The organism is Marinomonas arctica, from assembly GCF_003259225.1.
GTDB lineage: Bacteria > Pseudomonadota > Gammaproteobacteria > Pseudomonadales > Marinomonadaceae > Marinomonas > Marinomonas arctica.
Window position 1 is genome coordinate 1 of record NZ_QHJF01000031.1, and the last position, 57,295, is coordinate 57,295.

Sequence of the window (57,295 nt, forward strand, 5' to 3'; positions counted from 1 at the left end):
CCTGTCTATTTATAATAACAAATGAGGCGACAACTATCCTGACACAGGGGGGTACTTTGAAAGGCTGAGTAATACGGTTAAACCAGACTGTTTGTGGCAAGCTAGTTTTCATTTTGATAGTGAAAGAGATGAAATATGGGAGAATCTTGAAGGGATAGTAGATGATGTTTCACGAATGAAGTTATTTAAAATTTCCGACTTTATACTTTAAAATGAGAAATCATATACGGTTTAGCTACTCTATATCTTTAAATAGCTTGGGCGTCAGTTTAATACTGGCGACCATTTGGCCGAAATCGTCTGGATCTCGCTGGATGGTGAACCCCAAATGGCGACAGAATTCTATCATGCGTTTGTTTTCGGCAAGGACGATGCCCTTCATCACTCGAATTCCCTTATCCGCGGCGACTTGCATGAGTCGTCGCATGAGATACGACGCCAAGCCTAAGCCTTGGAATGCGTCCCCTAATACCACCGCAAACTCGCAACTTTGATCATCAAAGTTATCTATATATCGTGCGGTGCCAATGAGTAAATCCTGTCCGTCCCGCTGAATCACCGCGAGTAAAGCCATTTCTCGATCATAGTCGATGTGGGAAAGGCTGGCGAGCATGCGAGGGGTCAATTCCTCGATGTTGGAGATAAAACGAAAATAGCGTGTTTCATGGGACATGCTGCGGACAAAATCGGCCAAAATCCCCGAATCTCTGGGTAGAACTGGCCTAACAGTCGCGATCTCATCGTTTTTTAATACTCGCTCCGATACCCATTGTCTTGGGTAAGGGTGAATCGCAAGATGTTCATATCGGCGCCAATTTTTACTAAGACGAAGGTTGGCCGTCACGTCAGCGTAAACACTGCCACTGTCGTGAAGTCGCACATCGGCGAGCTCTAAGCTTTCGATTTCGGGTAATTCACACACCATGGTGGATAAGTTGCGCAGTAGACTTTCTAGCTCAAAGGATTCTTCGCCGGGAAAGGCGCGCTGTATCAAGTCTTTTGCCAAAATGGTATTAAGCGGCGGCAAGGCGACAGCTTCGGCTTGTTTGTGTTGTTGAGCGCCTTCTAACGACAAACCAATGGCGGGGCCAAATACGTTATCTTGAAAAACGCGTAAATGAATAGGGGCAGATAACTGATTCGACGCTTGACGACGAGTAATTAGTCGAATATGAAACAGCTCAAAAATGTCTCTTAATGCGTCCGCATGAGGTGTTTTTTCCCCTTTTTTAAACAACTGATTGAGGGTTTTTGTTGCCTCGGAGACGTCGATTTTAAAGCGAAACGCATGGCTATCGGGGGACTGTTTTGCGAGCAATTGGTTGCGCTGGAACTGTACTAAGAACTGAAAGCCTTCAATGGCGGTTTCGGGGGTTCTAAACGTTGGAATGCCCGCTTCATTAATGCGTGTGCGCATGTTGGTCATACCGCCACCGCCAAGCAAACAGACCATGACGAGTTTTTTCTGTGTTCGATGCAATTTAATGATGAGGTCGTAGAGGGAATCAATGTCGATCAGTGCGGTTGGGCTGAGTGTCAGTAATACCGCACCGCACTCATCACTTTGTAAGGCATTCGCAGCAAGATCGATAAACAGATCCGTTGCACAACTTGCCCAAACCGTAGTCACCGGGCCAATGTCACCACGACCCGCCATAGTGGCTTCTAATGTGTCGTGTAGTTCGTCTGCTGGCGTCAGTAGATCAATGCCCAATTCCATCGCTCTTTGGGCGGCCAGTTCACCAGGGCCTGCACCGTTACCGATAATCAACAATGAGCCTTCTTTGACGCGACGAGCGTTGGTCATCACCGAAGCGGCCGCAATCAAATCATTCAAACGTCGACCCCGTACTGCCCCCGTTCGACTGAGCGCGGCGTCGAGAACTCGCTCATCGGCACCGACGGAATGTTCAGTGACAACGGCAACGGGTTTGCTTCGCCCAGTGGCGCGTAAGCTACTGAGAAAGCGTGTTGGGCGACCAATTTTTTGCAGATACATCAAGATCGCCTGACTGTCGAAATCATTGGATAAATAATCCAACACTTGCGATGGCATCACATCAATGGGCGTGCCCATGGACACCACTTGGGAAAAGCCAATACCTTGCCACGTGGCCCAATCCACTAAGGCACTGGCAACCGTACCTGATTGTGACATCAGAGCTAATTTGCCGGTGAGGGGTTGTGTTAAGCCAAGCCAGGCGAACACGCCTTGTTTGGGGCGACAAATGCCAAAGCTATTTGGGCCAAGCAAGCGTACATTGTGTTGACGCAACGCGGGTATCAGCTTGTCTGCATTTTCTTCTGTCCAAGACAGCATTAAAAGCGAGTGAATGCCTGCTGCACCGCAATCCGCAATGATGTTTTCCATCGCTGTGTTCGGATAAGTGCCTGCTAATACGGCGAGATCTGGACAGGTATTTAATGCGCTAAGCGCCGTAAAATGATCAAAGCTGAAGGGGAAGTCTGGCTTGACACCGACTAGGCTAACAGGACAAGTTTTGTGTGTGTTCTCAAGAGATTGTAATAGCGCCAGCATGAGCGGATCGTGTCCATTCTCGCCCGTGAGCACGACCATGGATCTTGGGGCGAGTAGGGATTGCAAAGCATGTTGGCTCACTTGGTCTTCTCCAGAAACTCAATAAACGTATTATGACAGTAGCACAGTCTTCATCTGTATGAATGGTAGACCATGGTAGGATAGACTGTTTTGATGTTTTTGTGGCTTGATATAAGGCACAGTGAGAGCAAATAATCGCAAAAAATAATAATCCAGAGACTTCCAATGACAACGGCTTACATCACACACACTTATTGCGACCGGCACGATATGGGAGAAGATCACCCAGAGTCGCCTCTGCGGCTTGGGGCGATTCAAAATCGCTTGATCATGGGGCAGTTGATGGACTTTATCCGTCGTATAGAAGCGGATCTGGCGACCCGCGATCAACTGATTGCCACGCATGATACCGCGTACGTGGATTCTATTTTTGCGCGCGCGCCAGCAGAAGGCCATGTCGAATTAGAGCCTGAAACCATCATGATGCCTCATACTTTGGATGCGGCCCTGTTTGCGGCAGGGTCTGTTGTGAAAGCGGTTGATTTGGTCATGACTGGAGAAATGGACAATGCGTTTTGTGCCATTCGTCCACCAGGGCACCACGCAGAATACGATAAAGCCATGGGTTTTTGTTTGTTTAACAATATTGCTGTTGGTGCTCGCCATGCCATTAATCGCTATGGTTTGGCGCGTGTGGCGATTATTGATTTTGATGTGCATCACGGCAATGGTACAGAGGACATTTTTAAAGCCGATCCGACAGTACTTTATGCGTCTAGCTATCAACACCCGTTTTATCCCTACAGCGATCCGGGCGCTTCTTACGATAATATTCTCCATATGCCTTTGGCGGCTGGATCTGGTAGTGAGGCTTTTCAAGCCATTATCAGTGAGCAATTACTGCCCGCACTTGAAGCATTTAAACCTCAGCTCATTATGATTTCAGCGGGGTTTGACGCTCATAAAGAAGACCCGATGGGACAACTAAGATTAAGCGAGTCAGACTTTACTTGGATTACCGATCGTTTGATGGAAGTAGCAGATCGTCACTGTGGTGGGAAAGTGGTGTCGGTATTAGAGGGCGGTTACAACATAGACGCCCTAGGCCGCGCTGCGTTTTGTCATATAAAAAGCTTAATGAGACTTTAGGGCTGACTCAAAAGCGCATTGCCTATGTGATGATTGAACTCGGATAAACTTCTGAGTTTGTGCGGTGCGAGATCAAACTTGTCATGATCAAATTCGTTTGCATGCGGTACGGCAATGGCTTTAATGCCAGCGGCCAAGGCGGCTTTTATACCGCCAAGTGAGTCCTCAAACGCAATGCACTGATGAGCTTCAGTGCCAAGCTTTTTCAGTGTTAGTTGGTAAACATCAGGAGCAGGTTTGCCTCGATTTACTTCGTCAGCTGAGCTGTAAGCCATAAAATAGTCAGCAATATTAAGACGGTGTAATACGCTAGGAATGATGTCTTTTGGAGAATTGGTGGCAAGGCCAATTTTTACCTTGGCTTGTTGTAGTGAGCTGAGTACATCATGAACGCCCTGCATGGCTTTTCCTTGCGTTTCGATCAAGTATTTGACTCGCTCGACGACACGATTTTCGACGTCCTCAAGAGACGCACCAAGCCAAGGCTGTTTCGCGTACCAAAATTCGGTTACTTCCCTCGTTGTCATGGCCGCTGTCATCTCGGTCAAATCCGTCGTCACTTCAACCCCAACCGACGAAAATACATCGTATTCCGCTTGCTTCCAAAAAGGCTCGGAATCAATCAGTAATCCATCCATGTCAAAAATCACGGCTTGTATCATCGTCTGCTGCTCTTGTGGTTACGGCGAATTAAACTTTGCTTGCTTCCCAATTCAATAGCACTGGTTGTTGCGCGTCATGGGCGAAAAAGTAAGCGGCTTTTGGGGAGACGTATAAAGTTTGGCCTTTTTCGAAGCAGTTTTTGTCAAATGCTTTGTGAGGTAGGTCGATTTCCCAAACGTCGTTGCTTTGCCAATCAATCGGAGTGAGTTCGAGGCGAACTTCGGCACCAATTGGGTTGATGGCAATCAAGCGTAATGGCAAGTTGGCTTGCGCTGTGGGTTCTTTTGAGACAAAGAACTCATGGGAGCGAATATATAGCTGACCGTCTTTCTGTTCTGTGCTTTCTTGTTCAATAACAGAGTGTGGCAAGACAATACTGGCTTGTTGGTTATGCCATTTGCCGTTTGCCACTTTGCCTTCAAAGACATTGGCGTTACCAAGGAAGTCGAAGACAAATCGGCTGTTTGGTGAGGCGTAAAGGGCACCCGGTTGGTCGATTTGTTCAATGTGTCCGTTGCTCATCACTACAACGCGGTCTGATAATTCTAACGCTTCCTCTTGGTCATGGGTAACGAATACGCTAGTAAAACCAAGCTCATCGTGTAAACCACGCAACCAACGACGCAGCTCTTTACGGACTTTGGCATCCAAGGCACCAAAAGGTTCGTCTAGCAGCAAGACTTCTGGTTGCGTCGCTAAAGCACGTGCCAAGGCAATACGTTGTTTTTGACCACCAGAAAGCTGTGACGGAAAACGGCTTGCAAGGTGCTCAAGCTGAACCATTTCCAACAAATGTTGGACGCGTTTTTGGATTTCAGTTGCGCTTGGTCGCTCTTTACGGGGTAAGACTTCTAAGCCGAATGCCACGTTGTCAGCCACTGTCATGTGGCGGAACAAGGCGTAGTTTTGAAACACAAATCCCACACGGCGGTCACGCACGTGCAAGTTCGTGACATCTCGATCACCGAATTGAATGCGACCCGTATCTGCGCCTTCAAGCCCTGCGATAATGCGTAATAGGGTGGTTTTTCCTGAACCAGACGGACCAAGCAAACCAATCATTTCCCCTTCGTTGATATCCAATGACAAAGGAGACAAGGCTTGAAAGTGGCCAAATTTTTTGGAGATGTTTTCAATAAGGATGCTCATGCTGTTGTCTTTTTCTCTTTGTCGGATTCAAGTTTCATACTGCGTTCCAGACGCCATTCGATGAAGGCTTTAAGCAGCAAGGTGAGTAAAGCAAGTAAGGCCAGTAGGGACGCGCTGGCAAAGGCCGCGGCGGCTTGATAGTCCTCGTACTGTGCTTGCACTAATAAAGGTAAGGTATTGGTTTCGCCACGAATATTACCTGATACGACGGAGACCGCGCCAAATTCACCCACGGCACGAGCATTGGTCAGGATAACGCCATAAATCAGCGCCCATTTAATATTAGGTAACGTGACTCGGCGGAATAATTGCCAGCCTGAAGCTCCAAGAATCACAGCGGCTTCTTCGTCTTCTCGACCTTGTTGTTGCATTAAAGGGATCAATTCACGGGCCACAAAAGGGCAGGTGACAAAAATAGTCACCATGACAATACCTGGCCACGCAAACATCAGCTGAATATCATGGTCGTAAAGCCAAGAACCAATCCAGCCGTTGTTGCCATACAACAAAAGATAAAGTAGACCCGCGACCACAGGAGACACCGCAAAGGGAATATCCATTAAGGTCATGAGCAGTTTACGACCGGGGAATTCAAAACGGGTCACAGCCCATGCCAGCATGACACCAAAGACTAAGTTAATGGGTACGGTAAGAGCGGCAACCAGCAGTGTTAAACCGATGGCGTGTAAGGTATCGGCTTCAAGCAAACTGCTAAAATAATGCGCAGCGCCTTCCATAAAGGCTTGTTGAAAAATACTGATTAACGGCACCACCAGTAGTATGGCAGTTAGCAACAGCGTTAAACCAATCAACAACCATTTTACCCAAGGGTTATCGCCGACTCTCAGTTGGCTAGAGGTGTTTTTCGTAGATGACATAATCTCTTCCTAACTGCGTCCATGAAGGCGACGTAAATAACGTGCCTGCCAAATATTAATGGCGAACAAGAGAATCAGCGACGCCATCAGTACAACAGACGCAATGGCGCTGGCTGCTGGGAAGTCGAACTCTTGTAAACTGACGAAAATCATTAAAGACGTAATTTCACTGACATACGGCATGTTACCAGCAATAAAAATGACCGCACCGAATTCGCCTAAGCTGCGCGTAAAAGACAGGGCGATCCCCGTCATTAAAGCCGGCCATAAAGCAGGGAAAATCACGCGACGAAACACCGACCAATCGGACGCGCCTAACGTCATTCCTGCTTCTTCCTCTTCTGGGGACAATTCTTCCAAAACCGGCTGAACGGTTCGAACCACAAATGGAATACTGGTAAAGGCCATAGCAAGCACAATACCCCAAGGCGTGTAAGCCACCTTGATGCCTAGACTTTCAAGTATCTCACCGTACCAACCATTTTGCGCGTACAAGGTTGCCAAGGTGATGCCCGCCACGGCGGTTGGCAACGCAAAGGGTAAATCAACTAACGCGTCTAAAATGCGGCGTCCTGGGAAATCATAACGGACTAAAACCCAAGCCAGTAAGAGACCAAAAAAACCATTAAAAATAGACGCCAAAGCGGCGGCCCACAGGGTCACTTTATAACTGGCTACCACGCGCTCATCAGTGATCACTTGCCAATATCTGTCCCAGCCCATATCGACAGACTGCATCACAAGCCCTGCCATGGGCAATAGAAGAATCAAACTAATGAACAGCAAAGAAGTTCCCAAACTTAAACTCAGTCCGGGTAAGACGCGTTTGTGACGAGGTCGTGTGTCGGCCGCGCTTAAATGTGTTGCCATGTCTTATGGTCTCATTAACAGTGTTGCAATAAATGCGCTAGTAGATCTAGAGACAGAAAAGCCGGACACGCGAGCGTATCCGGCTAGTTTGTTATCTCTTCTGATATTAGCGACGCTGAAGTTGGTCTAGTTTACCACCATTTGCAAAGATGTCTTTAGTTGCTTGTGGCCAGCCACCGGCAATACTTTCGACGGTTAACAAATCCACTTCAGGAAATGTGTCTGCGAATTCTTTTTTCACAACATCGTTGTGTATGCGGTAATTAAAACCCGCTAATAAACGCTGAGATGCTTCGCTGTACAAATAGTTTAGGTACTCACGAGAAACGTCTTCTGTACCATTCTTTTTCACGTTTTTCTCAACCACGGCGACTGGGAACTCCGCTAATATAGAGGTCTTTGGTACAACCACTTCGTAGTTATCTACGCCGTACTGGTTACGAATATTGTTTACTTCAGATTCGAAGGTAATCAACACATCACCGATACCACGCTCAACGAAAGTGGTGGTTGCGCCGCGGCCACCGGTGTCAAACACGGAAACGTTTTTCAGGAAAGTACTGAGGAAATCGTCTACTTTCGCTTCGTTGTCTTTGCCGAAGGTTTTTTGTGCGTAACCCTGAGCCGCTAGAAAAGTATAGCGGCCGTTGCCAGAGGTTTTAGGGTTTGGGAACACCAACGCCACATCTTTTGCCGCTAAATCGCCCCAGTTTTGAATGTTTTTAGGGTTACCTTTGCGCACAAGAAACGCAATGGTGGAATAGTAAGGCGAACTTGCGTTAGGGAACTGTTCTTTCCAGTCTGCTGGAATCAACTTGCCCTTATCGTGCAACACTTGCACGTCGGTGACTTGGTTAAATGTCACTATGTCGGCAGATAAACCATTCATGATGGCATTGGCTTGTTTTGAAGAGCCAGCATGAGACTGTTTGATTTCAATCGTTTTGCCGGTTTTCTCTAACCAATGTTGCTCAAAGGTTGGGTTGTAAGCAGCGAATAATTCACGAGCAATGTCATAAGACGTGTTCAGAATGGTCTGATCTGCCGCTGACGCTTGTACGGCGCCACTCAGCAATAATGTACCAATAATAGATTTTAAAAAGCGTGGCTTAGATTTCATAGTGACCTCATCTGGGAAGCTTAATATTTCATTAAGAGTGAGGTTACTTAAAAGATTTAGTTATTACAATGTCTTTAAATAAACTTTTTTGGAATATAGATAAAGCGTTTTTCATTACACACTGCCTTCTTTCTCAATCACCAATATGCGCGCCTCACTAATAGGGTGCGCAACGTGTTCTGTGCCAATGGCCGCGTAGAAAATATCGCCTACCGTCATCAACTGAATATGTTCTTTGCCATCGACTCGATAATGCATATGCACCTCGCCATCTAATACCACAAACACTTCTTCACCATCATTGATGTGCCATTTATAAGGCTTATCCGTCCAATGCAAACGCGTTGTGACCCCGTTCATATTGGCAATGTCCAACGCGCCCCAAGCGCGGTCGGCAGTGAAGTCTTTGGCTTTGATGAATGTCATTGTTTTACACCTAAATGATAGAGATTCCAGAACGTTAAAATGTGATTGCAGGTATGACAAGACCCCCCGTAAAGAGCAAGTTGAAGCTTTTGCTCGTTTTTTTGAAGAGCACCAAGACAAGGCTAGGCTAAAGGAAGAGTTAGATCAGATTTCTAAACTCTAATCGACTAGGGTTATAAATCACTTTCTGTGAGCATCTGTCGGCAGTTTCGTACGGTTAATATTCGAATCTCGGTACTTATAGTATAGATGACTCGATAGTTACCAAAAATGAGTTCACGGAGGTTTGCTTTTTGTAGTTCTGGTACGATTCGTCCCATTTCAGGCTGGCGGCTGAGTAGGTCTGTTTTATCGAATAGGTCGTTTACCCATTTTTCTGCTGCGTTAGGATTATCTAGAGCGATAAAATCGGCAGCATGCCCAAGCTTTTCCATAGCGAGAGGTGACCAACTTACTTTCATTTTTTCAAGCGTCCTAAGATTTGCTTTCTTGCTTCCTGATTCGAAATGCCTAATCCTTCGGCAAACTGTGATTCAGCGGTGCGTATTTCTTCGAGTAATTCTATTTTTTCTTGCATGGCTTCGTATTCAGCCACATCGAGCATGACAGCGACACCTTTGCCACGTTGCGTGATGAGCAAAGGGCGGCGAGTTTCGTTAATTTGTTTAATGAATGACGTCACACCAGAACGAAATTCTGATAACGGTTGTATGTCTTGATCTAAATTTATACGGCTCATGCGAAATCTCATTTGTACGTTTATTTGTACAAAATATAGAGCAATAATTGCTTATTAACAAGTTGAAGTGTTCTTTGAGGCGCCTAAATAATAGTTCATTTCTATCTTGCTTCTCTTCTTTGAAATCTATATTGTACTAGTACATGAATACAAACCTTCTTGTGAGAGTTGAATCCTATGAAGGACTTGGTCCAGTTTTTAAGCGAAGTAGATGATAAATTGGTGTTGGAGAAGCGTCTAAAGGTGCTACTGACTCCGAATGAGATTAATGAAATGGTGAGCCGTTTGAAGATCATTGCTTTGTTAGATGAAGGCGTGCCACAGCGAGACATTGCGAAACAATTAGGGGTTGGGATTGCCACTGTGACTCGTGGTTCCCGAGCATTGAAGGAATTAAAAGAGATATGAGTTCATACAACAAAAAGCCGCAGCGCATTACGCTGCCGCGTAAACCTAAGTACATCACCATCAGTTCTGCCTGCGATTTTTTCGATCTGTTTAAAAAGGTTGAGAAGCGCTTTGATAATTGTTTTATGTTGGAATCCCTTGGTGAAGAGAGCTTCATTTCCCGCCATTCGATCATTGGCTTTGACCCTGAAAAATTGATCTGGGCCGAAGGCAAGCAGTTGTTTATCCAAGAACGTGACGGCAGCACGGAATCGTTTGAATCCGACAATCCGTACTATTTGCTGCGTGATATCGTGCCGCAGAATATTTTGTCGCGGGGCTTTGCGGGTGGTTTAACGGGTTATATCGGTTACGATAGTATGAATTACTTTGAGCCGACCTTGGATTTGCAATCGAGCGAAATGTTCGACGCGTTTCGTTTTGGTTTGTACAAAGATGGCCTGATTTTGGACAAGATGACAGGCGAAGTTTTTTACTTCTACTATGAAGACGAGTCTGGTGACGCAAACCGTGTGGGTTTGGTGAACGCCATGATGGCAGAACCAACGCCTGCAAATGGTCCCTTTGTGGTCACACCAGCGGGTGAGTCCATGAGCAAAGCGGATCATGCGAATGCAGTCGCTAAGGTGAAGCAAGACATCATTGAAGGTAAGATCTTCCAGTGTGAAGTGGGCTTTAAAAAATGGTTCGATATGGAAGGCGATACCATCAACTTGTACGAGCAATTGCGCGAAGTGAACCCATCACCGCAAATGTATTACATCAAGTTTGGTGAGCAAAAAGTCATCGGCGCGAGTCCAGAATTGTTATTCCGTGTGCGCCAAGGCGAAATGGAAACCTTCCCATTAGCAGGGACGGCGAAGCGTGGTAAAGACGCGGCAGAAGATACGGCCTTTGCCCGTGCTTTGTTGAACGATCCGAAAGAAATCGCCGAACACAATATGATTGTTGATCTACATCGTAACGACATCGGCCGTGTGGCGCGCTTCGGTACAGTGAAAGTGCGCAGCTTGATGGATATTAAGCGTTTTAGCCATGTTCAGCACATTTCCAGTGAGATTGTCGGCATCATGGCGGAAGATCACGACATGTTCTCTGCCTTGGCGAGCAACTTCCCTGCAGGAACTTTGACGGGCGCGCCAAAAATCGAAGCGATGAAGATCATCGACGATTTGGAAAACGACGGTCGCGGTCCTTACGGCGGTGCGGTTGGTCAGTTCTCTTTCAATGGCGATTGTATGTTTGCGATTCCGATTCGTACCGTGTTTGCCAATGGCAACAAAGCCTATGTGCAAACCTGTGGCGGCAACGTGTATGATTCCAATGCCGAAGACGAATACGAAGAAATTCAACGCAAATTTGCTGGCACTAAACGCGTGTTAGACAGTTTCGCCCCAGCCAACACACAAGACAAAGCGTAAGGGAAGCCGACATGAAAGTGTATATTATCGACAACTACGATTCCTTCACGTACAACCTGTATCAGTTTATTGGTGAAGTATTAGAAACCGAAAAAAGCCGTGGTGAAATCGACGCCTTTGAGGTGATTGTTAAACGTAACGACGAGGTGACCTTAGACGATATTCGTGCCGCTGCACCAGATCGCATTATTATCTCCCCAGGGCCAGGTTCCCCAGACGACAAGGCTTACTTTGGCGTGTGTGCAGACGTGATATTAGAATTTGGCAAAACCATTCCATTGTTGGGTGTTTGCTTGGGAATGCAGGGTATTTGTCACGTATTTGGTGGCAGAGTGGTGAAAGCACCTTTGCCGATGCACGGCAAAACCAGCCCGATCACCCACAATAGTGAAGGTATTTTTCATGACATTCCTGACCAGCTGGAAGTCATGCGCTATCACTCGCTTATTGCCGAAGCAGAAAGCTTCCCTGACGTGCTAGAAGTCACCGCGTCCGTTGGCGAGTTAAAACAAGCCGACTTCAAGGACCTCGCGACGATTCATAAAGGCGGCAAGTTTGAGCTGATGGGCGTGCGTCACAAAGAATACCCGATTCAAGGCATTCAATTTCATCCAGAATCCTTTGCAACAGAAGGCGGAAAAGACCTGATCAAAAACTTCTTGTTTCAGGTTTGATGAGTTCGAAAAGACTCGACTCTTGAAGTAATCGAAAAGCAGCACTCAGTGATGGGCGCTGCTTTTTTTTAGTCCACAAAATATGCTTGTCTCTTTTGAGAGACTTACCTATAGTTTATGCAGATGTGGAATAAAGCTGTGAAGGGTCAGAATCCTGGGAAGCTGGAGGATGTATGTTAAAAATTATCGATGTGGATTGGGTTAAAGATCACACCTTAGCATTAACCTTTAGTGACGGATTTGAGGGTGAGGCAGACTTGTCAGATTACTTTTTAAAGCAGCCATTTGCTAACGTGAAAGATTTTAAACGCTTTGTTTTAACCTCAGACGGCGCTTTGAACTGGAATGGCAATGAACTTACCGCCACTACACTAAGAGGCTCGACAAAAGGTGCTTATCAGGTACCCGTCTTGCGGTTTGATGTTGAGCAAATGGAAGAGGTGATCAAGCAGGCTTCATGGGACTCTATGAAAGAAGGTCGCCCAGATATTTTGCAAGCCGCTATTCGTTCCTATGTTGAGTTATTTGGGCATGGTGTTGTGATCGCAAGAGCGGGTATTAAAAGCCGAACCAGTGCTTATCGATCTCTGAAACCTGAAACCAAACCTAACTTTGCCACCTTGGTACAACTCGCTCATGCGGTGATTGAAATTGCTAAAGAGAGAGTTGGGGAATCGGTGCCAAACTCTGTTACTGTTTCACATTAGTGTGTTGGTTTCGATCATTTCTGCTCTTAAATGAAAAAATAAACAGTGCTCATTGATGAGCGCTGTTTTTTTTGAATTTAAATTATAGGTTTAAGCCTATAATTTATTAAAATGGCTAACTTATAAAAATCGAGGTGAATAATGGCTAGAACACTTGATAAGTTAATTTCAGATCAGAAGCCTGAAATAGTAAAAAATGCTCGTAAAAAGGCGGATGACATGGTGCTTGGCATTCACCTAGCCCAATTACGCGAACGTATGAAAGTCACTCAAGAAGATATAGCGAAAACGCTGGGCGTGAAGCAACCAACGATTGCGGGAATGGAGCGCAAGGGTCGTGATGTGAAGTTATCTACCTTGAAACGTTATGTTGAAGGTGCTGGTGGCAAATTAACAGTGAATGTGGAATTGCCAGATGGTAGCCACTATGGGTTTAATTTATAGGACGTGTAATGAGTAAAAAAGCTAAATTAGCTCCCTTTTTCGTTTGACTGACAAACAGTGTGTTGTTTGTGTTTCGACTTGATTTTAAATGGTGTTCAATTCGAGCCTGTTAATATAAAGGTGAGATTTTATATTATGGGTTTGTTTATGCCGTCACTTTTGACTGTTTTGTAGTTAGTTGAAAAGTGTAAAAGTTTTCTCTGGGTGAGTCGCTATTTTCGTTAAGTGATAAGGAGGGGATGGTTCGCTGAATGGGGTGGTTTTGGTAGAAAGAAGCGGGAGTGGTAAATTTAAGGTAATAAAAAACCACCCGAAGGTGGTTTTTTGTTTGCCCAGCGAAGCTGGCAAACCCGTCAGGTTGAAAGAAACCTGTCTCACCCCGACTGGGGGGAAGAGAATCCGAATCGCAAGGGCGTTGCTGGCCAACGGCAGGGTCTGAAGGAAGCGATAGGAAGTTAACAGTACACAACGCAAGTGAACCTGCTTCGGCAGTCTAGGTGGGTAAGCGTGCAAAATAGCGCAAAGCCCGATACTCAGTCAGACCTAGGCTGTGTTTGAGGGTGGCATTGTTAACAGGGCGTCAGAGCAGTAACTGGGGAAGCCTGGCATCGAATCCGATCTAGAGTTGGAAGCATACATTCGAGGTGTGAGCCAAGGTGTATGTTGGTGTGAGGTGGCAGATGAATCCGTAGTAGTGAGTAAGGCTCGGCCAATGAAGCCCAGTAATGGTGTGGAGGAGAAAACTGAGCTGACCAACAGCATGACGTTTGTTGGGGCATCGTTTAGTCAAAAGCCAATCGATGTTGCGAAGGGAGGAAGTAAGCTTTAAGTCTGTGATGAGCAGATGTTTTTTTTTAGTGGTACACGAACTGATAAATCATTGGGGTCTTCCTGCGTGGTGATCTGTGGAAGCAGAAAACTGGAGTTGGAAACCGTACGAGGGAGTAGATCTGATACCGTTTAGTAAATTGCCATTGCGCTAGAAGGCTAAACCTCAGAGCGAAATAGACCAACATGAAGAAGAAACATTTTGCCTCCACACAGCGCACAACCCAAGAGAAGAAGTATCGAGTGTATTACAGCGTGTATGGTCACTTGCTGAGTAAGGAGAGACTGTACAAAGGCTTCAAAAAGGTGTGGAAAGCGAAAGGCGCGGCTGGCATAGATAAGCAGAGCCTGAGTGACTTCGCCTCGAAGTTGAGTGATGAACTGGATCAACTTCTTCTTGAACTGAAAACCAAGCAATACAAACCTCATCCTGTCAGACGGGTAGAAATCCCCAAAGCGGAGGGTGGAGTGCGATTGCTTGGGATCCCGACCGTTCGGGATCGAGTCGTTCAACAAACCCTAACCGACCTCCTTACGCCCATCTTTGAAGAGCAGTTCCATCCCTCTAGTTTTGGCTATCGACCAAAGCGAAGCTGTCATGATGCGATCAACAAAGCCACGATGTTTATGCGCCGTTATAGCCTAAACCATGTGGTGGATATGGATCTATCAAAGTGCTTTGATCGACTGGATCATGGCTTAATTTTAAAAAGTCTGAGAAAGCGAATCACAGACGGCAGTGTGTTGAAGCTGATAGAACAGTTCCTAAAAAGTGGCGTAATGGTTGGTACGGATTGGCAAGAAACAGAGCAAGGTAGTCCGCAAGGAGGGGTGATCAGCCCCTTGATAGCAAACGTGTACTTGGACGAATTTGACCAACAAATGCGTCAACGAGGCCATCGAATCGTGCGCTATGCGGATGACATCTTGATTCTGTGTCGTAGCCGAGTGGGTGCAGAGAATGCACGAGCACAGGCAACGATCATCTTGGAGAAACAGCTTAAGCTCAAAGTGAACGAAGAAAAGACGCACCTTACGCACAGTCGTGAGGGGGTGAAGTTTTTAGGAGTGGAAATCGGAAATCGATATACCCGAATCCAAACCAAGAAACTGGACTTGTTCAAACAACGGCTTAAGCAGTTGACCAAACGCAATGGTGGAAAACCGTTGAGTGAGGTTATTAAACAGCTGAATCCGCTATTAAGGGGGTTTAGTCAGTACTTCAGGATTGCCAATGCGAGTGGGGAATTCAAGAGAATCGCACAATGGTTGAGGAGACGACTGCGTAGTATCCAGCTAAAATTATGGAAAAAACCAAAACGGCTGCATCGTAGGCTCAAACAACTGAGTTATAAGCCGCCGTTTAAGTATATATCTATGACCAGTTGGAGAAATGCAGCGAGTCCATTAGCGAGCCACGCGATGCCAAACAAATGGTTCGACGAACTAAGATTGGTGAATCTTGAAGAAGTGAAAACGGGGTATGTGTTCAGTGTTTATACTGAATGGAAGTTTGCATGAGCCGTATACGAGGCCCGTACGTACGGTTCTGTGAGAGGGATGAGGCGGTAACGCCTCCCCCTACTCGATATATCAAAATAAGCGCTGTGACATTAAACCAGATTAAGCAAAACGAAATTTTTTGATTTGATCGCTCAAGGCGTCAGTCATGTCAGTGATCATTTTACTGCTCTGCGACACTTGACGTGAGTCTTCCAAAACTTTTTCTGAGACGGTTCGGATTCCCATTAAACTGTGGTTTATTTCTTCTGCCACAGCACCTTGTTGCTCTGCGGCTGAGGCGATTTGCATACTGCGGCCTGAAACATCATCAATTTGTTCTAAGATAGTTTTTAGGTTTTCAACCGCGATGCCTAAGCTATCGGCTCCTTGGCCTGCTTGCTGAGTACTGGCAGACATGGAGGAGGAAGCCGCTTTTGATTGTTCTTGCAGCTTTTCAATGATGGCTCGAATTTCAACCGTTGATCCTTGAGTGCGGCTAGCAAGAGTACGAACTTCATCGGCAACAACGGCAAAGCCACGTCCGGTTTCGCCCGCACGAGCCGCTTCAATGGCGGCGTTCAGCGCTAATAAATTGGTTTGTTCTGAAATGGCGCCAATCACACCGAGCACAGAGTCAATGTCGTTTGTTTGTGCGAGTAATTGGTTAATGACTTCGTTGGCACTGATCATTTTTTGCGTCAAATCTTGAATATTGTTGTTGGTTGTATTGATGTCATGATTGCTTTTTTGAGTTGTGTTATGCGCTGACTGAGACAGGTCGGCCGTATCTTTAGCGTGTTGAGCCACTTGATTAATCGACTGAGACATTTCATTCATAGCAGAAGAAAGTTGCTCAACTTCGAGGAATTGTTGATTCATGCCTTGTTGCGTGTGCATAGAGCTACTGTGCATGGTGACACAAACTGTTTGCAGTTCTACAATGGCATGTGCCACTCTTGTTAATGTGGTGTTTAGCGATGCAGAGACGGTATTGGCAGCGCTGGCCAGTAAGCCAATTTCATCGCCACGGGCCAAATTCAGCTGCTTGGTCATATCGCCTTCTGCAATGTGCTGCAGATGGGTGGTCACCAGTTTTAGTGGGCGAGTAATGTTTCTTACTGTTACCACACTCAATATTAAGGCAAGTAGAATTAAGCTTGATTCAATGACCGCAGATTGAGTAAAGGTCGACCAAAAATCCGCCTTTACATCACTGTAAAAAACACCGCTACCAATCAGCCAGCCCCAAGGTTGATAGCCTTTCACATAAGAGACTTTCTCTTCAGGTGTCGTCACATTGGGACCTAGGTAGGCATATTCCACATAGCCTTCGTTCTGCTTTTTAACCACATCAACCATGGCTTGCCACTGATGCTTACCATTGGGGTCGGTCACGTTCTTCATGCTCTTGCCGTTTAATTCGGGTTTTAAAGGGTGCATGACTAAGTTTGTGTCCATGTCATTTACCCAAAAGTATCCATCGTCACCAAAGCGCAATGCCGATAAGGCTGCTAGAGCTTGTTTTTTGGCTTCTTCTTCACCTAGGACCGGGGCTTGTGTTGCATAGTAGACGAGCAATGAATGGGCGTTACTTACTTGTTCTTTAACTTGCAGTTTACGATTGTTGAGTTGCTCCTTATACAAACCGCTATATGCGATACCTTCAAATACAATCAGAAGAGCCACCAGCGTGCTGATCAATATCCACAATTTCTGACTTACTTTAAGATTGGTAAGAGTCATATTGTTTCATCCTAGTCATATGTTTTTGAATTACATGGGGATTCAAGCAAGATATTAGCCAAGGTGTGTGACTGGCTGATGAAAAATGAATACTGAGTTAAATGGCTTGTTTGAACCTTACTTTTTATGATTTGCAAACTCTTGACATCTATATCGCAGCAGTAAAAATGCTTCTCAATGCCTTGTTTTAGTGCGTGATGACATTTGTGGTTTTATGGCGCATTATTATTCAATGCTTTATGCTCATCGGGATAGTTTCGACTTATTCATCCTGATTTACCTATTTTTATTTGCCCATTTTTACTTATCTACTTTCAAAGGCCCAACCATGCAATCTGTTGATGAGTTAATCGCGTTACGTAAAACCCTTCATCAGAACCCTGAGCTATCTAATCAAGAGCAAGCCACGGCCGTTCGTATTTTTAATGAGTTTCAAGCTTTCTCGCCAGATGAAGTTATTACCGATCTCGGCGGAACGGGGCTGGCGTTTGTCTTCAATGGGGCTGAAAGTGGACCGACGACTTTGATTCGTAGTGAGCTCGATGCACTGCCCATCCAAGAAACCAACAGTTTTGCACATCGCTCACAAGTGAAAGGTGTTTCTCATAAATGCGGTCACGATGGACATATGAGTATCGTAACGGCGTTGGGTGCGGAGTTGGCGAAACATCGTCCTAAGAAGGGACGTGTTGTGCTGTGTTTTCAACCAGCAGAAGAAACCGGTATGGGCGCGATTCAAGTCGTAAACGATGCGCATTTTGCGGCTCTCATTCCAGATTATGCTTTTGCTCTGCATAATTACCCCGGCTTAGAGCTGGGTAAAGTAGCTGTGCGAGCAGGGACGTTTAATTGTGCGTCTCGGGGCATGATTATTCATTTAAAAGGTAAAACTTCCCACGCGGCGCATCCGGAAAATGGTGTCAGTCCTGCCAATGCCATGTGCCAAATTATCCAAGAGCTAAACTCACTGCCAGCAAAGATTCCGCATCAAGCAGGCGTTGGTCGAAACTGGGTAACGGTTATCCACGCCAAATTAGGCGAAATTGCCTTTGGTACAGCACCTGGCGATGCGGTGGTCATGGTGACGTTGCGCAGTGAAAGTAATGAAGGTATGCAAACTCTGGTAGAGGAAGCCGAGCGCTTTTCTCATGCCGTGGCAAAGAGTGAAAACCTAAGCATTTCGTTTGAATACGATGATGTGTTTCAAGCCAGCGTGAACTCTCAGCAAGGTTGTGATTTAGTCGTCTGTGCTTGTGAAAATACGCAAACGCCTTTTGTATTATTGGATGAACCGATGCGTTGGTCAGAAGACTTTGGTCAGTTTACCGCGACAGCAAAAGAAGGCGCCATGTTTGCCTTAGGCGCTGGGCAAGCAAGCCCGCAATTGCACAACCCTGACTACGACTTTCCTGATGGTTTGATTCCCGTGGGTCGAGATCTATTTTTGGATATTATTCATAAAATAAATGGTTTGGAGGTTTGAGCATGATTGTGTTTCGACCGGCTGCTTTAGAAGAACTTGCCGATGTGAAAGCGTTGCTTTGGGATCAAGGTCCAAACGAATGGAATTATTTAACCGAAGAAGGTGTTGATGCTGAGTTTGAGCTGATTGAGCAAGGCTCTGCGACGGCTATGGTGGCGGTTGATTCTCTTGGTGCTGACAGTAGTCAAATTATAGGCTTCGCTATTTTGATGGATGGAAACGTTAGCCCTGATTATTTAGCTAAGTATTATGCTTTAGGTGACATTTGTTATATTGGTGATGTTGTGGTTTCTAGTGCATATTCTGGTCAAGGTATTGCTACGAAATTGCTTGAGTGCTGTATAGAAAAGTCCAAAGAAAAGCGAGCTGGTGTTGTATTAATTGAGCGACACGAAGAGAACTTAGCCTCTGCTGGCATGATGAGAAAAGCCGGTTTCCAAGTTGTTGACACCTTTTCTGATCCAGGCAAACGATCCGCAGGCTCAAGAAAAACAGCTATTCTTGGTTATAAAATACCTTGAAGTGCGCTTGTCTCTTTAGTTTTACCTCATTATTCGTAAGATAAATTCGTTGAACAAAGGAACAGTGAAGGCTGTATCTCCATGGTTTGGAGCCCAAACCATGCCTTTTTTAATCAAGCTATTTCTTACCGGTGCAACATCTGATGATTTTTTCTTCATTAAGTCGGCAATGTCTCCAGAGCGATGCGGTCCCGCACCTAGTGTAGCCATGGCATGAATGTACTGTTTTTCGTTTGGCGTGAGCCTATCGAATCGCACCCTGAAGAAACTTTCATCCATTGCCGCAATGGTTAATTCAGTTGCTGCTAGCACATCATTTTTTGTGATTGGGCTCTGTTTAGCGACATCCCATGTATGGCTTCCCCATTCTTGGATGAAGTATGGGTAACCTTTTGTTCTGTTAATGATTTCTATAACCGCATCTTCTTCATAGTCAACTTTTTCTGCTTTTGCAGGTTCAACAATAGCCTCTGTTGCTGATGAGTCATCAAGCGCGCCAACTTCAGGGTAGTTAAATAATCGTTCTGCGTAGGATTTGGAGTTGCCAGCTAGACCACGAAGTTGGGGTAATCCCGCACCGACTAATGTAACGGGAAGTTTTAATTGTGCGCAGCGATGTAGAGCAGTAATAAGTGCGGCAAATTGTTCTTGTTTGACATATTGAAGTTCATCGATAAACAGGACTAAAGCCGTACCTGCGTCTTTGGCTGTTTTGCCAACTTCTATCATTAATGCAGTCAAGTCCGCTTCTAAATCACCATTGTCTGCAAGACCCGCTTCTGGATCATGATCAAATCCAACTTCAATATCTGAGTAAGTTATTTTTAATGATTTCGCAAATCCTGCCAGCGCTTTAAGTGCTCGTATTGCCGCATCCTTTGATTTTTCTAAACGGCTCAATTTTAGTAATGCTAGTCTTAATTGCGGACTGATTAGAGCCGGAAGCGATCTATTTTCTGGAGCTTCAATAAAAATAATATGAGAGCCGCCAATTTCGGCGTCTCTAGACATTTGCTCAAGTAAAACGGTTTTTCCTACGCCTCTAAGTCCGACAAGTAACATACTTTTTGCAGGTTTGCCGCGCATGATTCTTGTTATGGTGATGTTTAGGCTATTTCTTAATTCATCTCTGCCTGCTAGTTCATAAGGAGGTGTTCCAGCGCCAGGAGAATATGGATTAGTGATAGGATCCATTATATATACCTAGTTTATAAAAGTTATCAAATTATACTAACTCTTGTAATTTTGTTATTCAATTTATATTTTAAGCTTCAAATCTGAGCCTTATTATCAGGTTGAGAGATCCGCAGATAGGAGTATTTCTGAACTATTACGTAATACGTCTACGCTTGTGTAATATCTTGATACGCTTGGAATTGCGATAAATACACTTTGCCATTGAGGTGTTGTAAGAATCCGCTGCATTCCAAATGATCCATCACTGGGCCTTTTACTTCTGAAAGCGAGAGTTTGATGTCCAGACTTTTTAGTTGTAAGTTCAGCGCTTCAAGCATTTCTAAGGCGCTGAAATCAATTTCATTCACGGCACTGCATTGGATAACCACATGATTAATGTCTTTGCGTTGGCTAATGGTGTCAATGATGTGATCTTCCAAAAAGGTCGCGTTGGCAAAGAACAGGCTTTCGTCTGGTCGCAAACAAAGCAGCTGAGGTGAGGTTTCTACCTCATAGCGTTTTACGTTACGAAAGTGCTCTGAACCCTTGATTAAGCCAACTTCGGCCACGTGCGGTTTGGATGTGCGATACAAATGCAAGGCAATGGACAGCGCTACGCCAGAAGCTACGCCCACTTCCACCCCTAGCAACAAAGTAATCACAATAGTCGCGAGCACGGCATAGAAATCACTGCGAGAAAACAGCCAGGTTTTTTTCAAGATAGAGAAATCGATCAGGGTTGTGACGGCCACAATGATGGTTGCCGCGAGTGTGGCTTTGGGTAAAAAGTACAGCATGGGCGTTAAGAATAAAGACGCAATCATAATGCCGAGCGCTGTCATGATGCTGGCAAGTTGAGTCACCGCGCCGGCATCGAAGTTGACCACGGAACGAGAGAATCCCCCTGTCACTGGAAAACCACCAGACACACCTGATGCGATGTTGGCCGCACCTAAACCAATGAGTTCTTGGTTAGGTTTGACTTTTTCACGTCGTTTAGCGCCTAACGTTTTGCCAACCGAAATGGACTCGACGTAGCCAATGATCGAAATCATCAACGCAGGCAAAGCCAGTGCTTTGATCAATTCCAGCGATGGCAGGGTGAATACCAAATTCGGTAACCCAGCCGGAATGTGGCCTGTAATGGCGACGCCATGGGATTGCAGATCATACAGATAGACAACCGCAAGGCTAGACAGCACGCCAAGAATCGGTGCGGTTTTCGCCAATGATGCCGCGGATGCTTCGGGAACCTTTAGCATGATCAAAAAGCGTTTCGCGTGACGACGAGCCAACAGCAAAAAGGCGATCACAGAAACGCCAATCACAAAGGTCATGGGTTTAAATTGACCGATGTTTTCCAGCATAGACAGCAATTGCGTAACAACATTATCACCATGGGCTTGGATGCCCAGAATGTGCTTTAACTGGCTGAGCGCAATGATGATTCCTGAAGCGGAAATAAAGCCAGAAATCACGGAGTGAGACAGCAGGTTAGTGACCATGCCGAGCTTCATGACGCCCATAATAATCAACATGGCGCCAGACAATAGTGCGAGAGTGATCGCGCCCGTTAAATAGCTAGCCGTGCCTTGTTCAGCAATCACCGCCAGTGATGTCGCCGTCATGAGTGACGCCACAGCAACTGGGCCAACGGAAAGAGAAGTGCTGGTGCCAAATAAGGCGTACAAAACCAAAGGCAAGATACTGGAGTATAAGCCCACTTCTGGTGGTACCCCGGCCAACATGGCATAAGCCAGTGACTGAGGAATCAGCAACATGGTGACGATAAACGCCGCCGTGGCATCTTGGCTAAACTGTCCACGGTGATAGGTCTTTAGCCAAGACAGAGCGGGAATGAAACGTTCAATAATCATCGTGAACTCTCGTTATTTACGCATGGTTGGTTTAACAAACCATTCATAGCCTTTCAGCATGCCGTGCCAGTAGAAAGGAGGTAGCAAGTCTTCTTTCAGCACCCAAGCGAGATAGGTCGGTTTGGTACCATCGTTAAGCCATTTTGGAAAGGTGGGTAATAGCTTTCCCCCGTAACCAAATTCCGCCAAGACAATCTTGCCGCGTTCAACGGTAAGCGGGCAGGAACCGTAGCCGTCGTAGATGGCTCTTATCGTATTTCCGTCCATAGCATCGACAATGTTTTGCGCGACCACAGGCGCTTGAGCGCGAGCAGCGGCCATGGTTTTAGCATTTGGCGTATTGGATACATCGCCTAATGACCAGATGTTTTTGAACTGGGTGTGTTGCAAGGTTTCTTTGTCTACATCGACCCAACCCGCTGCGTCGACCAATGGACTATTGCGGATAAAGTCTGGTGCTGTTTGTGGTGGGCAAACATGCAGCATCTCGAACTCGGTCTCCACGATAGTTTTCTCACCATCTTTGTCTGTAGTGGCAAAATAGGCGCGTTTATTTGGACCGTCCACTTTGACTAGGTTGTGAGTGAAGTGAGTATTCACTTGGTACTTTTGAATATAACTTTCTAGCGAGGGAACATAATTGGCAACGCCAAATAATACTGCACCAGCGTTGTAAAACGAGACATGGATGTCTTTCAGTTTGTCGTTCTTTAGCCAATGATCACAAGACAAATACATGGCTTTTTGTGGCGCGCCTGCGCATTTGATCGGCATGGGCGGTTGGCTGAATACGGCTTTACCGCCGTTTAGGTTTTTCACCAATTCCCATGTGTAAGGTGCCAAGTCGTAACGATAGTTCGAGGTCACGCCGTTGCGGCCTAATGTCGCGGATAAACCTTCAATGGCGTCCCAGTTAAGCTTGATGCCGGCCGCGACGACTAAGTACTGATAAGCGATTTTTTGGCCGTTTTCGAGCACGACGTGGTTTTCATCTGGCAAGAACGCTTTTACCGCTTCTTTCAGCCATTTTGTATGGGCTGGAATCACATCCGCCATGTTACGGCGTGTACTGGCCGCTTTAAAAACACCACCGCCAACCAATGTCCAACCGGGTTGATAAAAATGACTTTCAGCTGGATCAATCAAACAAATTTTCAAGCTAGGTTTGCGTTTTAATAAACTGGCGGCGGTGGCAATCCCCGCTGAGCCTGCACCGACTACGACCACATCGTATTGGGCTGTTGCTTTGTTGTCTTGAGCAATAGACGCTGTTTCAGGAGAAGACTCTTGCGCCGCTTGCCAAATTTGGCTTGAGCGATTACCTGTGCGGCAATAAGCATGGACATTTTCATCACTTTTTAAGGCCAATCTGAATGCCTCTACATCGGATGGCTGCATTTGCCCGCCAGCAAACGGAATGTGTTCGGTTTTGATGTTTTTCGTTTTTGCGTAAGCGGCAACATCGGCAAAAGACAGTTGACCTTCTTCTTCGTCATCTGGTCGATTACAAATAATTAAAGTGACACCGGATTCTGCTAAAGCGTCTACATCGTCTAAGCGGATTTGCTCAGAAACGGAATAGTTGTCTGTTATTATTTTGCGTAACATGGTGGTTCTCTCTTTTATCATGTCACCGACTAACGTGAGGTGACTTATTGTTTTTGTTGATGATAGTTACGATTTATTTAAACGCATTCAGTGGGATCTTTAAGTAAGACAAACCGTTCTCTTCTGGCTCCGGCATGTGGCCTGCTCGCATATTGATTTGCAACGATGGCAAAATCAGGCGAGGCATGGCCAGTGTTTTGTCGCGGGTTTCACGTAGAGTAACGAAAGCTTCTTTGCTCATGCCCTGTTTGACATGAATATTTTGTTCTTTTTGTATTTTTACTGTGGTTTGGTATTCCAGCGCGCGGCCATTCGGGCAATAGTCATGACACATGAAAATGCGATGATCTTCTGGTAACGCTAAGATTTTTTGAACAGAATCGAATAACCCCCCTGCATTGCCGCCGGGAAAATCGGCACGAGCCGTACCGGCATCAGGCATAAATAAAGTATCGCCAACAAAGACGGCATCCCCTAAAACATGGGTGAAGCAGGCTGGTGTATGGCCAGGTGTGTGCATGGCAATACATTGCATACCACCCACCATGTAGCGTTCGCCGTCATGGAACAGATGATCGAATTGTGAACCATCCAGTTTAAACTCAGTGCCTTCGTTGAATATTTTGCCAAAGGTGTCTTGTACTATGGTGATTTGTTCACCAATGCCTATTTTGCCGCCAACTTTACTTTGAATGTAAGGCGCAGCTGAAAGATGGTCGGCATGGACATGAGTTTCAATGAGCCATTCCACTTTCAGTTTGTGTGTGGTGACGTACTCAATAATGCTGTCGGCGCCTTTGTAAGATGTGCCACCAGAGGCATAGTCGAAATCCAGCACGCTATCGACAATGGCGCAACTAGAAGACTCTGGATCTTTAACCACATAGGAAAAGGTGTTGGAGTCTTTATCGAAAAACGCCGCTACTTCAGGTTTGGTAGTCATTGTGTTTGTCATGTTTCACCTCGTATCTAATTTTCCATAAACTCAAATGATTTGCTCATTTTCTGGATTAATAATTCTAATGGAGCAGAAAGTGTGCCAAGGTTTTGGGGTTTTATTAAGTTATTGAAATTTATAGATTTAATTTGAGAATAAAAATTTCTATCTAGATTAGAATTGACTAATGTATAGTTGATTGTCATATTTGACTTAATTTTTTGACAGAAATGACAATTTCCTTATGAATATCATCGCGTCTGATTCCTCTTCCTATGAAGGTCTAGCCAGTATGTTGGAAGGCTACGATTGCCCAGCCATTTTAGTATCGGTGGATTATCGAATTCTTGCCATTAATCAGCACTACCGAGACGAATTTGGAGAGGTTCCGTTACAGCAAAATAAACGCTGTTTTGAAGTTTCCCATGGTTATAGTGTGCCTTGTGATGAAGCGGGGGAAGATTGTCCTATTTCCGCTACTTTACAGTCTGGTCATAAAGAGCGTGTTTTGCATATCCATCAAACCCCAAGAGGCAAAGAACACGTCGCGGTTGAAATGCTGCCAATTCATGATAGCCAAGGGAAACTCTTGTTCTTTGTTGAGCTATTGCGTGCTATTTCAGTGGCGAGTACGGGAAAGGCAAACAACAAGCTAGTGGGGGCAAGTAAATCGTTTAACCAGATGCTGGAGAAGGTTACTAGAGTGAGTCCCAGCGATGCGTCGGTGCTGCTATTGGGTGAATCTGGTAGTGGTAAAGAACTGGTGGCAAACGCGATTCATCAGGGTAGTAGTCGGGCAGGGAATGCTTTGGTGACTTTAGAATGCTCAGGTTTGACAGATTCTTTATTTGAAAGCGAGCTATTTGGCCATGTCAAAGGCTCATTCACTGGAGCACATAGCAACCGTGTTGGCTTGGTCGAACTGGCAAACGGTGGCACATTGTTTTTGGATGAGATCGGCGATGTGCCCTTGTCTATGCAGGTTAAATTATTGCGTCTGATCGAAACCCGATCGTTTCGCCCCGTGGGTTCTTCTACTATTAAACACAGCCATTTTCGTTTGGTGTGCGCTACCCATAAAAACCTCGCACAAATGGTCAAAGCAGGTGAGTTCCGCCAAGATTTATACTATCGCATCAACGTCTTTCCCATTCATGTGCCTTCTTTGCGCGAGCGACAAGACGACCTAGTCTTGTTAACCAACACCTTGTTAAAACGCATCAGTCAACGCAAGGAATACCACCTAACTGACTCGGCGATGCAAGCATTAAAGCAATACGATTTCCCCGGCAATATTCGTGAGCTAAGCAACATCCTCAATCGCGCAACACTCTTAACAGATACGAATTTGATTGAGCGAAGCACCATTCAAGAATGTTTGGAGATCGACCGTGAACTTGATTCGCTGGTGGATGCTTCATCCGCTTCTCAATCGTTAAGTATCAATGATGCAGGTGAAGACAAAGAATGGCTGGACTTAAAAACTGCCGAAAAACGCTACTTGTTAGAGCTCATGGCATTTCATCATGACGATAAAGAAAAAGTCGCCAAGGTCGCAGGAATCAGCCTGCGATCCTTGTATCGGAAATTGGAGTAAGGTTGCGAGGAATGTTTAGCCCAGTTTCTTCTTGAATCGTAACGAGGCAATGATGATTCCGCCTATGGTAAATAATCCTAGCCATAGAGCATCTTTGCCTAATAAAAGCAGGCTAGCGTCGCGCAAGGCGATGGCGCGAATCATGCGCATGAAATGGGTGACGGGCAGAGCTTCGGCAATCCATTGAGCGGCGACTGGCATGGCATCGTAAGGAAACATAAATCCGGATAGTAATATCGATGGCAGTAGAATAAATATCGTCATCTGCATGGCTTGTAATTGCGTCTTGGCAATGGTGGAAAGTACCAATCCAAGGGTTAAGCTGGCAAAGATAAACAGAATGGAGCCACCAAGCAGTGACAGCAAACTGCCTTTAATCGGCACTGAAAACACCCAATGGCCCACGCTTAAAATAATAGCGACTTGTGATAGTCCGACTAAAACGTAAGGCGCTATTTTTCCTATCATCAGTTCCATTGGGCGTACTGGCGTGGTGATGAGAAATTCCATATTGCCATGTTCGTGTTCCCGAACGATGGCGGACGATGTAAATAAAATCATTGTCATGGTTAGAATCACCGCCACCAATCCCGGCACGATATTCACCACGGTTCTTTGTTCTGGATTGAAGTATTGCACCACTTCGAAACTCGGCGCGGTACGTATAGTCGTATGGTTGGCCACTTCGTCTAAGGGCATATTGCGTAAGGCTCTAATGGTTGAGGCAATGACGGTATCTGAGCCATCGACTATCCATTGCCCTATTGGCAGAGTGAGTGGTGAATCTATTTGTTTATGATCGTAGAGCGGATGATTAAATAGGCGACGAGTCATATCGGCTGGCAAATACAGTACGGCTCTGATCTCGCCTTTGGTAATTGCGACTTCGGCGTCTTTTATGGAGCGATAACGGGCAATAAAATCGACGGATTGCGTCGCTACCAGTGCGTGTTCCACGGCTCGACTTTCCGAGGTCTGACTGAGGTCGACAAGGCCAACGGGGATGTGTCTGGCGTCGGTGTTAATCGCATAGCCAAACAACATAAGTTGTACCAGCGGTATCATGATAATCATGCCAAAGGTCATTTTGTCTCGGGAGAGCTGCTTTAATTCTTTGACGAAAATGGCATACACTCTAATCCACATACTAATCCCCATGACGTCCTCCGGTGCAGGTAACAAACACGTCTTCAAGGCTAGGGCGAGCTAATATTGTTTCTCGGCCATCACTAAGTTCCGAGATAAAGCCCAGAGGATCTAGTACTTTTTTCTTTATCAATACTCTAAGATGAGCACCAATTTGTGCCGCAGAGAGGATTTCTGGGTGCTGGGTTAGCGTCTGTTTGAGTTGTCTCAATTTATTGCCGCTGACTTCCACCACGGTGGCTGGCATAGCATCCATTAGAGCTTGAGGCGAGCCATCGGCGCGTTTATTCCCGTCTTCCATAATCGCCAAAGCATGGCAACGCTCGGCTTCATCCATGTAATGGGTGGACACTAGAATAGTGGTGCCAGCGGCACAAAGGTCGAACAATCTTTCCCAGAATTCGCGACGATTTTCTGGGTCAACTGCAGAGGTGGGTTCATCGAGAAAGAGTAGTTCTGGGGAGTGCAGAGTGGCACAGGCGAGAGCGAGGCGTTGTTTTTGTCCGCCGCTCATGGAGCCTGCAAATTGTTTTGCTTGTTTTTCCAAATCATACAAGGCGAGTAATTCTTCGATACGAGACTTTTTACGCTTTCCTGCAAAACCATAGATAGCACCGACAAAGTCCAGATTTTCTTTCACGGTTAAGTTGTCGTACAGCGAAAATTTTTGCGTCATATAGCCAATACGTTTTTTTAGCGACTCTTCATGACCTAACAGCGGTTTGCCTAAAATAGTGACGTCACCTTCACTGGCTTCTAATAACCCAGTGAGCAGGCGAATGCTGGTGGATTTTCCGCAGCCATTGGGACCAAGAAAGCCATAAATACTGCCTTTAGGGATGTTTAAATCCAGTTTATTCACTGCAATGTTATCGCCAAAGCGTTTGGTCAGTCCTGTGGCTTCAATGGCGTATTCTATTTGCTCAGAAGCGTTGGAAGTCATGGTAAACGTACCTCAACCGCCAAGCCTGTGGGGAGCTGGTTAGCGTCGATGAGATCAATGTCGGTGAGATACATCAGACGAGCTCTGTCTCGTTCATTGAGCGCATAAAATGGCGTATAAGCGGGTTGTGAGCGGATATTTCGCACACGACCTTGAATGGGCGCTTCAATGCCATCAGCAAACACCTCAATAGCGTCGCCAGCTTTGATCTTGGTTAATGCGCTGGCAGGCAAATAAACTCTTGCATAAGGGTGACCAGAAGACAGTAAGCTAATTAACTGAGTGCCTGCGGTAACACGATCTCCTTCGTGCCAAGGCAGTGTGTCAATCGTACCATCAATTGGCGCTTTGATGGTGAGGTCTTCACGGGCTTTGGTTTGCCATTCAAGGGCGGCCTGTGCGGCTTGCACCTTAGCATTGGATTGGGCAATGTCTTCTTCACGTGCGCCATTTTTTAACTCTAACCATTGATCATGAGCTTGCTGTGCTTTGGCCTTATTGCTGTCTCTCGAAGCTTTCGCTGCATCAAAATCGGCTTTGCCAACGACTTTGCTTTTATACAGTTTTTCGATACGTTGATATTTTAGCTCTGCTTCTTTACTGGCGGCTTGAGTGGCTTCTAGTGCGGCGAGTGAAGCGCTTAATTGTTCTGGTCGTGTGCCCGCAGTTAATACGCTAAGGGCTGCATTGGCTTGGGCAAGTTCGGCTTCACGCTGGGCAATAAGCGCATCGGCGCTGCGTGAGTCTAAACGCAGCAAAATGTCGCCTTGGGAGACTTGTTGTCCTTCGTTGATATTGATTAGGACGATTTGCTCTGCAGCGGGGGCTGACAAGGTGATTCTATCGCGCTCAATATTGCCCATGGCGTAAGTTGACTCTTCTGACTGGCAAGCGGTAAGCAAAGTCAGCACAAGTACGGATAGTAGACTATGGCGTGTTTTCATTCTTGCTCACCTTTGGTGTCGTTGGATGATGGCTGTGGTGATGGAAAGGTGAAAAGTCCTTGTTCTAACAATGTTTGATTGTGATCCGCTAGATTTAATAACCAGTCTTCTTTGAGTTCGACCCCAAGTTGTTGCTGAAGATATTTTGGCGCTAATACAGGAAAAATCATTAAGCTGACAAAGCTCAGGCGAATCCATGCCGGATTAAGGTTGGGATTAATTTGCTTTTGCTTTTCAAACGCCTCGATCCATTTTTCTGATCGTTTCAAGATGTTGTCGATAATGCCTGTCAAAATAGCAAACGCTTCGGGGTTATCTTGTTGGTTGATTACCTGCAGAATCAATTTTGGTAGCATGGGGTTTTTGGCAATCATGCGGTAGTAGGTTTGCATCAATAACAATGGATTAGGCGGTGTATTGGGGTCAATATCGGCTTGGAATTGTTCGATAACCGGAGCCAAGGTTTCTTGTATTGTTGCTTCGAATAAACCTGCTTTTGAACCGAAGTAATAGCGAATCATCGCCGCATCCACGCCTGCCGAAAGCGCTATTTTTCGCGTTGATACTTTATCAAAACCCTGTTCAGAGAAGCAGCGTTTGGCGGCGGCAATCAAACTGCTGCGAGCGGAATCTTGATCGCTATTAGACTGCTTGGGACGTCCCATTTTAGTGGTCATGCAAAGGTCTCTATTAATTCATCTAGTGATGAATATAGGCCATATATCCACAATGGGTTACTAAGATAATTCCTCATAGATTGAATCAATGAGGAATTATCTTAGTAGGTGCCGATCCTCTAAGGTTGACTAGAGAAATTTGGCTGTGTTTTTTTAAGTTAATTGAACTAGATCAATACTGGTAGTCTTCAATGTCTAGGTTTGTCCGATATCGAAGTCAAACCATTATTCATTGTAATGACGACCTTTCCTTTTGCACGCCCTTGAGCAAGATATGCCAGCGCATCTTTTGTTTGTTCAAACGGAAATACCTTATCGATCACTGGTTTAATGTGTTCAGCTTCGAGCAGTTTGCTGATTTCACTCAGTTGAGCGCCATTTGGGCGAACAAATAGAAAGGAATAATCCACTTTTTGCTTTTTCGAAAGTTTATTAATTTTTCGACTCATCAAACCAAATACAAAGGTTAGGACTCCATTTAGGTTACGAGCTCGGGCAAAAGGCGCATCCAACGGACCAACAAGAGAAAGGATCTTGCTCCCTGGCTTAAGGATGCCAATGGATTTCTCAATCGCGTCACCTTTGGTCGTCCCTAACACGAGATCGTAGTTGTGCAGTACTTTGTCAAACTCTTGTTTCTTATAATCAACTACAGTGTCTGCACCCAATTTACGAACGAAATCAACATTCCCAGTACTTGTCGTCGTTGCCACTGTTGCGCCAAGGTGTTTTGCTAACTGGATGGCAAAAGTACCAATACCACCCGAGCCAGCTGGAATAAACACTTTCTGACCCGCTTTAAGATTGCCGCGCTCTTTCAAGGCTTGCCAAGAGGTTAGGCCGACCATTGGGATTGAAGCCGCTTGTACGAAGTCAAGATTTGTTGGTTTCAGCGCCGCTGTGTTTTCAGGCACCACAGCAAACTCTGCAAGCGAGCCAATACCCAGATCAAATATACTGGCAAATACCGCATCGCCTGGCTTAAAGCGTGTTACTTGGCTACCCACTTCCGTCACAACACCCGCTAAATCGCTGCCCAGCGTTGCGGGCAATTGAAAGTGCAAAACCGGCTTAAATGTGCCTGTTGGAATGATGTTGTCAATGGGATTTAAACCTACGGCATGAACCTGAACGAGCATTTCATTGGGTTTGATTTTGGGTTTAATGATGTCGCTAAACTCAATGATGGGTGATGATTTACTGTACTTTTTAAGGGTAAGTGCTTTCATTTGTATGTTCTCGAATTGTTGCCGATCATTAGATAACTTTTGAATGTACTAGTTGTCTTAATTATTAATGCTTTGATTGCCATTATTCTAGACGTTCCCAGATTTGTGAACGGCCTAATATGGGCACACCAATATATCCACGCACGCTGAGCTTTTTACCGCCATCAATCAAACGAACTTTGCTGCTATATACTTTGCCGTTGTCTGGATCGAGAATTTGTCCTCCAACGAATTCGTCACCATCTTGCTTAAGGCCGCTCAGGATTTCCAACCCAATGATTGGTGCATTTTTGTTGACACCTTCGCATTTTTCGCACTTGGGATCAGGAGCTTCGGTTGGACTTGGAAACACTTTTTCTATCCTACCTTGTAGCGTTCCATTTGATTCAGTAATACGGATGAGTGCGCGTGGCTTGTCGTTGACATCGTCAATATTTTTCCACAGTCCGACAGGTGAAGAATCGTTTGCCAGAACGGGTTGCGCTATAAGTGAGATAGATAAAATCATGCCAACCGAGGTTACTAATTTCGAAAGAGACATAGCCATGGTTTTAATCGGTGACACTTTTATTAATGCAAATATATTAATCATATCTTCTCCCATTGCTTGTTAAGGTTGTTTGCCTTGTTGGATGTACGCCAAGCGTAAATGAACGCTAGCCCTAAAATAGCTTCTATTAAAACGGCAGCCAGAATCTTATCGCTTGCATGACCCACTGAAAGCTCATAAACGCCAAGTAAGATCAGGACTGTACAGATTGTTATCATTCCCTTAATGAGAGCCATTCGGGCCGCTGAATGCTCGGTGTTTCTCGCCATAAAAAACATAACAGCAACCCCAAGATAAAATACGGCTCCACGGCGACTAACAAGTCCTGCGCCATCGCTGTATAGCACGCCCCATTGAGTTAGCATTTGTTCAGGGAAAAACATCCATGCGATTGCTAAGACCAGAAACAAAAAGGACGTCAGTATTGCTACATGTCGAAAGGTCATTGCCTTATCCCTTTGTATCAAGCTTTAAGCTTTTACGAATGCCTTTATCCAATACTGAGGCTGGGGCGAAACGTCGTAGTAACTTAAACAAGCGAGCGGTTTTGCCAGCGGTATAGCGTAATTTTGGCTGTGACGCTTGAGCCGCTTCGAGTACGACACTGGCCGCGACTTCAGGTTCATCAGCGGTAGCCATGGCTTCGCTAACAACGCCGACTAGCTTCGCTCGAATCCCATCGTACTCGCTAATTTTTGAATCGGGCTCAATATTATTTGCCTCAAATTTGGTTTTCACATAAGCCGGCTCAATCACGGAGACTCTGATGCCTTGTGTGCGTAGTTCATGATCCAATGCTTCAGAGTACCCCTCAACAGCATGCTTACTGGCACAATAAAGTGCTGCATAAGGAACAGGAACAACCCCAAGAATTGAGCCAATATTGATAATTCTACCTCTGCCTTGACGACGCATATGTGGCACGACAGCACGTGTCATTCTGACAACACCATGAAAGTTGGTGTCGAACATGGCTTTAGATTGCTCAATTGAACTCTCTTCTGCTGCCGCAGGAGAGAAACCAAAACCCGCATTATTGACCAAAAGATCGATGCGTCCTTCAAGCCGAATCAGTTCCGCAACGGCCGCTTCGACAGAGGAATCGTCTGTTACATCCAGTGCCAGCATAGGAAAGCCAGTTTGATTCGATATTGCCCCACGACGGCTAGTGCCATAGACGCGGTAGCCTGCCGTTAGCAATTTTTTGGCCGTGGCCTCGCCAATGCCTGATGACGCGCCCGTCACTAAGGCGACAAGTTTATTGGTCATTATGTAACTCCTTAAATAAGTTGTTTTTCAATATCTTTGTGAGGCAATGAATCAAGGTTTTATGGCTGTTTATGCTGTTTTATAACGCGCAGCGGCATTTGACATCTCGATATCGGAAAGCAACCCTTGTCGCGCCTTGTCTAGATCATTCCAACGAGTCTCTTTATGCAGTGGTGGAATAGTGACCAGCTCTCGACGGTCAAAGCCAACCAAAGCCGCATCAACCAGTTCGTTCACTTCCATCATTGGCGAAGAGTTACTAATATCGATGCCTGCACGATCCCAGATTTCGGTATAAGTGCCCGCTGGTAGTAGCGCTTGCACGTAAATGCCTTTAGAGGACAATTCTAGATTCATCCCTTGAGATAAGAACAAGACGAACGCCTTGCTAGCGCCATAAACAGTCATTTGGTATTCAGGCGCAAGACCTACAACAGAAGACACATTGACGATAGAGCCTTTGCCTGCTTTGACGAGTCGTGGCGTTACCGCATTAGCAAGTCTGGTTAACGCCGTGATGTTTAATGCGATCAGCTTTTCAATTGAATCTGGTGTTTGTTCAACAAAGCGACCAGATTGAGCGATACCGGCGTTGTTGATCAGTGTGTCGATGCGATCGTCTTCTTGTAGGCGTTTTTCAACCAAAGCAAGATCACTGGATTTGGTTAGGTCTGCTGGCAATACATCGACATTGACGCTGTATTCTTGGCGTAAACGAGTTGCCAGTGTTTCAAGTTTTGCACCATCACGGGCAACGATAACCAAATCGTGACCACGACGCGCAAAGCGATCCGCATAGACAGCGCCAATACCAGTAGAAGCGCCAGTGATAAGAACGGTAGAATTTGTCATGATATTTTTCTCTTTAAATAATTTTCTGAATAATGTTTAAAAAGTGGCGACACACAAACAGCATGTCGCCACGTTATTCGCTCAGCGTCAGCGTTATTACGCGTTCACCAGTGTTGGGTAATCGGTATAGCCTTTGGCACCACCGCCATAAAGCGTTGAACCATCTAGTTCGTTTAGCTCGGCGCCTGTCTCTAATCGTTCAACAAGATCAGGGTTGGAAATAAAAGGGCGTCCAAGGGCAAACAAATCCACCTTGCCTTCTGCTAGCTGAGCAGAAGCCAGCTCAGTGTTATAACCGTTGTTGCCCATGTAAGTGTTTTTGAAGCGTTGACGTAGAGAACCATAGTCAAATGGGGCGATATCACGTGGGCCACCTGTTGCGCCTTCCACAACATGAAGGTACACAATGCCAAGCGCATTCAACTTATCTGCCACATAATCGTACTGTTCTTGTGGATTGCTGATGGAAATAGCGTTTGCTGGTGAAACGGGAGAAATACGCACGCCGGTGCGATCCGCGCCAATTTCTTTACTAACCGCTTCCGTCACTTCTAAAAGCAATCGTGCGCGATTTTCAACAGAACCACCGTAGGAATCAGTACGCTGATTCGCGCCATCTTTTAGGAATTGCTCCAACAGATAACCATTGGCTCCGTGGACTTCTACACCATCAAAGCCCGCTTTCATTGCATTGGTCGCTGCTTGGCGGAAGTCTTCAATAATGGCTGGTATTTCATCAATTTCTAATGCGCGAGGCTCAGATGTGTCGGCGAAGCCGTTATTGACGAACACTTTGGTTTCCGCACGAATGGCAGAAGGCGCAACTGGTGCAGCGCCATTTGGTTGTAAATCCACATGAGAAATACGACCAACGTGCCATAGTTGAACAAAGATTTTTCCACCCTTAGCGTGTACCGCATCGGTCACTTTTCGCCATCCATCGATTTGGTCCTGAGTGAATAATCCAGGTGTGTCTTGGTAGCCTTGCGCTTGTGCTGAGATTTGAGTGGCTTCCGTGATGATTAAACCAGCGGATGCACGCTGCCCATAATAGGTCGCAGCCAATTCACTCGGTACTAAACCTGCACCAGCACGGTTGCGCGTCAATGGTGCCATGACGAAGCGATTAGATAACGTGAGTGAGCCAAGGGTATAGGGTTGAAATAGTGTGTGATCAGTCATTTTTTTCGTTTTCCGTTTTTCATCTGTGGAGAATTTGTTAATGATGACGATCATAATCTAAAATGTCAATACTTTGATTATGATCATAATCAAAGTATACTGACTCATGATTTTTGCAATGAGGTGTAGTAGAGATGAAAGTGACAAAGGCGCAGGTTCAAGAAAATCGAGAGCATATCGTTAAGACGGCTTCGGTGTTGTTTCGCGAACGTGGTTATGACGGTGTGGGTATCGCAGAACTCATGTCTACGGCAGGGTTTACTCACGGCGGTTTTTATAAACATTTTAAATCGAAAGCGGATTTGATGGCGGAGGCGGCGGCGTTTAGTTTTGCGAAGTCAGCTGAAGAAACGTCCGATTTAGATATGGCGACTTTTGCAAAGCAATATTTGTCCCGAAAGCATCGTGATTCGTTTGGTAATGGCTGTACTATGGCGGCTCTTTGTACAGATGCGGGGCGTCAATCGGAGTCCATTAAAGAAACATTTTTGGCTGGAATTGAAGGCCAGCTGGAAACTTTGGCAAATGGAGAAGAGGCAACTGGAGAAGACCGAGTAAGAAGAATCAATGCCATTGCTCAAGCCGTTGGGGCGCTTATATTATCGCGCGCTTGCCCTGATGACTCTCCATTGGCGGATGAAATTCTACAGGTGTGTTTAGAACAAATTTTGAGTCAGCATGGGGCGTAGAATAAAACGATAGGCGATGTTGTTTCTATGGTCTAGTGGTTGAATTCATAAAATGATACAAGCTTGGCGAGATGATTGATCATTGCCAAGCCTATGTGTTCTTTAGTTAAAAGACTCAAGCAAACTGGAATTGTTTGATTTTTCGGCTCAGTTCGTTGGTCATTTGTGCAATCATGGCGCTGCCTTCCGACACCTGTTGAGAGTCCTCTAATACTTTTTCGGATACTTCTCGAATGCCCATGATGTTGCGATTAATTTCTTCCGCCACGGTGCCTTGTTGTTCTGCGGCGGAGGCGATCTGATGGCTGCGTGCCGATACATCGTCCACTTGCCTTAACATGTTTTGTAAGTTCTCGGCGGCGACGTGCATTCTGTCGGCACCGCGTTCAGCTTGTTGGGTGCTGGTGGCCATCGAGGTGGAGGCCTCTTTGGATTGATGTTGAAGCTTCTCGATGATGCTACGTATTTCGACAGTAGAGCCTTGAGTTCGGCTGGCCAATGAACGTACTTCATCCGCGACGACAGCAAAGCCGCGGCCCAGTTCTCCGGCTCGTGCGGCTTCAATGGCGGCGTTTAAAGCAAGAAGGTTGGTTTGCTCAGAAATGTCACCGATAACACCCAATACAGAGTCAATGTCGCCCGTTTGCTGCAACAGTTTAACAATGACATCGTTAGCGCCTTCGATGTTTTTGGTCAAACTTTGAATGTCTTCGTTCGTGGCGTCCAAATCTTGGCTACTTTGGCGTGTGATGGTTTGCACCATTTGGGTTGCATCTGCCGTGTCCTTGGCATGTTGTGCCACGTCTCGAATGGAATAAGACATTTCATTCATGGCGGTGGCAAGCAATTCGACCTCTTGGAATTGATTATCCATACCTTGTTTGGTATGCAAACTATTGCCTTGCAGTTGTACGCAGACAGCTTGCAATTCTGTAATGGCGTGATCCACTTCCAGCAAGGTGTCATTTAATGAGTTGGATACATGATTGGCTGCATTGGCTAACATACCTATTTCATCGTCTCGTTGCATATCCAGTTGTTTTGTTAAATCGCCATCAGAGATGTGTTGCAGATGTTCCGTTACTGTTTTCAATGGACGGGTGATATTGCGAACAATGGTCACACTGCTGATAAGGGCGATTAATATGAGAATGAGTTCGATGCTCGCCGACTGTTTGATTGTGGCCCAGAAAATGTCCGTTACACTGCTGTACAGCACGCCGCTGCCAATAACCCATCCCCATGGTTGATAGCCTTTAACGTAAGACACCTTATCTTCTGAATGTGAGACTTGTGGTCCTTTGTAGGCGTATTCTACATAGCCTTCACCGTGTTTTTTTACCTCAGACACCATGGCTTGCCAGTGTAAAAAACCATTGGCATCGGTGACATTCGCCATGTTTTTGCCTTCGTCTTGCGGTTTAAAAGGATGCATGAGCAGTTTGGTTTGCATGTCATTCACCCAGAAGTAGCCATCGTCGCCAAAGCGCAATGCAGACAAGGCGGCTAGCGCCGATTGCTTGGCTTGATCTTCACCAATAACCGAGGCTTGGTCTCCATAGTATTTGACGAGAGAATACGCGCTGTCTACTTGCTCTTTGACTTGCAGTTGTCGTGCGCTTAACAGTTCACTGTGCAGTTCGCTGTAGGCAATGGCACTAAAGACGATAAGTAATGTGACTAAGGCGCTAATAAGCCCCCAAAGTTTATAGCTTACTTTTATTGAGCTGAGCTTCATATGACATCCCTTCAAGGTGTGAGTTTGTTTTATAAGCAGGGATTATGGGCCTGAGTCCTGAAAAGAATTGTGATCGAAATCAAAACAAAGACACTTTGCTTAATATTTCTCTAAGATCCTCAGCATGAGGATATTGTCGGATTGAATACAGGCTTATTGATTCCTATGGCATCATTATTGCTTGATTTTATCTAAGATAAATCAAATCAGCAGGACGGGTTCCTGTTAGGCAAAGGCGCCTGAATCTACAGCAATCACGCTGTTGTGGATTCAGGCGCCTTTTTTTGTTCGGCATTGGAGAGACAGGAACATGAAGTGGCTTACTTATCCGGCATTTTTGTTGTTACACACACTGGGCATTATCGGCATGCTGCGGACTTTACTGGTGATTGGCCTAGTCGGTGGAGGTATTCGATTCGTCACATCCTCGCCGTTAGTTGAGTGGCTATGGGGGATATTGGTGTATTTAGCGATGGCCAGCCTGTGGCTTATTTTGCAGGAGATAGGCCAGCTGCAGCGTTACTGTGAAACAACCGCTTCGCCTCGTCTCAACGACCCAGTGCGCATGGGGCAATGGCGGCTTCTTCAGCCGGTGAGCCGTGGATTTCAGCAGTGGCTGAACCATGAACAGCGTCAACAACAATTATTGCAACAGCGCCTGGATGAAATATCCCACTCCTCCCATGAGCTTGAACAAAGCGCGGCCCTAGTCACTCGTAACGCTGAAGGGCAAAGTGGTTCGGCGACTGTTGCCGCGGCGGCTGTTGAAGAATTGAATGTGAGCATTGTGCAAGTGGCGTCCTTGGCTGCGGATTCGCGGCAGAGCAGTGTGGTCGCCAGTGAACAGCTGGCTGATGGCATTGAACAGCTCACCAATCTGGTGCGACAGGTGTCTGATATGGCGCAGCAAGCGATCAGTACCGATGCGTTGATCCGTCAACTAAGCAGCAACTCCCACACCATCAATGAAATGTCTGGCACCATTCGTGGTATTGCTGACCAAACCAATCTGTTGGCACTGAACGCCGCCATTGAAGCCGCGCGTGCAGGCGAGAGTGGTCGTGGCTTTGCTGTGGTGGCCGATGAAGTGCGGCGTTTGGCTATGCACAGCCAAGAGTCCGCCACAGAAATCAGTCGCAACATCGAATCTGTACAACGACATATTCAACAGGCCGCCGCTCAGGTGTCTGATCTGACAGAATTGGCGAATCAAAGTGCCGAGCGTTCAGAAAAGGTTCGTACTCTGTTAAATCAGGTCCAGCAGCACACCCAGCAACTTACCGCACAAGTCGATCAAGTGGCTGTTAGCACTGAACAGCAGGGGCAAGCAGTAGCCGAAATTGCGGAACTGGCGGATCGGGTTCGTCGCGGCAATGCCGACAATCTGCACGCGGCCGATCAAGCCCGCACCATCGCTCATCATCTGGCTCATTTGACAGGATAATTGGTATGAACAGTATTGATTCCGCACTCCCGTTCTTGTTCACGGTTTTGATCATCATGGCGTTGCTGTTTTATAGACTACATTGGCGCTTGCAACAGAAAAAACACTTACATCTGCAATCGAATGTTCGGCAATTGGCGGTACTGCGCGTCTTGATTGCCGAGTTTCAGCGTCATCGTGGCCTGAGCAATGGTGTACTCTGTGGTGACACCAGCATGAGTCAAGCGCTTGCGACGACGCGACAAAGTTTGGATCAGCACATCCATGTCGCACAAGCGTTCGACAGCACCCATCGAGAGGCGTGGAAAGGTTTGATTGATCATTGGTCGCGGATGCGTGAAGGACGCAGTCATGATCGTGTGAACAATTTGATGCAGCATCACTTAATCATTCGTAATAGTATTTTTCTCATGGAAGATGTGGCCAGCGAGATGGATCTGACACAAGGCTTACCTGCGTTGGGCTATTTGTCTTGTATCTGGCATGAGGTGATTCAGGCGGCAGAGTGGGCCGGGCAGGCGCGTGCATTGGGGACGGGGATCGCGGCGGCCGGACACAGCAGTGTCGAACAGCGGGTAAGAATGCATTTTCTCTATCAAAAAATTGAGTTGTTGGCGGGCCAAGCTTTTACCACACTGCAGCAACATGCCCAAGCGTATCCGCAGATGGCAGCGTTTCGTTTGTCGCATTGCGAGCAAGTCGTGACGGATTTTCTGCGCTGTATAAAGCAGGAGCTACTCGGTTCAGAAGTCCCTGTGATTGCGGCTAACACCTATTTTCAACAGGCCACTCAGGCCATTGATGAATTGTTGGCCTTAGTGGATACGGCATTGGATCAGTTGCAACAGCAACACGGAAAAGAGTGATAATGCTTACGTCCTTGCAAGGCATTTTGCTACTATCTTAGGAACGATGATTTTCATAAGGAAGCGTTATGCAATATTCGGTTCTTATTACAGGTTGTTCGTCAGGTATTGGCTTAGAGGCCGCCAAAATGCTTCAAGAGCGTGATTTTCTGGTGGTGGCGAGTTGTCGCAAACAAGAAGACGTCGCCGCGTTGCAAGCACAGGGCATTAAACATGTTGTGCAGTTGGACCTAGCGGACTCAGCTTCGATAGAAAAGGGCTTGCAAGACACCTTGGCCATTACTCATGGTGAGCTTTTTGCCCTGTTTAACAACGGTGCTTATGGTCAGCCGGGGGCAGTGGAAGATTTGCCTGTGGAGGCGTTGCGTGCGCAGTTCGAATGCAATGTCTTCGGTACGCATGAACTGACCACCAAGGTGCTGAAAGTGATGCTGGCCCAAGGATACGGACGCATTGTCAATAACAGTTCAGTACTGGGCTTGGTGGCCGCGCCGTTCCGTGGTGCTTACAATGCCAGTAAGTTTGCTTTAGAAGGTTTGACCGATACCTTGCGTTTAGAGTTATTCGATACGCCGATTAAAGTGAGTTTGATCGAACCTGGCCCAATCGAAAGCCGTTTTCGTGCCAATGCGTTGCTGGCGTTGCAAAACAATATCGACATGGAAAACAGCCGCCATAAAAAGGGTTATGAAGACGCCATAGCAAGGTTGAGCAAAGAAGGCGTGACGTCATCACAAACTCTGCCTGCCAGTGCGGTGGTGAATAAACTGATTCATGCCTTGGAATCAACGCGCCCAAAAGCGCGCTATTATGTGACTTTGCCAACCTATGGTGCGGTGTTGATGAAACGCGTACTTCCAACGTGCTTGTTGGATTGGGTGATGCGCCGTCAAGGCGCGTGATGAAGGGTTTTTAGCCAATCGGACATCGCAGATAGGTAAGCAGCACGAGCCGGCTCATGGGATAGGTATAAGTCATGAAAGCCTTGCGCAATACTCACTTGGGTGAGATTGCTGAAGGTTTTCTTGGCGGCTTGCTGCATGCTGTCCACATCCAAAACACCATCACCCTGTTGTGTTTCTTCTACTGTTCGTTTACCTATGGTACTGATGGCTGAATGACACACCAGTGTCGGGATTCTGATACGCTGATTGACTAGATTGCGCTGCGCGATAATGACTTCTCTTAACCAATGAAAAGAGAGATCGAAGCCTCTTGGTGGCTTCCAATCTAATCGGTAATCCCATTCACCACCAAATACGGTGTGCAGTGTTTTAGAGTAAATGTTGATTTTTCTCGCCCGTAAATACGAAAACGGCAGCAAAGAGACCAATATGCGAATAGGCCAGCTAACGCGATTGAGTACCTTAGGTGGAAAGGGTAAGGCAAGAAATGGACTGTTGAGCATCAGTCCAACCACTTCAGGAAACGCTTTGTTGTAATGGCTTTCGCGTTCGGGCAAAGCATAAGGTTGTGCCAAATAAGTGGACACCACTAAGCCACCAGTGGAGTGCCCGAGTATGACAACCTGATTGACACCATCTTGTTTCATCGTCGCTAGGGCAATGTCCAAATCTTGACCGTATTGTTCTATCGATTCGCACCAATTAGGCGGAGTCGAAGGGCGAATCGAGCGGCCGTAGCCCTGAAGGTCTATGGCATAAAAACGATAGCCTAAATCAACAAAGTGTCTTGCCAAACCTGTTTGAAAAAAATAATCCGTATAACCATGCACATACAAAATGGCGTTGGTCGCGTCAGGATTACCAATATGGTGAATGAGTGTCGTGTGGACTTGTGTTTTGGGGCCAGCGAAAGAAAAAGTGCGAGCACGAAAATCGGCACCTAATAGGTCTTCACATTCGTATAGTTGTTGCCAGTGTTGTCCTATCGGTGCGCTCATAAGGGGTTTCTCAAAGAGTTAATTAAATAGGTTGTCACCAAGTTGGTCGATGGTTAGCTTGGCTTTACGCAAGGTTATCTCAATGCACTCATCACGATTTGGCATTAAATCTGAACGAATAAAGTTATGTGTTTTTTGTTCTTCACCTTCGCCCTTGGTGATAGTGGCAGCAACGCGATATTGCCCACCGTCTTTCATCGGAGCGGGTATAATTGAAAACCCCTTGTGTTCTATTGCGTCTTCCGTTTTTTCAGGGGCGCTTTCGCCCCCAGCAAATAGCCCTTTGAGGCTAGATAAGATACCCATTGATGTTCTCTCCTACTGATTTTGCTCTATTTTTCGGGGATTTGTTGTAATAGTCAAATCTCGACGTATGATTTATTTTTCAACGTTAACAGAATTACCACAGGATAAGTATTCTGTCGAAGGAAAGTCCCATTATAATGTGTTGCTAGCGTTTCCGTTTAATTAGGGTATAGGTAGAGCAAAACAATGAGCACTATTACTCAAGTAGCTACATTAGCAGGGGTCTCCAAAGCCACGGTGTCTCGCGTGTTAAGCGGTGTGACGCCGGTGAAAGAAGAGACTCGTGCTCGAGTATTGGCCGCGATTGACACCTTGTCTTATAGCCCAAATCAGGCCGCTCGGTCGTTGGCAAGCAATAAAACCTATACCATAGGTTTGGTGGCATCGCGTATTGACACGGCCTATTACGGACCCGCCTCTAGTGGGGTAGAAAGAGCATTACGTGGTGGCGACCGACATGTCATCATTGCTAGCGGTAATGGTTCTTTAGAAGGCGAGCGTGACGCGGTCGACTTCCTAATCAAACGACAAGTAGACGCGTTGGTATTAGTAACCAATTTTTTATCAGAAGAAGAAGTCGCACGCATTAATGAACGCTGCCCCGTGTTTGTGTTGAACCAGCAATTTCCAGGCGGAGCAGGTCACAGCATTGCGTTTGATAATTTTGCGGGTGGCGAAATGGCCACCCAATACCTTATCGATAAAGGACACCAAAAAATTGCTACGGTGACGGGGCCGTTATGGAAGCATGATGCTTATCAGCGTTATTTAGGTTGCCAAAGAGCGCTGCAAAACGCTGACTTACCCCTGCATGGTCAATATGAGGGGAATTTTAGTGCAAACTCAGGTATGGCCCAAATGGCCTCTATTTTAGCGCTTCAGGATCGGCCTACCGCGATCTTTTTTGCTAATGATATTATGGCGATGGGAGCGCTTCATGTGTGCGCTCAGCAAGGCATTAAGGTGCCCGATGACATGGCTATTATCGGTTTTGATGACCTTGATATGTCAAAATATTATTCCCCTAGCATAACAACCATAAAATTGCCTTTATATGAGATGGCGGAAGCCGCAGCCTATCTGCTTTTAAACACTATTTATGGCACCAAACACACCATAAAACATGCCTTTTCCCCCGAACTGATTGTTCGCCAATCTGCTTGATCGCAAATATCGTGTTATTCAAAAAATGAGTAAAAAATATTGACGAGGCCGTATTATTGACTAATATTTGTTCATGAAAGCGGTTTCATTTCAAGTTTTACCGTTTTAGCTCACGCTTTTCGACAGAGGAGAGTGAGGATCAAAACCCAATAGAGGATAAAAATAATATGATGGGTAAAAAACTGTTCGCTGCCACAATTGGGGCAGGATTTATGAGTGCGTCTGTGCAAGCGGCTGACCTAGAAGTGATTCATTGGTGGACATCGGGCGGTGAGCAAAAAGCCGTGACAGTGTTGGCTGAAGAATTTAATAAACTGGGTAACGATAAATGGGTCGATACGGCGGTCGCGCTGGGCGAAAACGCACGAGCATTGACCATGCAGCGTATTCTCGGCGGTGATGCCCCTGGAGCCGCACAATTCAATACCTCTCGTCAGTTCGAAGAATTGATTGAAGAGGGTCTGCTTCTTGATCTCACTCCGGTAGCTGAAAAAGAAGGCTGGACTGATTTTATTCGTCCTTCCAGTATTTTAAATCCCTGTATGAAAGACGGCGGCATTTATTGTGTGCCAGTCAATATTCATTCGGCACAGTGGCTTTGGACCAATAAGAAAGTCTTTGCTGAGGTGGGAGTCAAAGAGCCCAATACATGGGAAGAATTTTTGAGCGTTGCCCCAAAAATCCGTGAGGCAGGTTACATTCCTTTAGCCTTTGGTGGTCAGGGTTGGCAGGAACGCCATGTCTTTGACGTGGTGCTTATTGGGGTGACAGATGAAGCATTCTGGAATCGTCTGTGGAAAGACAAGAGTGTGGACGCGGCGGGCAGTGCGCAAATGCGCAAAGTCTTCGAGACATTTGGGGCGCTAAGACAATTTACCGATGCGGGAGCACCAGGTCGAAATTGGAACGATGCCACTAACATGGTGATCACGGGCAAAGCCGCGGCGCAGGTTATGGGCGACTGGGCGCGTGGTGAATTTGCGGCCGCGGATAAAGTCGCTGAAGTAGATTACGGCTGTATTCCTGGCCCATCGAAACGCCCTTATCTTACTCTTGGCGGCGATGCGTTTATTTTCCCAAAATCGTCCGATCAAAATCTTGAAGCCGCGCAAATGAAATTGGCTTCAATGATGTTGAGTCCGTACATTCAAGCGAAATTCAATAACACCAAAGGGTCTTTACCAGTACGTGCAGATGTTGATTTAACCGTGGCAGATGCCTGCATGAAAAAAGGCTTAGCTCTGTTGGATGACCCTAAAGCGTCTATCACGCCAGCGAATGCCTATATTACGGAAGATACCAATGGGCAGATACAAGATTTAGTCTCCACTTTTTGGAATGAGCCCAGTATGTCTGTCGACAATGCCCTAGCTGTTTTTAAAGGCATTATCGAAGACGCTGAGTAATCTTTTCGTCGATGAATGATCACCGGTTTTTTCTGTAATACCATACTTAGCAGGTGGTACTGGTGGTCACTTCTTGCGTTCCAAAAGGAGTATAAACTATGGCTACTTCAACAAAAGTGTCGATACCGCGACGCGCTAAACGCGTGCAAATTTCGTCTTTGCTGGCCAGTACACCGATGGCGATTGTGGCGATTGGTGTGTTCGTTGTGTGTGTCGGTTATTCCGTGATGCTTTCCTTCACAAAATCCCGTCTGTTTCCCAACTTTAACTGGGTTGGGTTAGATCAATATGAACGCCTGTGGGGAACGTCCCGCTGGGTCGTGTCTGTCGAAAATTTACTGATTTACGGCATTTTGTTTATTGTTTTGTGTCTCATTGCTGGCTTTTTTATGGCGGTCTTTCTGGATCAGAAAGTCCGTTTCGAAAGCGGTTTTCGAACTCTATTTCTGTATCCCTATGCCATGTCTTTGGTGGTGACTGGCTTGGTTTGGCAATGGATGATGGAACCTTCTTTGGGGATTCAAAATGTGGTTCAGCGTATGGGGTGGTCGTCCTTTGAATTCGCGCCCTTGGTCGACCCTCAATACGCCATTTATGGGGTGCTGATCGCGGCGGTGTGGCAGTCTTCTGGTCTGGTTATGGCGTTAATGCTGGCCGGTTTACGCGGTATCGACGGGGAGATTTGGAAAGCAGCACGAGTAGATGGCATACCGACATGGCAAACCTATCTCTTTATTGTTCTTCCGATGATGCGTCCGGTGATGATCACGTCGGTGGTGTTGCTTGCCGTGGGCGTGGTGCGGGTTTATGACCTAATTGTCGCACAAACCGGTGGTGGCCCAGGTATGTCGACGGAGATGCCGGCGAAGTTCGTGATTGATCACATTACTGCCCGTGGCAATGTGGGCTTGGGGATGGCGGCGGCAACCATGATGCTACTTCCTGTGCTCTTGGTCATTGGTCCTTGGATTTATCGCGAATATGTTCGTCCAGCGAAACACTAGGAGTCGATCATGGAACAGATTCAGTTAATGGGCCCACAGGGGCCTAAACCAAAGCAAACCTCTGTTTCTCGGGTTGGGGTGTATGTGTTTTTAGTGAGCGCGGCGATTTTCTTTTGTATTCCTTTGTACGTGATGTTGATTACATCGTTAAAAGGCATGCCAGAAATTCGTTTGGGAGAGCTTTTTGCGTTACCTGGCGACCCAAGCTTCGCGGCTTGGGTAAAAGCCTGGAGTGAAGCGTGCTCTGGCGTCGAATGCAATGGTATTCAAACGGGGTTTTGGAACTCGGTAAAAATCACTATTCCGAGCGTCGCCATCTCTATCATTCTTGGGTCTATTAATGGTTATGCCTTGTCGTTTTGGCGTTTTAAAGGTTCAAACCTGCTGTTTGGCTTATTGCTATTTGGTGCTTTTGTGCCTTTTCAGGTGGTGATTTTTCCGCTGATTATTTTTCTTCGTGAAGTGGGGCTTTATGGTTCTTTGACGGGAATTATTTTGATCCACACTATTTTCGGCATGCCGATCATGACCTTGTTGTTCCGTAATTACTTTGCCTCGTTGCCAGATGAATTGTTCAAAGCAGCACGAGTCGATGGGGCAAACTTTTGGCAGATCTTTTTTCAAATCATGATGCCACTCTCTATTCCAGTGACCGTGGTGGCGGTGATTCTGCAAACCACAGGGATTTGGAATGATTATTTATTGGGGCTGATTTTTGCGGGTCGAGACAATTTACCAATGACGGTGCAGTTGAACAACATTGTGGCCACCACTTTTGGGGTGCGTGAGTACAACGTGAACATGGCAGCGACCATTTTGACAGCAATCGTGCCGTTGGCGATTTACTTGTTGTCCGGTAAATATTTTGTGCGTGGCATCGCCGCTGGCGCGGTTAAGGGGTAAGTGATGAACAGTGTCTCAATTAAAGAATTGGATCTTAAGTATCAAGATGCGCATGTGTTAAAGCATCTAAATCTAGACATTCAAAAGGGCGAATTTTTGGTGCTCTTGGGGTCATCCGGTTGCGGTAAATCCACCTTGCTCAACTGCATTGCTGGTTTATTGGATATTACGGCCGGTCAAATTTGGATTAACGATCGCAATGTGACCTGGGAAGAGCCCAAAGATCGCGGTATTGGCATGGTGTTTCAGTCTTATGCCTTGTATCCGCAAATGACCGTGGAAAAGAATTTATCCTTTGGTCTAAAAGTGAAAGGCATGGCGAAAGAGGAGATTCGCCAACGAGTGGACCGAGCGGCGAAAATCCTGCAAATAGAGCCATTATTGCAGCGTAAACCGTCTGAACTATCGGGTGGACAGCGTCAACGTGTCGCAATAGGGCGAGCCTTAGTGCGAGATGTAGAGGTGTTTTTATTTGATGAGCCTTTGTCGAATCTGGACGCCAAGTTGCGCGCGGATTTGCGGGTAGAAATTAAGCGTCTGCATCAAAAATTAAAAAATACCATGGTGTATGTGACGCACGATCAAGTAGAAGCGCTTACGTTGGCGGATCGTATTGCCATCATGAAAGACGGTGAGATTCAGCAACTCAGTACCCCTGCCAATATTTACCACAAACCTTGTAACCTATTTGTTGCACAGTTTATTGGCTCGCCAAGCATGAACTTATTAGAAGGCCGCATAGTTGGGGATAATTTTGTTTATCAAGACTATCGCGTCAATTTAATGGGGTACGAGTTTATCGATCAAGGCGATCACGACACGTCCGCGTATTTAGGCATTCGTCCTGAGCATTTGGCCCTTGAGCCCCGCGAGGGCTATGTGCAACTAGCCACGGCCACGATAGATATCTTGGAACCAATGGGCGATGAAACCATTGTCTGGTTTGATTTTATGGATCGTAAGTGGTCCGTCAAAATACATGGAGATCATCAGCTAGATTGGGGCGCAGAGGTAGACATCTACCTAGACCCTAAAAAAGCTCATCTCTTTTCTAAGCAAAATGAAGGGCGGCTTTAAGTCGTTAATCGCAGACATAACAATAAAAAGGATGCCACATGAACGAATTTTCATTTCAGCTTTATAGCGCTCGTAATACTCAGTCTCTTGATGAGGTATTTGCTCTTTTACACCAAGCAGGTTATCAGCAGGTGGAAGGATATGGCGGTTTATATGGCCAACTGGATGAGCTAAAAAGCTTATTAGCCAAACATGACCTGACCATGCCAACGGGGCACTTTGATTTGGGTATGTTGGAAAACAACATACAGCAGGCTTTGTATATCGCCAAAACCTTGAATATGCACACCATTATTTGTCCTTTTATTATGCCGGAGCAACGCCCTGATAGCGCTCAAGGTTGGTTTGAGCTAGGGCAGCGTTTAGAGGCGATCAGAGAGAGAACCATCAATGCGGGCTTTGAGTTTGCTTGGCACAATCACCACTTTGAATTTGAACCTTTGGCCGATGGTACCTTGCCGATGACTTGCATTCTCGAAGGTGGTCCAAATATCAAATGGGAAATGGATGTGTCATGGGTGGTCAAAGGAGGGGAAGATCCCGCCGAGTGGCTGACGAAATATCGTGATCGTATTTGTGCTGTGCATCTAAAAGACATTGCGCCAGAAGGGGAGTGTTTAGATGAAGACGGTTGGGCGGATTTTACTCATGGCACTTTGCCATGGAAAGAATGGTGGCCTGTGGTGCGTTCCACTCCGGCGAATGCCTTTGTGATGGAGCATGATAACCCTAACGATTTATCACGTTTTGCCACTCGTGCGTTAAGCGGTGCAAAAGCCTTAGTAAAAGGAGCAGCAGCATGAAAACCATTTTAAATGTCGGTCTCATTGGCTGCGGCAATATTTCGGACAGTTATTTGTCTTTAGCACCACAATTTTGTGGTTTCAAAATAGTCGCTTGTGCGGATTTAAACGCTGAATTAGCGGCAGCCAAAGCACAGAAATATGGCATTGAATCGCGCAGTGTGGATGCTTTATTAGCGTCTGAAGATATTGATATTGTTGTTAATTTAACCATTCCGGCTGCGCACTGTGCGGTAAGTATGCAAGCGCTGGAAGCGGGTAAGCATGTTTACTCGGAGAAGCCTTTGGTTTTGAGCCTCGAAGAAGGGCAAAAAATGAAAGCGCTTTCACTGAAAAAGGGACTCAAAGTGGGCAGTGCGCCCGATACCTTTATGGGCGGTTCTCACCAGTTTGCTCGACATTTATTAGACAGGGGAGAGATTGGTGAGGTGTATTCGGGTACGTGTTATGTGATGAGCGCCGGAATGGAAAGCTGGCATCCCAATCCAGACTTTTTCTTTAAAGCGGGTGGCGGTCCAATCCTCGATTTGGGGCCTTATTACATTGCGAACTTGATTCAGCTATTAGGACCTGTGGAGTCCGTAATGGCCAAAACATCGATTCCTCGTAAGCAGCGCAAAATCACCAGTCAGCCACGATCTGGCGAGATGATAGAAGTAGAAACCCCCACAACAATTCACGCCATTTTGACGTTCCAAAATGGCGCGGTTATTACCTTGGGAGCCAGTTGGGACGTGCAAGCCCATCAACATTCTCACATGGAGTTATATGGCAGCAAAGGGTCTATGTATTTGCCCGACCCTAACTTTTTTGGTGGCAAAGTGTCGTTGATCCAAGAAGGCCGTGAAACGCCTGTGACAATGTGGAATCACCCATTTGGGACGCCAAATCAAATCCATGGCGAGTTAGCCAAAGCAAATTACCGTACGGCTGGGTTGGCGGAAATGGTGATGGCCATTCATATGGGGCGCGATCATATGTGTTCACTCGACCGGGCGTTACACGGTGTCGAGGTGATGACGGCTATTTTAGCGTCAGGTGAGAGCGGTCAAACCATCAATATGACGACTCATTGTGATCGCCCTCGCGCACTTGACCCAGAGGCGGCGAAAGCCTTGCTTGCTGCCTGTTTTTAGGAGGATATTATGAAAACAATACAAGGCCCCGCGATTTTTTTGGCGCAGTTTGTCGGCGATGACGCCCCTTTTAATAGCTTTGATGCGATTTGTGGCTGGGTGGCGTCACTGGGTTACAAGGGGGTGCAAGTGCCCACTTGGGACAAACGCTTGATGGATTTAGAGCGCGCCGCCAATAGCCAAGACTATTGCGACCAATTGATTGCAACGGCAGCCAAACATGGCGTGGTGATATCGGAATTGTCCACGCATTTGCAAGGACAGCTGGTGGCAGTACATCCCGCTTATGATGTCGCTTTTGATGGTTTTGCTGACCCGAGTGTGCGGGGGAATCCAGAGGCTCGTCAAGCGTGGGCGGTGGAGCAATTAAAAATGGCCGCCAAGGCGTCAAAGCGTCTTGGATTGACGGCCCATGCCACTTTTTCTGGTGCCTTAGCATGGCCATATTTTTACCCTTGGCCGCAGCGACCTGCTGGTTTAGTGGAAGAGGCATTCGCAGAGTTAGGTCGACGTTGGAAGCCCATTCTCGATGCGTTTGACGAAGCGGGTGTGGATCTGTGTTATGAAATTCATCCCGGTGAAGACCTTCACGATGGCGTGACTTTTGAGCGTTTTCTAGAGGAAGTCGGTCATCATCCTAGGGCGAATATTCTCTATGATCCGAGCCATTTCGTGCTACAGCATTTGGACTACTTGGCCTTTATTGATCATTACCATGAGCGCATCAAAATGTTCCATGTCAAAGACGCGGAGCTGACGCTAAATGGCAAATGTGGCGTCTATGGCGGTTTTCAAAACTGGGTTGATCGTCCGGGGCGTTTTCGTTCTATTGGTGATGGTCAGGTGGATTTCAAAGCGATTTTCGCCAAGCTTACCGCCTATGATTTTACGGGTTGGGCGGTATTGGAGTGGGAATGTTGTTTGAAGCATCCTGAAGACGGTGCCCGTGAAGGCGCGCAACATATCCAAGACTTTATTATCCGTGTGACGGACAAAGCCTTTGATGATTTTGCTGACAGTGGCGTTGACGCGCAAGCGAATCGCCGCATGCTGGGATTGGAGTAATACCATGAGTGAAATAACAAAACGCCGCTTACGTCTTGGTATGGTAGGTGGCGGTGAAGGGGCATTTATCGGTGAAGTGCATCGTTTTGCGGCGCGTCTTGATGACCATTATGAGCTGGTGGCGGGGGCGTTATCGAGTCAGCATGATAAGGCTGAGCGTTCGGCCAAGGCGCTTGGTATGGCGCGGTCCTACGTGGATTTTGAAGCCATGGCGCAACAAGAAAGCGAGCGTGAAGACGGCATTGAAGTGGTGTCTATTGTGACCCCCAATCATTTGCATGCACCGGTGGCGATGGCGTTTTTAAAGAAAGGCATTCATGTCATTTGTGATAAGCCTTTGACGGCCACCCTTGCAGAGGCAAAGACTCTTTCTCAGGTGGCAGAGGAAAGCCAAGCGCAGTTTTTATTAACCCATAATTATTCTGCTTATCCCATGGTGCGTGAAGCGCGTGCCATGGTGAAAGAAGGCAAGCTAGGTAACATTCGTTCTATTCAAGTGGAATACGCACAAGATTGGTTAACGCATTCATTAGAGCAAACGGGCAACAAGCAAGCGGTTTGGCGTTCGGACCCGGCGCAAGCGGGGTTGGCTGGCTGTGTGGGCGACATTGGTAGCCATGCCTATCAGCTAGCCTGTTTTGTGGCGAATACACAGGCTAAAGAGGTCTTGGCGGATTTGTCCAGTTGGGGGGAAGGACGCCAGTTGGATGATGAAGCGAATATTCTGCTGCGTTTTGAAAATGGCGCAAAAGGGCATCTTTGGGCCAGTCAAGTTGCACCTGGCAATGAGAATGCGTTGACGCTACGGATTTATGGCGATCAGGCGGGGATAGAGTGGCATCAGGAGACGCCGAATGAATTGATGTATTCTGTGTTAGGAGAACCAAGTCAACGTCTTAGACGCGGCAATGGTTATTTGAGTGACGCGGCGGCGTCGGTGTCGCGTATTCCTTCCGGTCATCCCGAAGGTTATTTAGAGGCGTTCGCGAATCTATATTGTGAATTCGCTGAGCAACTGCTGACCGCCACGACTAATCCACATTTACCTACTCTGGCGACCGGGTTGCACGGCATGCGCTTTATCGCGGCCAGTGTGTATTCGAGCCAAAACAATGGTCTTTGGGTGCCTATTGGTCACTAGGTTTATATGCGGCTTTTCTTAGCTTGCTGTATACTCTCGGCTAGATTGCTAATTGAGTCATAGGAACACATTAATATGGTCGGAATACAAGTAAATAACCCTTTGCATGGCGTGAAACTAGAGAAGGTAGTGACGGATCTAGTGGCGCATTATGGTTGGGAAGAGTTGGCGATTCGCATCAATATTAATTGTTTTAAAAGTGACCCATCGGTGAAGTCGAGCTTGAAGTTTTTGCGTAAAACGCCGTGGGCAAGAGACAAAGTGGAAGCGCTCTTTCTAGAGACGTTTCATTAAAAACACACTTTGTTTCGGCCTTCGCGCTTGGCTTGATAAAGTTTTTCGTCTGCCGCCCGAAGAAAATCATTGAACTCTTGTTCGGGCTGCAGTGAACTGATACCGATACTCACCGTGAGCTTGATGTCTTCCTTATGACTCTGGAAGATTTCCTGCTCGACTGCTTGCCTTATTTTTTCCGCCTCTTCTCGGGCTTTTTGATGATCAAGGTCTTTCAGTAAAACGATAAACTCCTCTCCCCCTAAACGATACACCTCTTTGACTTCAGTTGTCTTGCTCAGAATGTTCGCAACAGCGAGGAGCACTGTGTCACCAATATCATGGCCAAATTTGTCATTGATGTTTTTGAAGCGATCAATGTCGATCAATAGCATATGGATATGGGTAAACTGTTTTTGAATGAGAGCCAAGTCGGTTTTGAGCGCGTGACGATTACACACTCCCGTTAAAGCATCTTGCAAGGCAAGAGAGTGCAAAAAAGAGCTGATTTTTTGACGTTGTACTTCGTAGATATGACATACCAACCAGATCGAAATATAGACCAATGTGAAATTAAAAAGGGTTCGATAGGGCATGAATAGATTGGTGTCAGCACGTGTAAACAATATCGCTGCAGACACTGCCATCACAACAGCACTGAAGTAAAACCCTTTTTTTAAGCCAAATAAGCTGTAATACCAGATGGGTAAAGCCAGACTCCAAAAAATGGAGCCAGCAACCAGATCCATCATCGACGCTGAGAGTAAAATGTTAATGGTTAATATCGCCATTAAAGCGTATCTATGCCAAGGTCTGTCTTGTTTTTTTAACGAGGCGTAAAAACAATAGCCCGCAAATAGTGCAGCGCAGAACTGAATAAATCCAAGATCTAGTTTCTGAATTAACAGCATGTTAAGAAGAAAATAAATACTGTGCAGCGCACAGAGAAGGGCACTGAGCCATTTGTGTAACACCTCAGGCGGCACCGAGGTGTGTGGATAATGCCTAGTGTGCATCGATAGACTCGTTTAAAGATAATAGAGAAAGCACTAAATGGCTTCAGTCACACTGATAGAACCATAATGAACTAAATTACGCCCCTCATTTTTTGCAGAGTAAAGATTTTTATCCGCGACTCGCAAAAATTCTCTGAAAGTTTGCCCTTTTTTGAGTTGGGCGATACCAATACTGACCGTGATTTTGATATTTTGTTGGTGCGTTCTAAATACGGCATTTTCAACACTTTTACGGATGGACTCGGCAAATGCAAAAGCCTGTGTGGGGGAGGAATTATCAAGGATAATAAGAAACTCTTCACCACCGATACGGTAAACATAGCGACTTTGAATGCAATCGTGAAGTAACTCGGCAATTTCAACCAATACTTGGTCGCCAACATCATGCCCAAATTCGTCGTTTACGCTTTTAAAATGATCAATATCAAGGATTAATAAGCGTGTTTCTTCTTGCTCCGTCTGAAAGCAAGCTTCTGATTGTTTATTAAACTCGTCAAAAAACACTTTTAACGCGTGACGATTTTGTGTGCCCGTTAAGGGGTCCTGAAATGCCATCTTATGAAGTAGTTCGCTACTTCTTGCATACTGAGTTTCATATAAATAGCAAATGGCATAAGAAAAAAAATAGGCGAGTGAGAAGTTAAGAACCGATCGATATGGAAGGTAGTTTTCTGTTTCAGATTTCAGAAAGAGTATCATGATGACTGGAAACGACAGAAGGATTGTTAATATCAACCCTTGTCTCGCTCCAGCTAGCAAGCAGTATAAGGGCGGTAAAATCAGCAGCCAGTAGATTGAACCTGCTCTTAAGTCCGCTAAGTAAAAAGCAAATAGAGTGGTCACTGTCAGGGAGAGAATAAGTGAATAGCGGTGCCATGCTTCAATCTTTTGTTTATGCGCCGTGACAAAAAAATACAAACTTAACACTCCCAAAATGCCATCGACCATACCAATGCTTGTTTGCTTTAATATGGAAATGTTCAGAAAACAGAAAAAAAGCATTATGACACCTGCTGCAAGGCTTAACCACTTGTGCAAAGTGTCTCTTGTTTCTAGTAATAGGGTATTTTCTTGTATCGTCATTTTGCCATTTTCTGCATATAAAATAATCAGTAAAGGATTTTGAGCGACATATTCTCTCTCAAAAATATAGACGAGTTAGATTTATTTAAGTAACAATTTGTTACCGATAGGGGTGAACTCACTGGCAGCATGAATCAAAGATTGCGCGGTTAACGATTCGACCCCATACACTTCGACTTTGGTGTGGTATTTCTCTCTGAGGGTTTTGGCTAGAATGTCAAAGTCACCGTCACCAGACAACAAAACCAATACATCGCTGTCTTTACCATACTCTATGCCATCAATGGCGATGCCCACATCCCAATCGCCTTTGGCAGAGCCGTCGGAGCGTTGGATGAATGGCTTTAATTTCACCTCGAAACCAATGGCTCTGAGAATGTTCTGAAACTGACGTTGCTTTTCATCGCCTCTGTCTATGGCGTAGGCAATGGCTTTGACCACATGACGACCTTCGGTGGCTTGTTGCCAAAAGCGGTTGTAGTCGAAAGAGCGCCCAAAGGCTTGTTTCGTGGTGTAATAAACATTTTGCACATCGACTAAAATAGTCACATTGGTCATGGTATTCCCAAGTTGTATGAGTGAAAAAGAGAAGAAAATAACACGTTACAAGTATTTGTATTGAAAAGAAATCATAAAACGAGACAAGACAAGGGCGATAAATTTTAAAATATCCCCATTATGCTCATCAGACACATTTTTATGGAATAACGGAGTGACTCATTATGTCAGGATTCGAACCCGATCATCAGTTTAGGTCCCTTACACCGAGGGAAGAGAATGCCAAAAGCAATGTGGTGATCGCGTATATTTTTATGCTGTTAGGCATCTTTACGGGGGTGTTTTGGCTGATTGGCGCGATTTGGGCCATGGTAAAAGTAAGCGACGCTCGCAGCACAAAGTTTGAAGACCACTACGCTAATATTATCAGTACTTTTTGGTGGGGGATTTTCTGGGGGATCATTGGGGTAGTACTCGCCTTATTTTTTATTGGCTACTTCATCTTGTTCGCTGTCTGGGTGTGGTCGATCTTTAGAATGGTAAAAGGGATTGCCAGAGCCACGTCGAATCAGTCGTACCGTGACATGTTCAATCCCTTTTAGGCGAAGTGAATCATCAATGGCTCTGTCTAGTTAATGGCTCTGTCTAGTTAATGACTCTGTATAGTGATCCGGTTGTTTTTATAGAGCGAGCCTTCGCTTGCCAATAACGTCAGCTCTTTGACACTAATGGGTGAGGAAGGCAACAAAGACAGAGTCAGCTGCTTAGGGGTCTCTAAAAAAGTTTGTACCGACGTTGCAATCTGCTTGGCTTCTGGTGAGTTAGCAGGCGCTAATCCTAATGCTTGGCTGGCGAACATCAAGGCACCCTCTAACTCTACCGGATTGCTTTGGTAAGAACCTGAGGGCGGAAACAAGCGATGGATTAAACCGGACTCTTCGTATTGTATCTCTAAAGATCGCAATTCAATGGCGTCACCATAAATAATGGGTAGCGCTTCTGGTTGACCTAGCGCGAAGGACGCGAGTATGTCAGAGCGAAGGTCTGATGGTGTAAATTCATGATCTAACAGACGAATGTTAGACATTAGTGTCAGCTTACCGGCATCTTTTATGTCTAGTTTGAGCTCAGAAACGATGCCTTCGTCTTGAATGGTGGAAGAAAAAGAGCCTTTACCCAATAGTGTGTCCATCCCTGCTGAGCGCATTAATGCTCTCGTTTCCCTTGATAAGCTATCAATGGGGCTTTCCTGTATCCAGAAATCAATGTCTAGATTGGGGTGCTTAATAAGATAGCTATTGAAGGAAATGCGCGCGAATATGAGTATTGGCGAGTTCTCTTCGCCAATTTTTACCCCTTCAAGTGACGGTGTCAGAGTAAAAGGATTAAAATAGACTTGCTGATAATGCACAAATTGGCTCAGCCCCGTGCGCTCTAACTGTTCTTGGATTTTTTGTTCGGCGTATTGTGCACCGTAGCGTTGAACCACATACAGTCCTAGTATGGCGAAACAAGACAGTAAGATAAAATACGTTAGGACTTTGCCTAAAAGAGTTTGAAACTTAGAAGTTGTATTCAATGTCATAGTCCAGTAAAAAATTAACGGGCGAAACGAAGCATCTGATGCATGATGGCCATTCTGTCGGTAGGCAAGATTCTATCGGAAAATGCAGATCATGGACAAAATTTACCTCTTATTTATTCACAAGGAGTGCGTTATTTCATCTTTGATTCCCTCGCGAGAGGATTTATGGTTTTTACCCCTAGGCGGCACTGGCGAAATTGGCATGAACATGAACCTTTATGGTCATGACGGCCAGTGGTTGATGGTCGACTGTGGTGTGTCTTTTAACGAGCCGTTAAGCCCTGATGATCTAGGCACATCCGAAATTGTGTGTGCTGATCCGCGTTTTATTAGCGAGCAGAAAGAGCGTTTGGTTGGTATTGTTATTACTCATGCCCATGAAGATCATGTGGGCGCTTTGCCGTTTTTGTGGCGACGTTTTAAATGTCCCGTTTATACCACCGCGTTTACGGCCGAAGTGTTGCGGCGTAAATTGGTTCAAGTGGGCTTAACGGATCAAGTCCCCATTATTGAAGTGGCAGAAAATGAGAGCAAAAAAATCGGTGTATTCAACGTCAAATGGTTGGGGCTGACTCACTCGATACCAGAACCTTTCGGTATGACGATAGCAACGTCAGCGGGCAAGGTATTTCATACAGGGGATTGGAAGATTGATAAAAAGCCCTTGTTGGGTGACGCTTTCTCCCCCACGGCATTTAAAGCCTTGGCTAAAGACAATATTCTTGCCATGGTCTGTGATTCAACGAATGCTTTAAAAGAAGGCTTTTCGCCCTCTGAAAGTGATTGTTACGATGGCTTGCTAAAAACCATCGCCGCAGAAAAGAACCGCGTGGTAGTCGGGTGTTTCAGTAGTAACGTGGCGCGTTTGGTCGCTCTGGGTCGAGTGGCAAAAGAAACAGGTCGTTATCTTGCCCTAATAGGC

The 57,295-nt window shown here is 46.0% G+C and carries 57 protein-coding genes (1 of these 57 cut by a window edge); 26 read left to right on the forward strand and 31 right to left on the reverse strand.

The genetic code is table 11. From position 1 onward, the window contains the following. Positions 1-235: 235 nt before the first annotated feature. Positions 236-2,620, reverse strand: coding sequence for a bifunctional acetate--CoA ligase family protein/GNAT family N-acetyltransferase (locus DK187_RS17025; protein ID WP_111608538.1), 2,385 nt, complete (start codon positions 2,618-2,620; stop codon positions 236-238). Positions 2,621-2,785: 165 nt separating this feature from the next. On the opposite strand from DK187_RS17025, the gene DK187_RS17030 reads away from it, so the two are divergent. Next, positions 2,786-3,709 carry a histone deacetylase family protein gene (locus DK187_RS17030; RefSeq protein WP_111608539.1) on the forward strand — a complete coding sequence of 308 codons (924 nt, stop codon included), beginning with the start codon at positions 2,786-2,788 and terminating at the stop codon, positions 3,707-3,709. Here the strand turns inward: DK187_RS17030 and hxpB are convergent. The 8 genes from hxpB to DK187_RS17070 form a co-directional block, all read right to left on the reverse strand. Next, entirely contained in the window at positions 3,706-4,371 is a 666-nt protein-coding gene (hxpB, locus tag DK187_RS17035; RefSeq protein ID WP_188322948.1) for a hexitol phosphatase HxpB, read from the reverse strand. The two genes, DK187_RS17030 and hxpB, sit on opposite strands and share 4 nt — an antisense overlap. 28 nt (positions 4,372-4,399) lie before the next feature. After that, on the reverse strand, positions 4,400-5,521 hold the full coding sequence (locus DK187_RS17040) for a sulfate/molybdate ABC transporter ATP-binding protein (RefSeq protein WP_111608540.1): 1,122 nt from the start codon (positions 5,519-5,521) through the stop codon (positions 4,400-4,402). Then, positions 5,518-6,399 (reverse strand): sulfate ABC transporter permease subunit CysW, encoded by an 882-nt coding sequence (gene cysW / locus DK187_RS17045; protein WP_111608541.1) that lies wholly within the window; start codon positions 6,397-6,399, stop codon positions 5,518-5,520. Before cysW ends, DK187_RS17040 begins: the two co-directional genes overlap by 4 nt. A gap of 9 nt (positions 6,400-6,408) precedes the next feature. After that, positions 6,409-7,269: a sulfate/thiosulfate ABC transporter permease CysT gene (gene cysT / locus DK187_RS17050; protein WP_111608542.1), complete on the reverse strand. Its 861-nt coding sequence runs from the start codon at positions 7,267-7,269 to the stop codon at positions 6,409-6,411. Between the two features lie 106 nt (positions 7,270-7,375). Beyond that, entirely contained in the window at positions 7,376-8,389 is a 1,014-nt protein-coding gene (gene cysP / locus DK187_RS17055) for a thiosulfate ABC transporter substrate-binding protein CysP (RefSeq protein WP_111608543.1), read from the reverse strand. Between the two features lie 114 nt (positions 8,390-8,503). After that, a complete protein-coding gene (locus DK187_RS17060) occupies positions 8,504-8,815 on the reverse strand; it encodes a cupin domain-containing protein (protein WP_111608544.1) in 312 nt (103 codons plus the stop codon). Positions 8,816-8,988: 173 nt separating this feature from the next. After that, positions 8,989-9,276, reverse strand: coding sequence for a type II toxin-antitoxin system RelE/ParE family toxin (locus tag DK187_RS17065; RefSeq protein WP_111608545.1), 288 nt, complete (start codon positions 9,274-9,276; stop codon positions 8,989-8,991). Further along, positions 9,273-9,554 carry a type II toxin-antitoxin system Phd/YefM family antitoxin gene (locus DK187_RS17070; protein ID WP_162623547.1) on the reverse strand — a complete coding sequence of 94 codons (282 nt, stop codon included), beginning with the start codon at positions 9,552-9,554 and terminating at the stop codon, positions 9,273-9,275. Before DK187_RS17070 ends, DK187_RS17065 begins: the two co-directional genes overlap by 4 nt. A gap of 177 nt (positions 9,555-9,731) precedes the next feature. Here DK187_RS17070 and DK187_RS17075 point away from each other — a divergent pair, with 177 nt between their 5' ends. The 6 genes from DK187_RS17075 (at position 9,732) to ltrA (ending at position 15,557) form a co-directional block, all read left to right on the forward strand. Next, positions 9,732-9,962, forward strand: coding sequence for a Trp family transcriptional regulator (locus tag DK187_RS17075; RefSeq protein WP_111608547.1), 231 nt, complete (start codon positions 9,732-9,734; stop codon positions 9,960-9,962). Then, positions 9,959-11,383, forward strand: a complete 1,425-nt coding sequence (locus tag DK187_RS17080; protein ID WP_111608548.1) for an anthranilate synthase component I family protein — start codon at positions 9,959-9,961, stop codon at positions 11,381-11,383. The genes DK187_RS17075 and DK187_RS17080 overlap by 4 nt, the downstream gene beginning before the upstream one ends. A gap of 11 nt (positions 11,384-11,394) precedes the next feature. Continuing rightward, positions 11,395-12,057 (forward strand): anthranilate synthase component II, encoded by a 663-nt coding sequence (locus tag DK187_RS17085; RefSeq protein WP_111608549.1) that lies wholly within the window; start codon positions 11,395-11,397, stop codon positions 12,055-12,057. Positions 12,058-12,230: 173 nt separating this feature from the next. Then, a complete protein-coding gene (gene dhiA, locus DK187_RS17090; protein ID WP_111608550.1) occupies positions 12,231-12,764 on the forward strand; it encodes a type II toxin-antitoxin system antitoxin DhiA in 534 nt (177 codons plus the stop codon). A 141-nt stretch (positions 12,765-12,905) separates the two neighbouring features. After that, positions 12,906-13,208: a helix-turn-helix domain-containing protein gene (locus tag DK187_RS17095; protein WP_111608551.1), complete on the forward strand. Its 303-nt coding sequence runs from the start codon at positions 12,906-12,908 to the stop codon at positions 13,206-13,208. A gap of 1,014 nt (positions 13,209-14,222) precedes the next feature. Then, a complete protein-coding gene (gene ltrA / locus DK187_RS17105) occupies positions 14,223-15,557 on the forward strand; it encodes a group II intron reverse transcriptase/maturase (RefSeq protein WP_111608553.1) in 1,335 nt (444 codons plus the stop codon). 102 nt (positions 15,558-15,659) lie between these two features. Here the strand turns inward: ltrA and DK187_RS17110 are convergent, their stop codons facing one another. Further along, entirely contained in the window at positions 15,660-17,282 is a 1,623-nt protein-coding gene (locus DK187_RS17110; RefSeq protein ID WP_111608554.1) for a methyl-accepting chemotaxis protein, read from the reverse strand. Between the two features lie 328 nt (positions 17,283-17,610). Between DK187_RS17110 and DK187_RS17115 the strand changes: the two genes are divergently transcribed. After that, positions 17,611-18,765, forward strand: a complete 1,155-nt coding sequence (locus tag DK187_RS17115) for an amidohydrolase (protein ID WP_111608602.1) — start codon at positions 17,611-17,613, stop codon at positions 18,763-18,765. A 2-nt stretch (positions 18,766-18,767) separates the two neighbouring features. Beyond that, entirely contained in the window at positions 18,768-19,286 is a 519-nt protein-coding gene (locus tag DK187_RS17120) for a GNAT family N-acetyltransferase (protein ID WP_111608555.1), read from the forward strand. Between the two features lie 21 nt (positions 19,287-19,307). On the opposite strand, the gene DK187_RS17125 is transcribed toward DK187_RS17120, so the two are convergent. The 4 genes from DK187_RS17125 to DK187_RS17140 all read right to left on the reverse strand — a co-directional run bounded on the left by DK187_RS17125 (position 19,308) and on the right by DK187_RS17140 (position 24,902). Beyond that, a complete protein-coding gene (locus DK187_RS17125) occupies positions 19,308-20,480 on the reverse strand; it encodes an ATP-binding protein (protein WP_111608556.1) in 1,173 nt (390 codons plus the stop codon). A gap of 149 nt (positions 20,481-20,629) precedes the next feature. Continuing rightward, complete coding sequence (locus DK187_RS17130; RefSeq protein ID WP_111608557.1) at positions 20,630-22,339, reverse strand: SulP family inorganic anion transporter; 1,710 nt, start codon at positions 22,337-22,339, stop codon at positions 20,630-20,632. A 12-nt stretch (positions 22,340-22,351) separates the two neighbouring features. Beyond that, positions 22,352-23,947, reverse strand: coding sequence for a bifunctional protein tyrosine phosphatase family protein/NAD(P)/FAD-dependent oxidoreductase (locus DK187_RS17135; protein ID WP_111608558.1), 1,596 nt, complete (start codon positions 23,945-23,947; stop codon positions 22,352-22,354). Between the two features lie 73 nt (positions 23,948-24,020). Further along, positions 24,021-24,902 (reverse strand): MBL fold metallo-hydrolase, encoded by an 882-nt coding sequence (locus tag DK187_RS17140; protein ID WP_111608559.1) that lies wholly within the window; start codon positions 24,900-24,902, stop codon positions 24,021-24,023. 226 nt (positions 24,903-25,128) lie between these two features. Between DK187_RS17140 and DK187_RS17145 the strand changes: the two genes are divergently transcribed. Then, positions 25,129-26,481: a sigma-54 interaction domain-containing protein gene (locus tag DK187_RS17145; protein WP_111608560.1), complete on the forward strand. Its 1,353-nt coding sequence runs from the start codon at positions 25,129-25,131 to the stop codon at positions 26,479-26,481. A 15-nt stretch (positions 26,482-26,496) separates the two neighbouring features. On the opposite strand, the gene DK187_RS17150 is transcribed toward DK187_RS17145, so the two are convergent. The 10 genes from DK187_RS17150 to DK187_RS17195 form a co-directional block, all read right to left on the reverse strand. After that, positions 26,497-27,627: an ABC transporter permease gene (locus DK187_RS17150; protein WP_111608561.1), complete on the reverse strand. Its 1,131-nt coding sequence runs from the start codon at positions 27,625-27,627 to the stop codon at positions 26,497-26,499. A 1-nt stretch (position 27,628) separates the two neighbouring features. Next, positions 27,629-28,570 carry an ABC transporter ATP-binding protein gene (locus tag DK187_RS17155; RefSeq protein WP_111608562.1) on the reverse strand — a complete coding sequence of 314 codons (942 nt, stop codon included), beginning with the start codon at positions 28,568-28,570 and terminating at the stop codon, positions 27,629-27,631. After that, positions 28,567-29,514 (reverse strand): HlyD family secretion protein, encoded by a 948-nt coding sequence (locus tag DK187_RS17160; RefSeq protein ID WP_111608563.1) that lies wholly within the window; start codon positions 29,512-29,514, stop codon positions 28,567-28,569. The genes DK187_RS17155 and DK187_RS17160 overlap by 4 nt, the downstream gene beginning before the upstream one ends. Continuing rightward, positions 29,511-30,191 (reverse strand): TetR/AcrR family transcriptional regulator, encoded by a 681-nt coding sequence (locus DK187_RS17165; protein ID WP_111608564.1) that lies wholly within the window; start codon positions 30,189-30,191, stop codon positions 29,511-29,513. Before DK187_RS17165 ends, DK187_RS17160 begins: the two co-directional genes overlap by 4 nt. 188 nt (positions 30,192-30,379) lie before the next feature. Beyond that, positions 30,380-31,420, reverse strand: a complete 1,041-nt coding sequence (locus DK187_RS17170) for an NADP-dependent oxidoreductase (protein WP_111608565.1) — start codon at positions 31,418-31,420, stop codon at positions 30,380-30,382. Between the two features lie 82 nt (positions 31,421-31,502). Further along, positions 31,503-32,012 (reverse strand): DUF2147 domain-containing protein, encoded by a 510-nt coding sequence (locus tag DK187_RS17175; protein ID WP_204355649.1) that lies wholly within the window; start codon positions 32,010-32,012, stop codon positions 31,503-31,505. Next, on the reverse strand, positions 32,009-32,416 hold the full coding sequence (locus tag DK187_RS17180) for a hypothetical protein (RefSeq protein WP_111608566.1): 408 nt from the start codon (positions 32,414-32,416) through the stop codon (positions 32,009-32,011). The genes DK187_RS17175 and DK187_RS17180 overlap by 4 nt, the downstream gene beginning before the upstream one ends. A 4-nt stretch (positions 32,417-32,420) precedes the next feature. Further along, complete coding sequence (locus DK187_RS17185; RefSeq protein WP_111608567.1) at positions 32,421-33,239, reverse strand: oxidoreductase; 819 nt, start codon at positions 33,237-33,239, stop codon at positions 32,421-32,423. A 69-nt stretch (positions 33,240-33,308) separates the two neighbouring features. After that, entirely contained in the window at positions 33,309-34,091 is a 783-nt protein-coding gene (locus DK187_RS17190; protein WP_111608568.1) for an SDR family NAD(P)-dependent oxidoreductase, read from the reverse strand. Between the two features lie 96 nt (positions 34,092-34,187). Next, the gene (locus DK187_RS17195; RefSeq protein WP_111608604.1) at positions 34,188-35,273 is read right to left on the reverse strand and encodes an alkene reductase; all 1,086 of its coding nucleotides are present in this window, start codon (positions 35,271-35,273) and stop codon (positions 34,188-34,190) included. 134 nt (positions 35,274-35,407) lie between these two features. Between DK187_RS17195 and DK187_RS17200 the strand changes: the two genes are divergently transcribed. Beyond that, the gene (locus tag DK187_RS17200; RefSeq protein WP_111608569.1) at positions 35,408-35,962 is read left to right on the forward strand and encodes a TetR/AcrR family transcriptional regulator; all 555 of its coding nucleotides are present in this window, start codon (positions 35,408-35,410) and stop codon (positions 35,960-35,962) included. Between the two features lie 115 nt (positions 35,963-36,077). Here DK187_RS17200 and DK187_RS17205 read toward each other — a convergent pair whose 3' ends face one another. Then, entirely contained in the window at positions 36,078-37,700 is a 1,623-nt protein-coding gene (locus DK187_RS17205) for a methyl-accepting chemotaxis protein (protein WP_111608570.1), read from the reverse strand. Between the two features lie 565 nt (positions 37,701-38,265). Here DK187_RS17205 and DK187_RS17210 point away from each other — a divergent pair. The 3 genes from DK187_RS17210 (at position 38,266) to DK187_RS17220 (ending at position 40,912) form a co-directional block, all read left to right on the forward strand. Beyond that, positions 38,266-39,144, forward strand: a complete 879-nt coding sequence (locus tag DK187_RS17210; RefSeq protein ID WP_477383725.1) for a methyl-accepting chemotaxis protein — start codon at positions 38,266-38,268, stop codon at positions 39,142-39,144. Between the two features lie 5 nt (positions 39,145-39,149). Further along, entirely contained in the window at positions 39,150-40,010 is an 861-nt protein-coding gene (locus DK187_RS17215; RefSeq protein ID WP_111608572.1) for a nitrate- and nitrite sensing domain-containing protein, read from the forward strand. Positions 40,011-40,078: 68 nt separating this feature from the next. After that, positions 40,079-40,912, forward strand: a complete 834-nt coding sequence (locus DK187_RS17220) for an SDR family NAD(P)-dependent oxidoreductase (RefSeq protein WP_111608573.1) — start codon at positions 40,079-40,081, stop codon at positions 40,910-40,912. Here DK187_RS17220 and DK187_RS17225 read toward each other — a convergent pair. Both DK187_RS17225 and DK187_RS17230 read right to left on the reverse strand, forming a co-directional pair. Then, positions 40,900-41,913 carry an alpha/beta hydrolase gene (locus DK187_RS17225; RefSeq protein ID WP_111608574.1) on the reverse strand — a complete coding sequence of 338 codons (1,014 nt, stop codon included), beginning with the start codon at positions 41,911-41,913 and terminating at the stop codon, positions 40,900-40,902. The two genes, DK187_RS17220 and DK187_RS17225, sit on opposite strands and share 13 nt — an antisense overlap. 18 nt (positions 41,914-41,931) lie before the next feature. Next, positions 41,932-42,219: an HlyU family transcriptional regulator gene (locus DK187_RS17230; protein ID WP_111608575.1), complete on the reverse strand. Its 288-nt coding sequence runs from the start codon at positions 42,217-42,219 to the stop codon at positions 41,932-41,934. Positions 42,220-42,405: 186 nt separating this feature from the next. On the opposite strand from DK187_RS17230, the gene DK187_RS17235 reads away from it, so the two are divergent. From DK187_RS17235 to DK187_RS17280, 10 genes are all read left to right on the forward strand, one after another. Further along, positions 42,406-43,383: a LacI family DNA-binding transcriptional regulator gene (locus tag DK187_RS17235; RefSeq protein ID WP_111608576.1), complete on the forward strand. Its 978-nt coding sequence runs from the start codon at positions 42,406-42,408 to the stop codon at positions 43,381-43,383. Positions 43,384-43,550: 167 nt separating this feature from the next. Continuing rightward, the gene (locus tag DK187_RS17240; protein WP_204355650.1) at positions 43,551-44,789 is read left to right on the forward strand and encodes an ABC transporter substrate-binding protein; all 1,239 of its coding nucleotides are present in this window, start codon (positions 43,551-43,553) and stop codon (positions 44,787-44,789) included. Between the two features lie 98 nt (positions 44,790-44,887). Continuing rightward, positions 44,888-45,793, forward strand: coding sequence for a carbohydrate ABC transporter permease (locus DK187_RS17245; protein ID WP_111608577.1), 906 nt, complete (start codon positions 44,888-44,890; stop codon positions 45,791-45,793). Between the two features lie 9 nt (positions 45,794-45,802). Next, on the forward strand, positions 45,803-46,696 hold the full coding sequence (locus tag DK187_RS17250) for a carbohydrate ABC transporter permease (protein WP_111608578.1): 894 nt from the start codon (positions 45,803-45,805) through the stop codon (positions 46,694-46,696). Between the two features lie 3 nt (positions 46,697-46,699). After that, a complete protein-coding gene (locus DK187_RS17255) occupies positions 46,700-47,773 on the forward strand; it encodes an ABC transporter ATP-binding protein (protein WP_111608579.1) in 1,074 nt (357 codons plus the stop codon). A 38-nt stretch (positions 47,774-47,811) separates the two neighbouring features. Continuing rightward, entirely contained in the window at positions 47,812-48,576 is a 765-nt protein-coding gene (locus DK187_RS17260) for a sugar phosphate isomerase/epimerase family protein (RefSeq protein WP_111608580.1), read from the forward strand. Beyond that, on the forward strand, positions 48,573-49,712 hold the full coding sequence (locus DK187_RS17265) for a Gfo/Idh/MocA family protein (protein WP_111608581.1): 1,140 nt from the start codon (positions 48,573-48,575) through the stop codon (positions 49,710-49,712). The genes DK187_RS17260 and DK187_RS17265 overlap by 4 nt, the downstream gene beginning before the upstream one ends. A 9-nt stretch (positions 49,713-49,721) precedes the next feature. Then, positions 49,722-50,777 carry a sugar phosphate isomerase/epimerase family protein gene (locus DK187_RS17270; protein WP_111608582.1) on the forward strand — a complete coding sequence of 352 codons (1,056 nt, stop codon included), beginning with the start codon at positions 49,722-49,724 and terminating at the stop codon, positions 50,775-50,777. A gap of 4 nt (positions 50,778-50,781) precedes the next feature. Then, on the forward strand, positions 50,782-51,918 hold the full coding sequence (locus tag DK187_RS17275) for a Gfo/Idh/MocA family protein (protein WP_111608583.1): 1,137 nt from the start codon (positions 50,782-50,784) through the stop codon (positions 51,916-51,918). A gap of 75 nt (positions 51,919-51,993) precedes the next feature. Beyond that, the gene (locus DK187_RS17280) at positions 51,994-52,212 is read left to right on the forward strand and encodes a VF530 family protein (RefSeq protein WP_111608584.1); all 219 of its coding nucleotides are present in this window, start codon (positions 51,994-51,996) and stop codon (positions 52,210-52,212) included. On the opposite strand, the gene DK187_RS17285 is transcribed toward DK187_RS17280, so the two are convergent. The 3 genes from DK187_RS17285 to DK187_RS17295 all read right to left on the reverse strand — a co-directional run bounded on the left by DK187_RS17285 (position 52,209) and on the right by DK187_RS17295 (position 54,848). Further along, a complete protein-coding gene (locus tag DK187_RS17285; RefSeq protein WP_111608585.1) occupies positions 52,209-53,207 on the reverse strand; it encodes a GGDEF domain-containing protein in 999 nt (332 codons plus the stop codon). The two genes, DK187_RS17280 and DK187_RS17285, sit on opposite strands and share 4 nt — an antisense overlap. A gap of 33 nt (positions 53,208-53,240) precedes the next feature. Further along, entirely contained in the window at positions 53,241-54,290 is a 1,050-nt protein-coding gene (locus tag DK187_RS17290; RefSeq protein ID WP_223232235.1) for a GGDEF domain-containing protein, read from the reverse strand. 81 nt (positions 54,291-54,371) lie between these two features. Beyond that, positions 54,372-54,848: an NYN domain-containing protein gene (locus DK187_RS17295; RefSeq protein WP_111608587.1), complete on the reverse strand. Its 477-nt coding sequence runs from the start codon at positions 54,846-54,848 to the stop codon at positions 54,372-54,374. A gap of 164 nt (positions 54,849-55,012) precedes the next feature. Between DK187_RS17295 and DK187_RS17300 the strand changes: the two genes are divergently transcribed. Continuing rightward, positions 55,013-55,390 carry a DUF4870 family protein gene (locus DK187_RS17300; RefSeq protein ID WP_111608588.1) on the forward strand — a complete coding sequence of 126 codons (378 nt, stop codon included), beginning with the start codon at positions 55,013-55,015 and terminating at the stop codon, positions 55,388-55,390. A 47-nt stretch (positions 55,391-55,437) separates the two neighbouring features. On the opposite strand, the gene DK187_RS17305 is transcribed toward DK187_RS17300, so the two are convergent. Beyond that, the gene (locus DK187_RS17305) at positions 55,438-56,367 is read right to left on the reverse strand and encodes a hypothetical protein (protein ID WP_162623548.1); all 930 of its coding nucleotides are present in this window, start codon (positions 56,365-56,367) and stop codon (positions 55,438-55,440) included. A gap of 97 nt (positions 56,368-56,464) precedes the next feature. On the opposite strand from DK187_RS17305, the gene DK187_RS17310 reads away from it, so the two are divergent. Next, on the forward strand, positions 56,465-57,295 hold the 5' portion of the coding sequence (locus DK187_RS17310) for a ribonuclease J (RefSeq protein WP_188322920.1). It continues 564 nt past the right edge of the window; the window shows 831 of its 1,395 coding nt (coding positions 1-831); it begins with the start codon at positions 56,465-56,467; its stop codon lies off the right edge, out of view.

Excerpts from the sequence above, each read along its gene's own strand:
- DK187_RS17030 (WP_111608539.1), top strand. The coding sequence starts at position 2,786 with ATGACAACGGCTTACATCACACACACTTATTGCGACCGGCACGATATG.
- hxpB (WP_188322948.1), bottom strand. The coding sequence starts at position 4,371 with ATGATACAAGCCGTGATTTTTGACATGGATGGATTACTGATTGATTCC.
- DK187_RS17040 (WP_111608540.1), bottom strand. The coding sequence starts at position 5,521 with ATGAGCATCCTTATTGAAAACATCTCCAAAAAATTTGGCCACTTTCAA.
- cysW (WP_111608541.1), bottom strand. The coding sequence starts at position 6,399 with ATGTCATCTACGAAAAACACCTCTAGCCAACTGAGAGTCGGCGATAAC.
- cysT (WP_111608542.1), bottom strand. The coding sequence starts at position 7,269 with ATGGCAACACATTTAAGCGCGGCCGACACACGACCTCGTCACAAACGC.
- cysP (WP_111608543.1), bottom strand. The coding sequence starts at position 8,389 with ATGAAATCTAAGCCACGCTTTTTAAAATCTATTATTGGTACATTATTG.
- DK187_RS17060 (WP_111608544.1), bottom strand. The coding sequence starts at position 8,815 with ATGACATTCATCAAAGCCAAAGACTTCACTGCCGACCGCGCTTGGGGC.
- DK187_RS17065 (WP_111608545.1), bottom strand. The coding sequence starts at position 9,276 with ATGAAAGTAAGTTGGTCACCTCTCGCTATGGAAAAGCTTGGGCATGCT.
- DK187_RS17070 (WP_162623547.1), bottom strand. The coding sequence starts at position 9,554 with ATGAGCCGTATAAATTTAGATCAAGACATACAACCGTTATCAGAATTT.
- DK187_RS17075 (WP_111608547.1), top strand. The coding sequence starts at position 9,732 with ATGAAGGACTTGGTCCAGTTTTTAAGCGAAGTAGATGATAAATTGGTG.
- DK187_RS17080 (WP_111608548.1), top strand. The coding sequence starts at position 9,959 with ATGAGTTCATACAACAAAAAGCCGCAGCGCATTACGCTGCCGCGTAAA.
- DK187_RS17085 (WP_111608549.1), top strand. The coding sequence starts at position 11,395 with ATGAAAGTGTATATTATCGACAACTACGATTCCTTCACGTACAACCTG.
- dhiA (WP_111608550.1), top strand. The coding sequence starts at position 12,231 with ATGTTAAAAATTATCGATGTGGATTGGGTTAAAGATCACACCTTAGCA.
- DK187_RS17095 (WP_111608551.1), top strand. The coding sequence starts at position 12,906 with ATGGCTAGAACACTTGATAAGTTAATTTCAGATCAGAAGCCTGAAATA.
- ltrA (WP_111608553.1), top strand. The coding sequence starts at position 14,223 with ATGAAGAAGAAACATTTTGCCTCCACACAGCGCACAACCCAAGAGAAG.
- DK187_RS17110 (WP_111608554.1), bottom strand. The coding sequence starts at position 17,282 with ATGACTCTTACCAATCTTAAAGTAAGTCAGAAATTGTGGATATTGATC.
- DK187_RS17115 (WP_111608602.1), top strand. The coding sequence starts at position 17,611 with ATGCAATCTGTTGATGAGTTAATCGCGTTACGTAAAACCCTTCATCAG.
- DK187_RS17120 (WP_111608555.1), top strand. The coding sequence starts at position 18,768 with ATGATTGTGTTTCGACCGGCTGCTTTAGAAGAACTTGCCGATGTGAAA.
- DK187_RS17125 (WP_111608556.1), bottom strand. The coding sequence starts at position 20,480 with ATGGATCCTATCACTAATCCATATTCTCCTGGCGCTGGAACACCTCCT.
- DK187_RS17130 (WP_111608557.1), bottom strand. The coding sequence starts at position 22,339 with ATGATTATTGAACGTTTCATTCCCGCTCTGTCTTGGCTAAAGACCTAT.
- DK187_RS17135 (WP_111608558.1), bottom strand. The coding sequence starts at position 23,947 with ATGTTACGCAAAATAATAACAGACAACTATTCCGTTTCTGAGCAAATC.
- DK187_RS17140 (WP_111608559.1), bottom strand. The coding sequence starts at position 24,902 with ATGACAAACACAATGACTACCAAACCTGAAGTAGCGGCGTTTTTCGAT.
- DK187_RS17145 (WP_111608560.1), top strand. The coding sequence starts at position 25,129 with ATGAATATCATCGCGTCTGATTCCTCTTCCTATGAAGGTCTAGCCAGT.
- DK187_RS17150 (WP_111608561.1), bottom strand. The coding sequence starts at position 27,627 with ATGTGGATTAGAGTGTATGCCATTTTCGTCAAAGAATTAAAGCAGCTC.
- DK187_RS17155 (WP_111608562.1), bottom strand. The coding sequence starts at position 28,570 with ATGACTTCCAACGCTTCTGAGCAAATAGAATACGCCATTGAAGCCACA.
- DK187_RS17160 (WP_111608563.1), bottom strand. The coding sequence starts at position 29,514 with ATGAAAACACGCCATAGTCTACTATCCGTACTTGTGCTGACTTTGCTT.
- DK187_RS17165 (WP_111608564.1), bottom strand. The coding sequence starts at position 30,191 with ATGACCACTAAAATGGGACGTCCCAAGCAGTCTAATAGCGATCAAGAT.
- DK187_RS17170 (WP_111608565.1), bottom strand. The coding sequence starts at position 31,420 with ATGAAAGCACTTACCCTTAAAAAGTACAGTAAATCATCACCCATCATT.
- DK187_RS17175 (WP_204355649.1), bottom strand. The coding sequence starts at position 32,012 with ATGATTAATATATTTGCATTAATAAAAGTGTCACCGATTAAAACCATG.
- DK187_RS17180 (WP_111608566.1), bottom strand. The coding sequence starts at position 32,416 with ATGACCTTTCGACATGTAGCAATACTGACGTCCTTTTTGTTTCTGGTC.
- DK187_RS17185 (WP_111608567.1), bottom strand. The coding sequence starts at position 33,239 with ATGACCAATAAACTTGTCGCCTTAGTGACGGGCGCGTCATCAGGCATT.
- DK187_RS17190 (WP_111608568.1), bottom strand. The coding sequence starts at position 34,091 with ATGACAAATTCTACCGTTCTTATCACTGGCGCTTCTACTGGTATTGGC.
- DK187_RS17195 (WP_111608604.1), bottom strand. The coding sequence starts at position 35,273 with ATGACTGATCACACACTATTTCAACCCTATACCCTTGGCTCACTCACG.
- DK187_RS17200 (WP_111608569.1), top strand. The coding sequence starts at position 35,408 with ATGAAAGTGACAAAGGCGCAGGTTCAAGAAAATCGAGAGCATATCGTT.
- DK187_RS17205 (WP_111608570.1), bottom strand. The coding sequence starts at position 37,700 with ATGAAGCTCAGCTCAATAAAAGTAAGCTATAAACTTTGGGGGCTTATT.
- DK187_RS17210 (WP_477383725.1), top strand. The coding sequence starts at position 38,266 with ATGGGGCAATGGCGGCTTCTTCAGCCGGTGAGCCGTGGATTTCAGCAG.
- DK187_RS17215 (WP_111608572.1), top strand. The coding sequence starts at position 39,150 with ATGAACAGTATTGATTCCGCACTCCCGTTCTTGTTCACGGTTTTGATC.
- DK187_RS17220 (WP_111608573.1), top strand. The coding sequence starts at position 40,079 with ATGCAATATTCGGTTCTTATTACAGGTTGTTCGTCAGGTATTGGCTTA.
- DK187_RS17225 (WP_111608574.1), bottom strand. The coding sequence starts at position 41,913 with ATGAGCGCACCGATAGGACAACACTGGCAACAACTATACGAATGTGAA.
- DK187_RS17230 (WP_111608575.1), bottom strand. The coding sequence starts at position 42,219 with ATGGGTATCTTATCTAGCCTCAAAGGGCTATTTGCTGGGGGCGAAAGC.
- DK187_RS17235 (WP_111608576.1), top strand. The coding sequence starts at position 42,406 with ATGAGCACTATTACTCAAGTAGCTACATTAGCAGGGGTCTCCAAAGCC.
- DK187_RS17240 (WP_204355650.1), top strand. The coding sequence starts at position 43,551 with ATGATGGGTAAAAAACTGTTCGCTGCCACAATTGGGGCAGGATTTATG.
- DK187_RS17245 (WP_111608577.1), top strand. The coding sequence starts at position 44,888 with ATGGCTACTTCAACAAAAGTGTCGATACCGCGACGCGCTAAACGCGTG.
- DK187_RS17250 (WP_111608578.1), top strand. The coding sequence starts at position 45,803 with ATGGAACAGATTCAGTTAATGGGCCCACAGGGGCCTAAACCAAAGCAA.
- DK187_RS17255 (WP_111608579.1), top strand. The coding sequence starts at position 46,700 with ATGAACAGTGTCTCAATTAAAGAATTGGATCTTAAGTATCAAGATGCG.
- DK187_RS17260 (WP_111608580.1), top strand. The coding sequence starts at position 47,812 with ATGAACGAATTTTCATTTCAGCTTTATAGCGCTCGTAATACTCAGTCT.
- DK187_RS17265 (WP_111608581.1), top strand. The coding sequence starts at position 48,573 with ATGAAAACCATTTTAAATGTCGGTCTCATTGGCTGCGGCAATATTTCG.
- DK187_RS17270 (WP_111608582.1), top strand. The coding sequence starts at position 49,722 with ATGAAAACAATACAAGGCCCCGCGATTTTTTTGGCGCAGTTTGTCGGC.
- DK187_RS17275 (WP_111608583.1), top strand. The coding sequence starts at position 50,782 with ATGAGTGAAATAACAAAACGCCGCTTACGTCTTGGTATGGTAGGTGGC.
- DK187_RS17280 (WP_111608584.1), top strand. The coding sequence starts at position 51,994 with ATGGTCGGAATACAAGTAAATAACCCTTTGCATGGCGTGAAACTAGAG.
- DK187_RS17285 (WP_111608585.1), bottom strand. The coding sequence starts at position 53,207 with ATGCACACTAGGCATTATCCACACACCTCGGTGCCGCCTGAGGTGTTA.
- DK187_RS17290 (WP_223232235.1), bottom strand. The coding sequence starts at position 54,290 with ATGACGATACAAGAAAATACCCTATTACTAGAAACAAGAGACACTTTG.
- DK187_RS17295 (WP_111608587.1), bottom strand. The coding sequence starts at position 54,848 with ATGACCAATGTGACTATTTTAGTCGATGTGCAAAATGTTTATTACACC.
- DK187_RS17300 (WP_111608588.1), top strand. The coding sequence starts at position 55,013 with ATGTCAGGATTCGAACCCGATCATCAGTTTAGGTCCCTTACACCGAGG.